48 protein-coding genes and 1 tRNA gene (1 of these 49 only partly in view) are annotated in these 57,671 nt (G+C 53.6%); 26 read left to right on the plus strand and 23 right to left on the minus strand.

The features are described 5' to 3' along the window. The first annotated feature begins 263 nt into the window (after positions 1 to 263). Positions 264 to 1,538 carry a serine--tRNA ligase gene (gene serS, locus C8N40_RS10170; protein WP_108211662.1) on the plus strand — a complete coding sequence of 425 codons (1,275 nt, stop codon included), beginning with the start codon at positions 264 to 266 and terminating at the stop codon, positions 1,536 to 1,538. A 105-nt stretch (positions 1,539 to 1,643) separates the two neighbouring features. Here the strand turns inward: serS and C8N40_RS10175 are convergent, their stop codons facing one another. The 4 genes from C8N40_RS10175 to polX all read right to left on the minus strand — a co-directional run bounded on the left by C8N40_RS10175 (position 1,644) and on the right by polX (position 5,544). Continuing rightward, a complete protein-coding gene (locus C8N40_RS10175; RefSeq protein ID WP_245905065.1) occupies positions 1,644 to 1,997 on the minus strand; it encodes a hypothetical protein in 354 nt (117 codons plus the stop codon). 60 nt (positions 1,998 to 2,057) lie between these two features. Then, complete coding sequence (locus C8N40_RS10180; protein ID WP_108211664.1) at positions 2,058 to 2,621, minus strand: hypothetical protein; 564 nt, start codon at positions 2,619 to 2,621, stop codon at positions 2,058 to 2,060. Between the two features lie 49 nt (positions 2,622 to 2,670). After that, the gene (locus tag C8N40_RS10185; protein WP_108211665.1) at positions 2,671 to 3,654 is read right to left on the minus strand and encodes a glycosyltransferase family 9 protein; all 984 of its coding nucleotides are present in this window, start codon (positions 3,652 to 3,654) and stop codon (positions 2,671 to 2,673) included. A gap of 186 nt (positions 3,655 to 3,840) precedes the next feature. Then, positions 3,841 to 5,544: a DNA polymerase/3'-5' exonuclease PolX gene (polX, locus tag C8N40_RS10190; RefSeq protein ID WP_108211773.1), complete on the minus strand. Its 1,704-nt coding sequence runs from the start codon at positions 5,542 to 5,544 to the stop codon at positions 3,841 to 3,843. Positions 5,545 to 5,730: 186 nt separating this feature from the next. Here polX and C8N40_RS10195 point away from each other — a divergent pair, with 186 nt between their 5' ends. The 6 genes from C8N40_RS10195 to C8N40_RS10220 all read left to right on the plus strand — a co-directional run bounded on the left by C8N40_RS10195 (position 5,731) and on the right by C8N40_RS10220 (position 10,399). Then, a complete protein-coding gene (locus C8N40_RS10195; protein ID WP_108211666.1) occupies positions 5,731 to 6,123 on the plus strand; it encodes a hypothetical protein in 393 nt (130 codons plus the stop codon). Between the two features lie 121 nt (positions 6,124 to 6,244). Next, complete coding sequence (locus C8N40_RS10200) at positions 6,245 to 6,646, plus strand: hypothetical protein (protein WP_108211667.1); 402 nt, start codon at positions 6,245 to 6,247, stop codon at positions 6,644 to 6,646. A gap of 62 nt (positions 6,647 to 6,708) precedes the next feature. Further along, on the plus strand, positions 6,709 to 7,119 hold the full coding sequence (locus C8N40_RS10205) for an EVE domain-containing protein (protein WP_108211668.1): 411 nt from the start codon (positions 6,709 to 6,711) through the stop codon (positions 7,117 to 7,119). 110 nt (positions 7,120 to 7,229) lie between these two features. Beyond that, positions 7,230 to 8,720: a hypothetical protein gene (locus C8N40_RS10210; protein ID WP_108211669.1), complete on the plus strand. Its 1,491-nt coding sequence runs from the start codon at positions 7,230 to 7,232 to the stop codon at positions 8,718 to 8,720. A 194-nt stretch (positions 8,721 to 8,914) separates the two neighbouring features. Continuing rightward, positions 8,915 to 9,463, plus strand: coding sequence for a bifunctional pyr operon transcriptional regulator/uracil phosphoribosyltransferase PyrR (pyrR, locus tag C8N40_RS10215; protein WP_108211670.1), 549 nt, complete (start codon positions 8,915 to 8,917; stop codon positions 9,461 to 9,463). Between the two features lie 12 nt (positions 9,464 to 9,475). After that, positions 9,476 to 10,399 (plus strand): aspartate carbamoyltransferase catalytic subunit, encoded by a 924-nt coding sequence (locus C8N40_RS10220; protein WP_092101769.1) that lies wholly within the window; start codon positions 9,476 to 9,478, stop codon positions 10,397 to 10,399. Positions 10,400 to 11,178: 779 nt separating this feature from the next. On the opposite strand, the gene C8N40_RS23285 is transcribed toward C8N40_RS10220, so the two are convergent. The 3 genes from C8N40_RS23285 to C8N40_RS10240 all read right to left on the minus strand — a co-directional run bounded on the left by C8N40_RS23285 (position 11,179) and on the right by C8N40_RS10240 (position 15,579). Continuing rightward, positions 11,179 to 12,660 carry an OmpA family protein gene (locus tag C8N40_RS23285; protein ID WP_170114075.1) on the minus strand — a complete coding sequence of 494 codons (1,482 nt, stop codon included), beginning with the start codon at positions 12,658 to 12,660 and terminating at the stop codon, positions 11,179 to 11,181. 378 nt (positions 12,661 to 13,038) lie between these two features. Next, positions 13,039 to 14,331 carry an aminopeptidase P N-terminal domain-containing protein gene (locus C8N40_RS10235; RefSeq protein WP_108211673.1) on the minus strand — a complete coding sequence of 431 codons (1,293 nt, stop codon included), beginning with the start codon at positions 14,329 to 14,331 and terminating at the stop codon, positions 13,039 to 13,041. 243 nt (positions 14,332 to 14,574) lie between these two features. Next, complete coding sequence (locus tag C8N40_RS10240; RefSeq protein ID WP_108211674.1) at positions 14,575 to 15,579, minus strand: glycosyltransferase family 9 protein; 1,005 nt, start codon at positions 15,577 to 15,579, stop codon at positions 14,575 to 14,577. A 165-nt stretch (positions 15,580 to 15,744) separates the two neighbouring features. On the opposite strand from C8N40_RS10240, the gene C8N40_RS10245 reads away from it, so the two are divergent. From C8N40_RS10245 to C8N40_RS10265, 5 genes are all read left to right on the plus strand, one after another. After that, positions 15,745 to 16,527 carry a hypothetical protein gene (locus tag C8N40_RS10245; RefSeq protein ID WP_108211675.1) on the plus strand — a complete coding sequence of 261 codons (783 nt, stop codon included), beginning with the start codon at positions 15,745 to 15,747 and terminating at the stop codon, positions 16,525 to 16,527. 109 nt (positions 16,528 to 16,636) lie between these two features. After that, positions 16,637 to 17,074: a hypothetical protein gene (locus C8N40_RS10250; RefSeq protein ID WP_108211676.1), complete on the plus strand. Its 438-nt coding sequence runs from the start codon at positions 16,637 to 16,639 to the stop codon at positions 17,072 to 17,074. A 771-nt stretch (positions 17,075 to 17,845) separates the two neighbouring features. Further along, entirely contained in the window at positions 17,846 to 19,078 is a 1,233-nt protein-coding gene (locus C8N40_RS10255; protein WP_108211677.1) for a M16 family metallopeptidase, read from the plus strand. 92 nt (positions 19,079 to 19,170) lie between these two features. Beyond that, positions 19,171 to 19,815, plus strand: coding sequence for an O-methyltransferase (locus tag C8N40_RS10260; RefSeq protein ID WP_108211678.1), 645 nt, complete (start codon positions 19,171 to 19,173; stop codon positions 19,813 to 19,815). A gap of 308 nt (positions 19,816 to 20,123) precedes the next feature. Further along, complete coding sequence (locus C8N40_RS10265) at positions 20,124 to 22,424, plus strand: LysM peptidoglycan-binding domain-containing protein (RefSeq protein ID WP_108211679.1); 2,301 nt, start codon at positions 20,124 to 20,126, stop codon at positions 22,422 to 22,424. Positions 22,425 to 23,145: 721 nt separating this feature from the next. On the opposite strand, the gene C8N40_RS10275 is transcribed toward C8N40_RS10265, so the two are convergent. Then, on the minus strand, positions 23,146 to 24,465 hold the full coding sequence (locus tag C8N40_RS10275; RefSeq protein WP_108211681.1) for an MFS transporter: 1,320 nt from the start codon (positions 24,463 to 24,465) through the stop codon (positions 23,146 to 23,148). A 281-nt stretch (positions 24,466 to 24,746) separates the two neighbouring features. Here C8N40_RS10275 and dnaE point away from each other — a divergent pair, with 281 nt between their 5' ends. The 4 genes from dnaE (at position 24,747) to trxA (ending at position 29,767) form a co-directional block, all read left to right on the plus strand. Beyond that, positions 24,747 to 28,370, plus strand: a complete 3,624-nt coding sequence (dnaE, locus tag C8N40_RS10280; protein ID WP_108211682.1) for a DNA polymerase III subunit alpha — start codon at positions 24,747 to 24,749, stop codon at positions 28,368 to 28,370. A 245-nt stretch (positions 28,371 to 28,615) separates the two neighbouring features. Beyond that, positions 28,616 to 28,879: a transposase gene (locus C8N40_RS22945; RefSeq protein ID WP_211318072.1), complete on the plus strand. Its 264-nt coding sequence runs from the start codon at positions 28,616 to 28,618 to the stop codon at positions 28,877 to 28,879. A gap of 15 nt (positions 28,880 to 28,894) precedes the next feature. Next, positions 28,895 to 29,179, plus strand: a complete 285-nt coding sequence (locus C8N40_RS22950; RefSeq protein WP_211318073.1) for a hypothetical protein — start codon at positions 28,895 to 28,897, stop codon at positions 29,177 to 29,179. Between the two features lie 222 nt (positions 29,180 to 29,401). Then, the gene (trxA, locus tag C8N40_RS10290) at positions 29,402 to 29,767 is read left to right on the plus strand and encodes a thioredoxin (protein WP_342749965.1); all 366 of its coding nucleotides are present in this window, start codon (positions 29,402 to 29,404) and stop codon (positions 29,765 to 29,767) included. A 65-nt stretch (positions 29,768 to 29,832) separates the two neighbouring features. Here trxA and C8N40_RS10295 read toward each other — a convergent pair whose 3' ends face one another. The 3 genes from C8N40_RS10295 to C8N40_RS10305 all read right to left on the minus strand — a co-directional run bounded on the left by C8N40_RS10295 (position 29,833) and on the right by C8N40_RS10305 (position 33,070). Beyond that, entirely contained in the window at positions 29,833 to 30,501 is a 669-nt protein-coding gene (locus C8N40_RS10295) for a hypothetical protein (protein ID WP_108211683.1), read from the minus strand. 85 nt (positions 30,502 to 30,586) lie between these two features. Continuing rightward, on the minus strand, positions 30,587 to 31,096 hold the full coding sequence (locus C8N40_RS10300) for a DUF421 domain-containing protein (RefSeq protein WP_245905066.1): 510 nt from the start codon (positions 31,094 to 31,096) through the stop codon (positions 30,587 to 30,589). A 42-nt stretch (positions 31,097 to 31,138) separates the two neighbouring features. Then, the gene (locus tag C8N40_RS10305) at positions 31,139 to 33,070 is read right to left on the minus strand and encodes a hypothetical protein (RefSeq protein ID WP_108211684.1); all 1,932 of its coding nucleotides are present in this window, start codon (positions 33,068 to 33,070) and stop codon (positions 31,139 to 31,141) included. A 127-nt stretch (positions 33,071 to 33,197) separates the two neighbouring features. On the opposite strand from C8N40_RS10305, the gene C8N40_RS10310 reads away from it, so the two are divergent. Continuing rightward, the gene (locus C8N40_RS10310; protein ID WP_108211685.1) at positions 33,198 to 33,608 is read left to right on the plus strand and encodes a DUF5329 family protein; all 411 of its coding nucleotides are present in this window, start codon (positions 33,198 to 33,200) and stop codon (positions 33,606 to 33,608) included. Positions 33,609 to 33,684: 76 nt separating this feature from the next. After that, positions 33,685 to 34,053, plus strand: coding sequence for a SpoIIAA family protein (locus C8N40_RS10315; RefSeq protein ID WP_108211686.1), 369 nt, complete (start codon positions 33,685 to 33,687; stop codon positions 34,051 to 34,053). Between the two features lie 282 nt (positions 34,054 to 34,335). On the opposite strand, the gene C8N40_RS10320 is transcribed toward C8N40_RS10315, so the two are convergent. Both C8N40_RS10320 and C8N40_RS10325 read right to left on the minus strand, forming a co-directional pair. After that, positions 34,336 to 35,691 carry an IS110 family RNA-guided transposase gene (locus tag C8N40_RS10320; RefSeq protein ID WP_108211687.1) on the minus strand — a complete coding sequence of 452 codons (1,356 nt, stop codon included), beginning with the start codon at positions 35,689 to 35,691 and terminating at the stop codon, positions 34,336 to 34,338. Positions 35,692 to 36,468: 777 nt separating this feature from the next. Continuing rightward, positions 36,469 to 37,500: an isoaspartyl peptidase/L-asparaginase family protein gene (locus C8N40_RS10325; RefSeq protein ID WP_108211688.1), complete on the minus strand. Its 1,032-nt coding sequence runs from the start codon at positions 37,498 to 37,500 to the stop codon at positions 36,469 to 36,471. Positions 37,501 to 37,934: 434 nt separating this feature from the next. On the opposite strand from C8N40_RS10325, the gene C8N40_RS10330 reads away from it, so the two are divergent. Continuing rightward, a complete protein-coding gene (locus C8N40_RS10330) occupies positions 37,935 to 38,645 on the plus strand; it encodes an OmpA/MotB family protein (protein WP_108211689.1) in 711 nt (236 codons plus the stop codon). Positions 38,646 to 38,820: 175 nt separating this feature from the next. On the opposite strand, the gene C8N40_RS10335 is transcribed toward C8N40_RS10330, so the two are convergent. Together C8N40_RS10335 and C8N40_RS10340 are read right to left on the minus strand one after the other, a co-directional pair. Then, the gene (locus tag C8N40_RS10335) at positions 38,821 to 39,336 is read right to left on the minus strand and encodes a DUF6141 family protein (RefSeq protein ID WP_108211775.1); all 516 of its coding nucleotides are present in this window, start codon (positions 39,334 to 39,336) and stop codon (positions 38,821 to 38,823) included. Positions 39,337 to 39,497: 161 nt separating this feature from the next. Then, positions 39,498 to 40,637: a cystathionine gamma-synthase gene (locus C8N40_RS10340; protein ID WP_108211690.1), complete on the minus strand. Its 1,140-nt coding sequence runs from the start codon at positions 40,635 to 40,637 to the stop codon at positions 39,498 to 39,500. A gap of 211 nt (positions 40,638 to 40,848) precedes the next feature. On the opposite strand from C8N40_RS10340, the gene C8N40_RS10345 reads away from it, so the two are divergent. Both C8N40_RS10345 and C8N40_RS10350 read left to right on the plus strand, forming a co-directional pair. Beyond that, positions 40,849 to 41,571, plus strand: a complete 723-nt coding sequence (locus C8N40_RS10345; RefSeq protein ID WP_108211691.1) for a TVP38/TMEM64 family protein — start codon at positions 40,849 to 40,851, stop codon at positions 41,569 to 41,571. A 64-nt stretch (positions 41,572 to 41,635) separates the two neighbouring features. Further along, positions 41,636 to 41,709 (plus strand) — tRNA-Arg (locus C8N40_RS10350). A 137-nt stretch (positions 41,710 to 41,846) separates the two neighbouring features. Here the strand turns inward: C8N40_RS10350 and C8N40_RS22645 are convergent. Next, positions 41,847 to 42,110 (minus strand): hypothetical protein, encoded by a 264-nt coding sequence (locus C8N40_RS22645; protein WP_170114058.1) that lies wholly within the window; start codon positions 42,108 to 42,110, stop codon positions 41,847 to 41,849. Between C8N40_RS22645 and C8N40_RS10355 the strand changes: the two genes are divergently transcribed. Together C8N40_RS10355 and C8N40_RS10360 are read left to right on the plus strand one after the other, a co-directional pair. After that, a complete protein-coding gene (locus C8N40_RS10355; RefSeq protein WP_245905067.1) occupies positions 42,109 to 43,698 on the plus strand; it encodes a mechanosensitive ion channel family protein in 1,590 nt (529 codons plus the stop codon). The two genes, C8N40_RS22645 and C8N40_RS10355, sit on opposite strands and share 2 nt — an antisense overlap. Positions 43,699 to 43,803: 105 nt before the next feature. Next, positions 43,804 to 44,562, plus strand: coding sequence for a DUF2490 domain-containing protein (locus tag C8N40_RS10360; protein WP_108211693.1), 759 nt, complete (start codon positions 43,804 to 43,806; stop codon positions 44,560 to 44,562). A gap of 69 nt (positions 44,563 to 44,631) precedes the next feature. Here C8N40_RS10360 and C8N40_RS10365 read toward each other — a convergent pair whose 3' ends face one another. Then, positions 44,632 to 44,976, minus strand: a complete 345-nt coding sequence (locus C8N40_RS10365; protein ID WP_108211694.1) for a hypothetical protein — start codon at positions 44,974 to 44,976, stop codon at positions 44,632 to 44,634. Between the two features lie 328 nt (positions 44,977 to 45,304). On the opposite strand from C8N40_RS10365, the gene C8N40_RS10370 reads away from it, so the two are divergent. Next, complete coding sequence (locus C8N40_RS10370; RefSeq protein WP_108211695.1) at positions 45,305 to 45,718, plus strand: BrxA/BrxB family bacilliredoxin; 414 nt, start codon at positions 45,305 to 45,307, stop codon at positions 45,716 to 45,718. 83 nt (positions 45,719 to 45,801) lie between these two features. On the opposite strand, the gene purD is transcribed toward C8N40_RS10370, so the two are convergent. Together purD and recQ are read right to left on the minus strand one after the other, a co-directional pair. After that, on the minus strand, positions 45,802 to 47,094 hold the full coding sequence (purD, locus tag C8N40_RS10375) for a phosphoribosylamine--glycine ligase (protein ID WP_108211696.1): 1,293 nt from the start codon (positions 47,092 to 47,094) through the stop codon (positions 45,802 to 45,804). Positions 47,095 to 47,408: 314 nt separating this feature from the next. Next, a complete protein-coding gene (gene recQ, locus C8N40_RS10380; protein WP_108211697.1) occupies positions 47,409 to 49,589 on the minus strand; it encodes a DNA helicase RecQ in 2,181 nt (726 codons plus the stop codon). A 65-nt stretch (positions 49,590 to 49,654) separates the two neighbouring features. On the opposite strand from recQ, the gene C8N40_RS10385 reads away from it, so the two are divergent. Together C8N40_RS10385 and C8N40_RS10390 are read left to right on the plus strand one after the other, a co-directional pair. Beyond that, positions 49,655 to 50,626, plus strand: a complete 972-nt coding sequence (locus C8N40_RS10385; protein WP_108211698.1) for a KpsF/GutQ family sugar-phosphate isomerase — start codon at positions 49,655 to 49,657, stop codon at positions 50,624 to 50,626. Between the two features lies 1 nt (position 50,627). Then, a complete protein-coding gene (locus C8N40_RS10390) occupies positions 50,628 to 51,704 on the plus strand; it encodes a mannose-1-phosphate guanylyltransferase (protein ID WP_108211699.1) in 1,077 nt (358 codons plus the stop codon). Positions 51,705 to 51,925: 221 nt separating this feature from the next. Here the strand turns inward: C8N40_RS10390 and rlmB are convergent, their stop codons facing one another. The 4 genes from rlmB to C8N40_RS10410 form a co-directional block, all read right to left on the minus strand. Then, complete coding sequence (gene rlmB, locus C8N40_RS10395) at positions 51,926 to 52,768, minus strand: 23S rRNA (guanosine(2251)-2'-O)-methyltransferase RlmB (RefSeq protein ID WP_108211700.1); 843 nt, start codon at positions 52,766 to 52,768, stop codon at positions 51,926 to 51,928. Continuing rightward, positions 52,741 to 53,976, minus strand: coding sequence for a GWxTD domain-containing protein (locus C8N40_RS10400; RefSeq protein WP_245905068.1), 1,236 nt, complete (start codon positions 53,974 to 53,976; stop codon positions 52,741 to 52,743). The genes rlmB and C8N40_RS10400 overlap by 28 nt, the downstream gene beginning before the upstream one ends. A 95-nt stretch (positions 53,977 to 54,071) precedes the next feature. After that, the gene (locus C8N40_RS10405) at positions 54,072 to 57,020 is read right to left on the minus strand and encodes a glycosyltransferase family 117 protein (RefSeq protein ID WP_108211701.1); all 2,949 of its coding nucleotides are present in this window, start codon (positions 57,018 to 57,020) and stop codon (positions 54,072 to 54,074) included. A gap of 127 nt (positions 57,021 to 57,147) precedes the next feature. Next, positions 57,148 to 57,671, minus strand: partial view of a T9SS type A sorting domain-containing protein gene (locus C8N40_RS10410; RefSeq protein ID WP_108211702.1) — the 3' portion only. Its footprint extends 46 nt past the window's final position; the window shows 524 of its 570 coding nt (coding positions 47-570); its start codon lies off the right edge, out of view — the gene reads right to left on this strand; its stop codon occupies positions 57,148 to 57,150.

Below are 57,671 nucleotides of genomic sequence, written 5' to 3' on the forward strand. Positions count from 1 at the left end.
AACTTGCCAGGTTTCGCAGTGCGCGAACAAAGCGAGAGATTTTCGTTTATTTCAGGAAAAAAGAATAGGTTGCGAAAGAGTCAGAAAGGCACGGGAATCAGAGCCTTCTTCAAATGCACCGCAATGTTATTGCAATGCTCGTTAATTAACAAATATTACCGTTTGTTTTAGATAAAAAGTTTCAATTTTTGTTTAAAAGATTTCGTAAAAGCCGCTAAATAGTTTAAAAGCGCTATTTTTGCGGTTATACATTATACTTTATTATGCTACAGCTAACAGTTTTAAGAGAGCAGACCGAGCAGGTGATTGCCGGGCTGAACAAGAAAAACTACAAAAACGCTGCCGGGGAGGTAGCCGCTCTGCTGGAGCTCGATCAGCAGCGACGCCAGGTCCAGAACGAGCACGATACACTTCAGAGCCGCGCCAATTCCCTCTCGAAAGAGATTGGCATGCTGATGAAGAACGGAGAGCGCGAGAAGGCCGAGGCCGCCAAAGCCGAAACCTCCGAACTGAAGCAGCAAACCAAAGCCTTAGCTGAGCAACTCTCATCCCTGGAGGACCAGATTCAGAACGCCCTGTACAAACTGCCTAACCTGCCGCACGAGAGCGTGCCTTTCGGCAAAAGCGCCGAGGACAACGAGGTAGTGCTGGAGCATGGCCAGATTCCAGCTTTGCACGAAGGCGCGCTGCCGCACTGGGAGCTGATCCAGAAATACGACATCATTGATTTTGAGCTGGGCAACAAAGTATCCGGAGCCGGTTTTCCGTTCTACAAGAAGCAGGGAGCACGTTTACAGCGCGCGCTTATCAACTTCTTCCTCGACGAGGCCATTAAGGCCGGATACATGGAGGTGCAGCCACCGATTGTGGTAAATGAGGCGTCTGGCTATGGTACGGGCCAGTTACCCGACAAGGACGGACAGATGTATCATGCCACGGCAGATAACCTGTACCTGATCCCAACAGCAGAGGTTCCCATCACAAACATGTACCGTGATGAAATTGTTCCGGTGGATCAGCTGCCTATCAAGAATACGGGCCATACGCCTTGTTTCCGTCGCGAGGCGGGTTCCTGGGGCGCTGATGTGCGCGGCCTGAACCGCCTGCACCAGTTTGATAAGGTGGAGATTGTGCAGGTAACGCTGCCGGAGAAATCCTACGAGGCGCTGGAGGAGATGAGCAGCTACATACAGGGGCTGTTGCAGAAACTGGAGCTGCCTTACCGTGTGCTGCGCCTGTGCGGCGGCGACATGGGCTTTACCTCTGCCCTTACCTACGACATGGAAGTATACTCTACTGCCCAGGGCCGCTGGCTGGAGGTAAGCTCCTGCAGTAACTTTGAGACCTACCAGGCCAACCGCCTGAAGCTGCGCTACAAAACCGAATCGGGTAAAACGCAGCTGCTGCATACGTTGAACGGTAGCGCCCTGGCCCTGCCACGCATTGTAGCGGCTTTACTGGAGAACAACCAAACCCCGGACGGCATTAACATGCCAAAGGTGCTGCACTCCTACTTAGGGTTCGAGAAGATCTCTTAAAGATTTGTAAATTCGGAGATGTAACGATGCTCCACGAATAAAGTAAACGCCGCTGAAGTATAACTTCAGCGGCGTTTGTTTTTGAACAATTTCACTCCGACTCTTTTACTCTTCCCCGCCAAACTGCTCCAGATAAGCCTGGTACTGGTTCTTGAGCTTATACTTCTTGATCAGGATTTTGGGCTCGTCCATACCTTCAGGGGTTAGTTCCTGGCTTCCAAGCAGCTGCTGCAGGGCCTCCGCTTCGTTTTCAGTTCCGTCTATACGTTGGTAGGCCTCCAGAAAGGCTGGCGTCAGTTGCAGCTTGTTCTTTTTTATCGCCACATACCCCACCGACATCAGCTTCTCCAGCCCCTGCTCCACTTCCTTTCGCGTCAGCACGGTTCCGTCCTGTGCATCGGCCATAAGCAGAATCTCAGCCAGCGGCGCGCTGCCATCTTCGTCAGATGCTAAAAGCATAGCGCGTAATAGCTGCACATCTGATTCCTCCCATGTTAAATTATATTTAGGCATAGTTTGTTATTCAATATTTATCCAGCCATAGCCGGTGTCTTTTTTGTAAATGATGCCTCCGCCACATGCTTCGGCTACATGTATAAAAATACCGTCCGATTTTAACAGTACAGCATTCTGCAGATCTTCGCCTAGTATGTCTCCTGTTTCCTCATCTATCAGTGTCGGTGCTACTGCCTGACCAGAGTCTACCTTCTCAAAAATCTCTATCCAATCCATGTTACGCATGTCTTCAAACAAAGTACCTGCGCCAAACACGCTGCAGGAGTTGTGTTCGTCCTGGTGCAAAATGATTAGCCCTTTCTCGTCGGTAGCAGCGTTTACTACTAAAAAGGCTGCGTCCTCCTGCCCATCTCCATCAAAATCTCCTGTGAGGACATTAGGTTGCACCCATGCACCAAGGCTATACTTCTGGTTCAGACCCTGCGATAGAAAAGCCTCCTCTGCCCAGCCGGGCAATACATCAAAGATTTGTTCTATGGGTACAATAGCCGCAGCCTCAGTAGTGTTTCCTGTTTCTACGACATCAGGCTCAGTTATACTTTGTCGTGCCTCGCTACAGCCCTGCAAAGTTATAAGAGTAATCAGGCAAGTATAAACTCTTCTCACAGGCTATTTTTTATACTTCCAGATCATCAAACGAAATATCCCGCATGCACTTAAAGTGGCCTTTGGGGCACTTCTTGTAGCCGATTTTGGAGCAGGGGCGGCAGCTGAGGCCCTGTACTTCCAGCACTTTATACTTTGTGCGGAAGGGATACATGCCAAACTCCGGAATGGTGTTGCCCCACACGCTGATGATGTCTTTCCCAAAAGCCGCCGCAATGTGCATCAGGCCTGTGTCGTGGCTTACCACCTGCGTGGCTTGCCGTACCAAAGAGGCCGAGCCGTTGAGGCTATACTTGCCGCAGGCGTTGTAGATCGTTGTTCGTTGCTCGTTATTCGTTAATCGGCTAGAGAAATGAGCGGCGATTTCTTCGCCGGTGGCGGCGTCTTCCTTGCCGCCTAAAAGTATAACCGGCTGCTGCAGGCGCTCACACAGCTCGATGATGCGCTCGGTGGGCAGGCGCTTGGTATAGTGCTGCGCGCCAATGGCAAAGGCCACGTAGCCCTGCTGAAAGCCTTCCGGTAAAGTATGAACGTCTACCTCATCCTGGGCAGGTATAAAATAGTCCAGCCCACCTCCGTCGTCTTTCACGCCTAACGCAGCAGCGGCATCTAGGTAGCGTTGCACAATGTGCACGTCGGGCAGGCGGTTGAGCTTGAAGTTCACCATCAGCCACTTCTCATAGTTGAGCTTGTTGAAGCTGCGGCTCGGCTTGCCCAACCTTGTCTTGATGATGCGCGTGCGCAGGTTGTTGTGCAGGTCCACCACGTAATCGAAGTTCTCCGCCTTCAGATCCTGCACCAGGTCGCTCAGCTTCTCCCCCAGCACATGCACCTTGTCCACGTAAGGGTTGTTGGCAAGTATACTTTGGAAGGCTTTTTTGGTGCAATAATGTACCTCCGCCCCCGGCACCTGCTGCTTGATGCAACGGATAACGGGCGTGGTGAGCACAATGTCGCCGATGGAGGAAAAACGAAGTATGAGGATCTTTGGCATTTTATACTTTGAATCATGGCGCGAGCGTCCTCGCTCGTGACTGGCTATAGCTTGGGCCTCTGGCCTGGTCTGTATTTACCCACCCCTAACCCCTCCAGGGAGGGGAATTATACTTACAGGAAAGTCCCCCTTGGAAGGGGGCAGGGGGATGATTACACTTATGAGAAACACTATCTAAGAAACTACCTACTTTATCTTCTCCTTCCGCTCCCTGAAGTACCTTTCCACTTCCTCCAGCGGCTTGGCGTTAAAGGTCATCTCTTTCGTGAGGCCACCTTTGCGGCCAACCAGCACGCCATACTTCATGTCGTCGTAGCCACTGGTGTGGTGGGCGTCGGGGTTTATACTTAGCATCACGCCCTTCTCCAGTGCATACTGCACATAGCGCCAATCCAGGTCCAGTCGCCAGGGGTTGGAGTTTATCTCGATGATGACGTTGTTGGCGGCGCAGGCGTCGATCACCATTTTGTGGTTGATCGGGTAGCCCTCGCGGCGCAGCAGCAGGCGGCCGGTAGGGTGGCCCAACATGGTGGTGTAGGGGTTTTCTATGGCCGTGATCAGGCGCGCGGTGGCTTTCTGCTCGTCCATGTTCAGCGTGCTGTGGATGCTGGCCACAATGAAGTCGAAGGTCCTGAGGATGTCCTCGTCGTAGTCCAGCGAGCCGTCACCCAGAATATCCGACTCTATGCCTTTGAAGATTCTGAACGGGGCCAGTTTCTTGTTCAACTCGTCAATCTCCTTTTGCTGGCGCAGCACATCACCCTCGCGCAGGCCACCGGCATAGGCAGCCGTTTTGCTGTGGTCGGATATGCCCAGGTACTCATAGCCCATGTCGCGGCAGTAGGTAGCCATCTGCTCCAGCGTATGGGCGCCGTCAGAATAGGTGCTGTGGTTGTGCAGGATGCCTTTCAGGTCGGAAAGCTCGAGCAGCTGGGGCAGTTTGTTTTGCAGCGCCAGCTCCAGCTCGTTCGTGCCCTCGCGCAGCTCAGGCGCAATGTAGGCCATGCCCGCCGATTTGTAAATGTCTGCTTCCGAAGTATAGGCTTGCCCACGCACTACCGTCAGCAGGTTGGTGCTGGCCGTAAACAGCTGCGCCAGGTGCTCCACGCTTGCAGAGGTTAGCAGCAGCTCGTTGGCAAAGCGCTCTGCGGGCACCAGCTTCACCTCCACCGGCATGCCGGTTTCAGTTAGCCAGCCGCGCCAGGCAAACGGACCGGAGGCTTTTTCATCCTCCTGCAGCTCCGCCATGCGTTGCAGCGCCTCATGTGCCTGCACCGGGGCATCAGTGGCAAGTACAAACTGCAGCTGGGTGATGATCTCCATACGGCGGCGCATCTCCCCCACCAGCTCTACCTGCGCCTCGGGCACAGCGGCTTTTATACTTTGCAGGAGCTGCTCGGCTACCAGTTCCGCCTCAGCATAAAGCAGCTTGCCGCGGTTCTGTTGGGTAAAGAGCAGCGCCTGTTTGATGTTTTCCTGTGTTTTGGCGCCAAAGCCTTTCAGTTTGCTTACTTTATCCAGTTCGCAGGCCTCCAGCAGCTCTTCCACCGTCTCGGCACCAAGTTCTTTCCAGAGGTTGCGCACCTTTTTCGGGCCGATACCTTTGATGCGCAGCATCTCCACCACGCCCGGCGGCGTTACCTGCAGCATCTGGTCCAGCTCGGCGAAAGTACCCTTTTCGTTTATCTCTACAATCTTGGCGGCAATGCCCTTGCCCACCCCCTGTATGCCCTCCAGCTGCGCCTGCGTCAGGGTTTCCAGCGGTTCCTCTACCAGCTCCAGGGCCGCCACAGCATTGGCGTAGGAGCGCACCTTGAACGGATTTTCGTCGTGGAGCTCCATGAGCTCGGCAGCCAGCTTAAACTGTTTTATGATCTTCTTGTTTTCCAAAGCCTGCGTCTTGTCGGTATGCTGCAAAGATAGCGAAAACCACCCGAACCATTGCTCCTCTCTTAGGCTCTCTGTAGCAGCTTCTTGTACTTAATTAAGATGCGGGGCAGGGAGAATAGTTGCCCTTCTATACTTCGATATACGGGCTAATTCGCTATCTTAGCATGTAACCAGACACGCATCTTTATGAGAAATACTTTTGTGTTTTGCCTGTTGTGCCTGCTTTTTATGGCTGTTACCTGCAAGCCAGACGACAAAGTAGTGGCGCAGCTAGCCGGTAAAGTATGGCTGCATTCCTTCGAGGAAGACGAGGAGGGCTTGTGGGTATATCGCCCCAACACCTATGACTTTCCGCCTTCCAGAGGGCGAACCGGATTTAGCGCAGAGGCTGGCGGCGTATTTAAGCGCTACGAAATTGCCCCTGCCGACGGCCTGCAGGAGGAAACCGGCGAGTGGACGCACCTGAAAAAGAACCTGGTGGAGGTCCGCATGACAGAAGGCAGCAACCCTCCGATAGCGTACCGCATCGAGATTGTGTCGATCAGCGACAGCCTGCTGAAAGTGAAGCGGTTGGAATAAATTTCTTAAACACTCCCTATACATTAGAAGTATAGTATACACGCAAGCGGGCACAGCCTGAGCGCTAATACAAGTTTATACTTTAAACTATGGATTACACCTCAAGATAAAAGAAAGCCTGATGCTCAGTTACGAAAAACTATCCAGATCAACCCGAACCAGAACCGCCTTGCTGCTGCTTTTGCTGTTCATGGTGCTTGCCGTAGTTGACCTGTTCATCAGCTTTTTCGGAGGTTTGGTGCTGGGCGTGCTGCTGGTGCAGTTCGAGTGGGAGGCCCACCGCTTCCTGAAACGCACGGCAGGAAGCATCCCCAGGTTGTACCGCATGTTCACGGGCATCAGCAAGAGGTACCTTTCCCTGAGCCGCTACCACAAACTATTACTGAAAGCCGCGCTGCTGGCACTTGTTTTTATACTCATGCTATCGGGCGTGCTGCATACGTTTTGGGGCGGGTTGCTGAGCGGCATACTGCTGGTTCTTCTCCTGCATGATGTTCTTCGCTACCAGCAGCAAGGTAAATAAACCCCACTAACCTTTTAACTTTCTAACTTCACAACTTTATAACTTACTTCACCCTTACCGTAATGCAACACTGGTTAGTTAAATCAGAACCTGAAACTTACTCCTGGGCCGACCTGGTAAAAGACGGCCGTACCATGTGGGACGGCGTGCGCAACTACCAGGCACGCAACAACATGCAGCAGATGCAACCCGGCGACCTGGTGCTCTTCTACCACAGCGTATCCGAGAAAGCTATTGTGGGCATCGCCAAGGTAGACAAGGCCGCCTACCCCGACCCTACCGCTAAAGACGACAAAGGCAACTGGGTGGTGGTAGACCTGGTGCCCTTCCGTGATTTTAAGGATCCCGTAACACTGGAGCAGATAAAGAAAGATGAGCGCCTGCAGGACATTGCCCTGCTGCGCCAGTCGCGCCTTTCGGTGATGCCGCTAAAGGCCGAGGAATTTGACGTACTGCTGGCGCTTGGCAATTAAGGCGCAATAAGTCAGGGAATATAACAACGAATAGCAGCTTTTTGTAGTAAACATAAAAGCTGCTATTTTTATACTATTCCTCCAGAGTTTAGGACTTACACCCTGACACTATGCGATATGCCCGTTACCTTATCGCCCTGCTTCTCCAGGCTATACTAGCGCCGCTGCTACTAGCCCAGCAACAACCCACACAACCGGTGCGGCTGGAGCTTCCCTTTAAACCGGCCGACGTGGACGTAGACCTTATCGCACTGCCCGACAGCAGCCTGCTGCTGTACCATAAAGCCGCAAATCTCTGGAAAACAGAGGCCACCTTCCACTTCACCAAGTATAACAGCCAGCTGGAGGAAGTATGGACAGACACCGCCAGCCTTGCCGCCAACTTCGACTACATGCGCTGCTACACAGTCTACCCCTACACATACCTGGTGTTCGGTGCTGACAACCTGCGCGATTATACTTTCTTGCGCCTCAACTATAAGACAGGAGACATCTGGCACAGGAAATTCACCATTGAGCAGCTGGACGACATTTATGAGTTCGCCGTGCTGCAGGGCAACTTCTTTTTGATAGGCAACGATGTTAAAGAGGATAAGCCCCTTCTGCTTCACTTAAACCCCAAATCCGGTGAGGCCACGCCGCTGCCCTCCCTCATTGGCCAGGAGTCAACCTTCTCAGACCTGCTGGCCGACCACGAGCAGAACCGGGTGGATGTGGTCATCTCTGAATCGAACGGGCGGGTATCGCGGCTGCAGGTAAAGAGCTTTGATGCCAACGGCAAGCTGCTGAATAATTATTTTATACTTCAGCGGGAGGATAAAAGCCTGCTGAACGCCGAGCTTAGCCCCGGCGACACCACCCGAAAAATGCTGGTAGGCACCTACGGCGCCCGCGATCTGCGCTTCTCGCAGGGCTTTTTCGTGAGGCCCATGGCTTCTAACCTGGAGGAGGGAAAGTTTTATAACCTGCTGCAGCTCCGCAACTTCTTCAAGTACATGAGCCCGCGCCGGGAGGAGCGCACCCGCCGCCGGGAGCAGGCCCGCATCCAGGCAGGCCGAAACCTTGGCCTCAACCACCGCCTCCTCCTCCACGACCTTATCTTAACGCCCACCGGCTACATTCTGGCTGCGGAGGCCTACGTGCCGCAATACGGGGACGGAGCAAACCGCACGATTCGTTTTTCGCCGGCTTTTATCCCGCAGCGCACCGAGTATGGCTACAAGCGCAGCCACGCCATCGCCATGGGTTTCGACCACGACGGGACACTGCTCTGGGACAACGCCATGCCCTTGAACGGCATCACGACCACCTACCTCACGCACCTGCTCGAGGCGCAGCTTCTGGCCGACGGACGCCTGGTGATGGCCTATCCCGATAACAGCAAAATCGTGTACCAGCTGATGGATGAGGATACTTTTGTTGACGAGAAGACGGAGCTGGAGCTGCTGCCCTACGACGAGAGCGAGAAAATCCAGACCACTGAGTACCCTGGCCTCATTTCCTGGTACGGCAACAGTATGGCCGCCTTTGGCTTCCAGCGCATCAAGGCAAAGGGAGGAGACATCCGCCAGGTGTTTTATATCAATAAGATAACTTTTTAGCAATTGCTTGTCAGGCGCAGGGTTATCAGCAAATAATGGACGCCTAGGATTGTAAAACCAGGAACAAATAAGGCGAGCACAGAGCCAGCCTCCTAACTTTTTACCCCTTCAACTTTCTAACTTTTTAACTCTTTAACTTTCTAACTTTCTAACTCCCCCAATCCTTTCTATATTTGCATGTAATTATCACAGCCATGCAGAAAAGACTCATCGTAAGCCACCAATTGCTCGAGATCATGGTGATGCGCCTTTGCCACCAGCTAATCGAGAACCATGGCGACTTTTCCGATTCTGTGATCCTGGGCCTGCAGCCGCGCGGCAAGTTTGTGGCGCAGCGCATCCAAAGCACCCTGGCCAGCATCCTTGGCAAACAGGTACCCACCGGCCTTCTGGACACCACCTTCCACCGCGACGACTTCCGCCGCCGCGACACCCCGCTTACGGCCAATGCCACCGAGATAGATTTTGTGGTAGAGGACAAAAAAGTGATTCTGGTGGATGACGTGCTGTACACCGGCCGCTCGGTGCGCGCTGCCCTCGATGCCATGATTGCCTACGGCCGCCCCGCTAACGTGGAGCTGCTGGTGCTGGTAGACCGCCTTTACACGCGCCACCTGCCCATACAGCCTACTTATGTGGGCCGCAAGGTAAACTCGCTGTTGAGCCAGCGGGTACTGGTGGAGTGGAAAGGGCAGCAGGCTGAGGAAGATGCCATCTGGCTAATTACCAAAACCGACGAATAAATTTTCCCATACATGCAAGAGCTCAGCGTCCGGCACCTGTTAGGTATCAAAGAAATCACTCCTCAAGACATTCAGCTCATTTTTGAGACCGCTGATAACTTTAAAGACGTACTGAACAGGCCGATCAAGAAAGTGCCTTCGCTGCGCGATATCACCATCGCCAACGTATTTTTCGAGAACTCCACGCGCACGCGCCTCTCCTTCGAGCTGGCCGAAAAGCGCCTCTCCGCCGATGTGATCAACTTCAGCAGCAGCGGCAGTTCGGTAAAGAAAGGCGAGACCCTGCTGGATACTGTTAACAACATCCTGGCCATGAAGGTGGACATGATTGTGATGCGCCACTCCAGCCCCGGCGCGCCGCACTTCCTGAGCAAGCACATCCCGGCAAACATCGTAAACGCCGGCGACGGCACCCACGAGCACCCCACCCAGGCGCTGCTCGACTCCTTCTCTATCCGGGAGCGGTTGGGAGAAGTGGCGGGTAAAAAAGTAGTTATCATCGGGGATATCCTGCACTCGCGGGTGGCGCTTTCTAACATCTTTGCTTTACAGAAGCAAGGTGCCGAGGTGATGGTATGCGGCCCTATGACGCTGCTGCCCAAGTACATTCAGCAACTGGGCGTGAAGGTGGAAACCAACGTGCGTAAGGCGCTGGAGTGGTGCGATGTGGCCAACGTGCTGCGTATACAGCTGGAGCGCCAGCAGATGAAGTATTTCCCGTCGTTGCGCGAGTATACGCTGTACTATGGCATTGATAAGAAGCTGCTCGACAGCCTGAACAAGGAGATTGTGCTGATGCACCCGGGCCCGATAAACCGTGGCGTGGAACTCAGCTCCGATGCCGCCGACTCGCATCACTCCATCATCCTGAACCAGGTGGAAAACGGCGTGGCCATCCGTATGGCAGTGTTATTCCTGCTCGCTCAGAAAGGGTAACAAAGTATAAACCATAGTATAACTCATAAAGTATAAAGCCCGCTCTTTGAAGTTAGAGCGGGCTTTATACTTTCATTTCCCTTCGCTCGCCTATGCTAAGTGTGAGCCATACTTAAATCTACTGAGTTATACTTCGGCTATACTTTATACACTTGCGATTTATACTTTCATAGCCACCATTTCCTTCCACTTGAAGCAAGCTATCTTTCCAAACTCCCGTTCATCCTCCAGCCCCACTTGCCTATAGTTGCATTTATACTTTGGCTCCCTCCCAGGCCGGGAGGCCTCGTTTTCCCGCTCGGCGCTGGGAGCTTTTCCTGCCCTCGTGCCTCGGGCTGCCTGCGGCACCGGAAAAACTCGCATAGGCGCCTCCCAGAAAAACTGGGAATCAGTTTCCAATAGCCACAGCCCTTGCTATGCAACAAGTACTGACTGTCCCCTCGAGGGGACTTTAGGGGTGTAATCGCCTGCTGGGTTTATACATTGTAGGGACAGGTCGCGACCTGTCCGTGCGAGAACAGAGCCTATGAAACTTATACTTTAGCTATGGCAATTACAGACTCCCCACCTTAGACAAGGAGGGGCTAGGGGTGGTTGGACCCGGTACTGCAATAATCCCTCTCCTATTCCCAAAAAAGCTCCCCTTCAAAAGCATGGCGAAACTCAACCTAAAACCACGTACGCCTCAGAAAGGGAGAACTATACTTACACTTCAACCCAAAAACAAAACGGCCGCAGGCAATCGCCTGCGGCCGTTTTGTTTTTCTAATTCGGATGCGTTAATCCAAATCCAGTTGCATATCCGGCGTGTTCATCTCAAAGCCTACCCTTCTGTTCTGAGCACGCTCTTTCTCAGTTCTACGCTTAGACAGACGCTCGTTCACTTTTACAAGTGGCTGCGTTTCGCCATAGCCTTTCGTTACCAGTCGGTCCGGGTTCTGTACGCCCTGCTGAACAAGGTACTCTTTCACCGCCTCAGCTCTGCGCTCAGACAGCGCCTGGTTGTACTCTTCAGAACCGATGTGGTCGGCGTGGCCTTTAATCAGCAGCACGTGCTCTGGGTATTTCTGCAGCGCTACCGTGATGCTGTCGAGCAGTTGCTTGTAGCTATCCTGCACACGGGCTCTGTCGAACTCGAAGCGTACTTTCTCTTCGATTAGCTTCTTAGTAGCCGCGTCGATTTCAGGGCAACCGTTCTCTGTGCCTGGGCCAGGTGTGTTCGGGCAAGCATCCTCGTTATCTGGCACACCGTCACCGTCAGAGTCTACAGGGCAGCCATCCGGGCCAACCTCAACACCGGCAGGCGTATCTGGGCACTTATCCTGTGCGTCGGCTACACCGTCGTTGTCAGAGTCAGGGCAACCGTTGGTTGCGGCAGTACCGGCCTCATCAGGGCACTGGTCGTCTTTGTCAGCAATACCGTCACCGTCGCGGTCAGGGCAACCATTCAGGTTAGCTACGCCAGCCTCGTTAGGGCACTCATCTTGATAGTCAGGCACACCGTCGCCATCAGTATCGATTGGGCAACCGTCCTTGTCTACCTGCACACCGGTTGGGGTGTCAGGGCACTTGTCGCGTCTGTCCGGCACACCGTCGCCGTCAGTATCTTTCGCTTTGCCCAGGTTAAAGCCCAGGCCCACGTTGTGCATCAGGAAACGGTCGTTGTCGCCTACGTCGTAGCCGTCAATCTTATCCTGGCCGATGATCATGTAGTTGGTCTCCACAAAGGCGCTAACCGCATCGGAGAAGCGGAAACGGATACCCGCGCCGCCTCTACCAGCCAGGGTAAAGAACTTGTCGTCGTTGTGCACGGCAGGGCCTGCGGGAGGCGCTGTGGCATCGGTTTTAGCCCAGGCACCGCCACCCGCAATCTGCAGGTATGGGCCGATAAAGGCATCCTCTTTCAGGATAGTGCCATACATTTTCAGGCGGAGGCCCAGCATCACGGTACCCATCTGCGCGTCAAACTTACCACCTTCATACAGGCCTTTACCAGAATCCTCGGTGCTACCGTAGGTCAGGTGCAAGCCTGCGTCGAAAGAAGGGCTGATGAAACGGTTCAGCGATATGCCTCCGCCCCACTCCAGGTCGCCAAATTTATCATCGCCTGTGATGTCGCCTTTATACTGCAAGGCGCTTCCGTATATCTGCAGGTTTGTTCGTTGGTCGCTGCTCTGCGCTATTGCGTCGGTTCCTGCTGCCACGAGCAGGGCCATAAGCGCGAAAGCAATTTTCTTAATTCTTGATAAATGTGTTTGCATGATTCTACAAAGTATATGTTGATATGAAGATACGTGCATGTTTGGAAACGAGTTTTTTTTGTGCCAAAAAATTTGCACTCGTTCCCTGGGTCGGGTGCGGCCTGCTAACATGCTTATTCAAGAGGAGGAGATGTTCGCCCATAGGCACTCAAACAATTAGGTTGAACATAAACCACTGTCTGCCACTAGTTAAATTGCACCTGTTTCGCGTTAAGCGGCTCACACAGTTTTTGCTTTATACTTCAAACTGAAACGACAGAGCAAGGTTGTATTCTTCAATTTTTTTTGACTTAAGGCCCCTAATTCTTGTGTAAGCACAATAAAAAAAGCCGTCAGCAGACATTAACAGCCCTTATACTGCTAAAGCGGTATAAATTGTTACCTGCCCTGCATCAGGCGTTCAATATCATCGGCCTCAATGGGGATGTGCGCCATCAGGTCTTTCGGTCCGTTGTGGGTTACCAGGATGTCGTTCTCCAGCCTGACGCCGATGCCCTCTTCCCAAATGTAGATGCCCGGCTCGCAGGTAAACACCATGCCTTCCTCAAAGGGGCGGTACTTGTTGCCCACATCGTGCACATCCAGGCCCAGGTGGTGCGAGGTGCCGTGCATGAAGTATTTTTTATACAGCGGCTTCTCCGGATCCTGGTTACGCACGTCGCTCTCATTGAGCAGGCCCAGCTTTATCAGCTCGTTCTCCATCACCGTGCCCACAAATTGATGGTACTGGGCCAGCGTATTGCCGGGCACCAGCATGCGGGTGGCTGTTTTCATCACCGTCAGCACAGCCTCGTATACTTCGCGCTGGCGCGGTGTAAACTTGCCGTTCACGGGCACGGTGCGCGTCAGGTCGGCGGCGTAGTTGGCGTACTCCGCCCCGAAGTCCATCAGCACCAGATCGCCGTCCTTGCACGCACGGTTGTTGTCGGTATAGTGCAGGATGCAGGCATTGATGCCGGAGGCAATGATTGACTCGTAAGCCGGCCCCTTGGAGCGGTTACGCAAAAACTCGTGGTAAATCTCCGCCTCAATCTCATACTCCATCACCCCCGGCTTGATAAAGCCCAGCAACCTGCGGAAAGCTTTGTCGGTGATGTCGCAGGCCTGCTGAATCAGTTCTATCTCACGTTCTGACTTAATGGCCCGGAGCTGGTGCATGATGGGAGCGCTGCGCTCGTACTTGTGCAGTGGGTACTGCTCCTTTATTTTCTTGATGAAGCGGGCATCGCGGGTCTCTACCTCCACCACGGCACGCAGATGCTCGTTGGTGTTCAGGTACAGGTGCTCGGCCTCAAAAATCAGCGAGTGCAGCACCTGCTCAAATTGGTGCGTCCAGTAAATGGTTTGGATGCCCGATACCTCGCGGGCCTGCTCTTTGGTGAGCTTGTAGCCCTCCCAGGTCAGGATGTGGTCGTTGGTCTCGCGGATAAAGAGGATTTCCTGCAGGCGCTCTTCCCGGCAGTCGGGAAAGAGTAATAGTATACTTTCTTCCTGGTCTACGCCGGAGAGGTAAAACAAATCGCTGTTCTGCCGGAAAGGCATCGTGCCATCAGCATTGGTGGGCATGATATCGTTGGCGTGGAAGATAGCGATGGATGAGGGCTTGAGCTGCTTACAAAAGCTGTGACGGTTGTGCGTAAAAAGCTCCTGCCCTATCGGAAGGTATTTCATGTAGTTTTATTGTGTAGGGTTTAGCGCGTACTTTATACTACGAATATAGTATAAAACCGCCGGATGGGCAAAATTAGTATGCGGAGGGGTGTATTTTGAGTGAGTGAATTAGTGAATGAGTGAATAGGTTCTGCCTTCTTACACTGTGAACCTGCTGTTATACATCGCTACAGATTACGTATGGCTGCAGTAGTTTAAGACGCAAGATATTGCGTCTCTACAACTCCCAAACTCTCTAACTTTCTAACTCCTAAACTCTCTAACTTTCAGAACTTCCAGCAGCTGCTCATTCTTAATTTCGCGGGCGCACTTAAAGTGGCCTTGCGGGCAGGCTTTGTGGCCGTGCAGACCGCAGGGGCGGCAGTAGAGTGGCTCCTCGCGCTCTACCACCTGGGCAAAATCGGCCAGCGGGCCGAAGCCGAAGCGCGGCACCGTGGAGCAGTAGATGGCGCAGGTGGGAGCATTAAGCGCTGAGGCCAGATGCATGGGACCGGAGTCGTTCACATAGTTGAGCACGGCATCGCGCATCAGGGCGGCCGATTGCAGCAGGTTCAGCTGTCCGCAGAGGTTCTCCACGCGCTGGTTTATACTTTGGCTGATGATCTCGTCGCAGTGCTGCTTGTCGGCCGGAGAGCCGAGCAGGTATACTTTATACTTTGGGTCGAGGCTGTTGATTAGCGTCACCCACTGCTCCTGCGGGTATTGCTTGGTAAACCACACGGAGGTGGGCGCCATGCAGATAAACGGCTCCTGCTTCCATTGCTCTACTTTGGCAAAGTCGGTTTGGCTAGGGTATAGCTTTGGCCTGGCGGGTTTGGCGTTGGTTATACTTTGGATGAGCATGTTGTTGCGCTCCACCTCGTGGGTGCCCGAGCGCACATCGTGCACGTAGCGGCGGGTGAACAGGCGCGAGAACGGATTCTTCTCGAAACCCACCGTCTCCTTCGCCCCGGAAAAAGCCGTCAGAAAGCCCGTGGCTCCGAAGCGCTGCACGTTTACCACCAAATCATACTTTTCGGCGCGTATCTGCGAGAGCAGCCGCAGCAGGCTTTTATACTTGCCCTCCTGCTTGTTCCAGATCAGCACCTGGCGCAGCAGCGGGTGGTCCTTCAGCAGTCCCTCGTTGCCTTTGCGAAGCAGGAAATCGAGCTGTGCCTCCGGGTAATAAGTATGCAGCTTCTCCACCAGCGCCGTCGCCAACACCACATCGCCCAGGAAAGCCGTTTGTATGATCAGTATTTTCTTCATGCTGCCGACAAAACTACACCAAAGCGGCTTTAGTTAAAAATGCAATATAAACCTGCAGCTTTTAACTTAATAATCTGAATATTTCACTAAATCTATCGTTACCTGCTTGTGAATGCGGCGGCCATTACTTAAGTTGGCAAACTTAGCCTGCAAGAATAGAACTTTATGCGTACACCTTTTCTCTCTTCCCCCTCTTTTAAAAGTATAAAATACCTGGTTTTGCTGGCTCTGCCCCTACTGCTAGCTGGCTGCGGCACCTCGGCCTACATGCCCAATGTGCCCAACGTGCCGATGTTTACCCAGAAAGGCGAGCTGAGCGCCGGAGGCCACGTTACCCCGAAAGGCAACATCACCTTTAACACTGCCTATGCCGTGTCGGACCACTTTGCCGTGCTGTTGAACGGCTCCATGCTGAGCAGCGAGCGCCGCAAACGCGACATGCGCCACAACCTGCTGGAGGCGGCCGGCGGCTATTTCACCACCTTCGGGCCGGAGAACAACCGCATTCTGGAGATTTACGGCGGCTTTGGCGGCGGCAGCTCCGAGCGCACCGAGAAAGAGGAGGACAAGGAAACCGGCGAAATGACTTACGAGCGCCACGACGCCAACTTCAGCAAATACTTTGTGCAGGTAAACTTCACCTCCAAGCGCAAACGTTCGCTGCGGCTGCTGAACCGGGAATTTCCGCTGAACTACGGCACCGCCCTGCGCGCCAGCTACCTCAACATGCACGACTATACTTTAAACAATGTGCCTGGCGAGACAGAGGACAATATTTTCCTGGAGCCGATTTTCTACACACGCCTCACCCTGAACCCCGCCGTGCAACTGCAGTACACCACCGGCACCACCATCGGCCTTAAAAACCGCGACGTGCTAACGGCCGCTTATTCCGTATTCTCGGCGGGTTTTGTGATTAACGTGGGGGGATTGCAGAAGGCGAGGTAGCGTTTGAGTGGTGGTTTGAAGTGACCTATAAATAAGGCAGCGAGTGGATGCAACCATAGTTCTACTTAAAGGGTCATAGCAGCGTAAATTATCTCAAAATCAACCACCTATGAAACGTTCCGTATTTGCTATCCTATGCCTGCTCTTTCTGCTGACAGGCTGCGAGAAAGACAACGCTGACTTACTTGAAACGTCCCAAACGGAAAACAGCCTGGTGGGCACCTGGGAATTACGTACTGTCTCGGGCGGCTGGACAGGGACAACCGAATACAAGCCCGGGAATGGCAATATCTACAGGTTTACCAAAGATACCTACGAGCGCATCACCGACGGCACCAAATACTCTGGCAAGTATCTCCTGAAAGATGGTGTTTCTAGTTTGAGCAACAAGCCTATCAAGCGCATCATCTTCTATGATGCCCATACTACCCCAAATGTTGATGATGACTTTGGGTTGCTGCACGTAGAAGTTAAGGACAACATACTTGTAATAGCAATGGATGCTTATGATGCTGGAGCTAGTACATATGCCCGAAAGGTCCGGTAACAAGCGTACTTGTCTTTTTCTTTCCTGACTATACATTATACGTTGGCTACACCGCTGTTTCGGACATCCTTGTCCGGAACCTCCTCTGCTGCGGACTTCCAAGTCCGCGTAAATTATACTTAGTGGTTTATACTTTCCTAGCCACCGCTTCCTTCCATTTGAACCAAGCTATCCTTGCTAGCTACCGTTCATCCTCCATACTTAAATACCTATAGTTGCATCTCTAGCTTTGGTGCCCTCCTAGGCCGGGAGGCCTCGTTTTCCCGCTCGGCGCTGGGAGCTTTTCCTGCCCTCGTGCCTCGGGCTGCCTCGCTTACGCTCGTCACCAGAAAAACTCGCATAGGCGCCTCCCGGAAAAACTGGGAAGCAGTCCGATAGCATCTGCCTTTACTATGGAGCAATTACAGATTGTCCCCTTGAGGGGACCATAGGGGTGTATACACTTTTGCAGGTAAAAAAAACAGCAGCTACAAAGTATAAACCCCAGCCAAAGTAACTGCAAATTCCCCGCCTTGGACAAGGAGGGCTAGGGGTGGTTGGACCCGGTCCTGCAGAAATGCGGACAAGGATGTCCGCAGCAGAAGACGTTCCGGACGAAGAAGTCCGGAACAGCAGAATAGCCCCCTCCCCCGTTCTTAGAACACCAATCGACAAGTATAACTAAGCCCGTCCCCACAACACCTGCCATACTTTCCCCCGCAGCTTTACATTTCTGTTTCTCCGGAAAATCCGGTTCTTTTTCCATACCTTTGCAGGCTAATTCAGAATTGAATGCTTGATTACCAAATATATACTTTACCCAACGGCATAAGGGTAGTACATAAACAGGTGCTGCACACCAAGATAGCCCACAGTGGCTTTGTGATGGACATTGGCAGCCGCGACGAATTGCCCGAGGAGCAGGGCTTGGCCCACTTCTGGGAGCACATGGCCTTTAAGGGAACACAGAAACGCAAGTCGTTTTACATCCTCAACCGCCTGGAGGCGGTGGGCGGCGAGCTTAACGCCTATACCACCAAAGAGAAAATCTGCTTCTACAGCTCGGTGCTCGACAAGCACTTCGAGAAATCGTTTGAGCTGCTCACGGATATTACCTTCAACTCCATTTTCCCGGAAAGAGAGATTGAGAAGGAGCGCGGCGTGATTCTGGAGGAGATGTCGATGTACCTGGACACGCCGGAGGAGGCTGTTGTAGATGAGTTTGACGCGGTGGTGTTTGAAGGCCACGCACTGGGCAACAACATCCTGGGCACCAAAGAGAGCGTGTCTGGTTTTCAGAAGCAGGACTTCCTCAACTTTATCAGCCGCAACCTGAGCACCGATGCACTGGTGTTCTGCTCGGTGAGCAACCTGCCTTTCGGGAAGGTGGTGAAGCTGGCTGAGAAGTACCTGAGCGACATCCCAAGTATAAAAAAGCAGCGTGAGCGCGTACCCTTTACCGGTTATCAGCCTAAAACCGTTACGCTGGAAAAACCTATCTCGCAGGCGCATTGCGTGATTGGGTGCCCCGCCTATGCCCTGGCAGACGACCGTCGCATCCCGTTTTTCATGCTCAACAACCTGCTGGGCGGCCCGGGCATGAACTCGCGCCTGAACCTGGCGGTGCGCGAGAAACACGGCCTCGTGTACACCATCGACTCCAACTATGCTACGTACATCGATACAGGCTTACTGACCATCTACTTTGGCACCGAGAAAAAGCAGCTCAAGCGCACCACGGCCCTCGTGCTGAAGGAGTTGAAAAAGCTGCGCGAAATACCGCTGGGCTCGCTGCAACTGCACACGGCCAAAGAGCAACTGATGGGGCAACTGGCCATGGCCGAGGAAAGCAACATGGGGCTGATGATGATGCTGGGCAAAAGTATACTTGACCAGGACCGCGTGGAGTCGCTGAACGAGATTTTCGACAAGATAAAAAGTATAACCGCCTCCGACCTGGCCGACATCGCCAACGACGTGCTGCGCGAGGAGAACCTGAGCATCCTGAATTACGTGCCTAGTTAATGCTGAATGGTTACTTGTTGGCTTGCAGGAGTTGCAGGTTTATACTTTACATGCACCCCAACAGCGAATAACGAACACCTAATAACAAAACTATGGAATTTATAGATGAGGACCTGCTGCACTACTCTGAGGACCATACTTCGCCGGAGAGTGAGCTGCTGCACAAGATAAACCGCCAGACGCACCTGAGCGTGATGAAGCCGCGCATGCTGTCGGGGCACCTGCAGGGGCGCTTGCTGTCCATGTTTTCCAAAATGATACAGCCGCGCCAGATCCTGGAGATTGGCACCTACACCGGCTACTCGGCGCTGTGCATGGCCGAGGGGCTGCAGCCGGGTGGCACCTTGCACACCATCGACATCAACGAGGAGTTGGAGGAGCGCGTGCGGGGCTATTTTGACGAGTCGGGCTACGGCGAAAGTATAAAGCTATACATTGGCAACGCGCTGGAGATTGTGCCGACCTTGGAGGCGGACTTCGATTTGGTCTTCATCGATGCCGACAAAATCAACTACGGCCGCTACTACGACATGGTGATTGACAAAGTACGGTCCGGCGGCTACATCATTGCCGACAACGTGCTCTGGAGTGGCAAGGTGCTGGAGAAATATCGCAAAAAGCTAGACGAGGACACCCAGGCCGTGATGGACTTCAACCAGCAGGTGCAGCAGGACGAGCGGGTGGAGAACATCCTCTTGCCTGTGCGCGACGGGCTGATGGTGGCCAGAAAAAAGTAAGGTATAACATCTAGTAAAGTATAAAGAGAGGTTCGCAGCCTCTCTTTTTTGTTTCCTTTTTCGCTAACCTGCTATACTTCTGCAGCTTAGCTCCCGTCCATCCTGGCAAAGAAATATTTATACTTTCCGGCCCGAAAAAATAATGCAGGAACTTGGCCGCGCGTTTTAGAATACAAAGGTTTTTCCTTTAATTTTGCATTAACTATATTCTATGCTAAACACATTAAAATATAGTCATTTAACTATAGTTAACTCAACCGGAAGTAGAGCCCCCGTTTTATAATTAATCAAACTTAAGTACCCCTGTTATGAGGAGACCGCTTGCCACCCTTCTTGTCCTGCTGCTTTTGCCCCTTCTGGCGCTGGCGCAATCTGTTACCGTGCCCCATAATCTCTATTTTGCTGACATCCACCTGAAAATTAACAACAGGGCCCAGGCCGAGATTCAGAAGAAGGTGGATGCCCTGCACCGCAGCAAGCTATACTTCCAGATGAAGGTGGACCTGGCAGACGCCTACTTCCCGATTATTGAGCGGGTGTTTAAGGAGGAAGGCGTGCCGGACGATTACAAGTACTTGGCCCTGCAGGAGAGCGGACTGATTGGCGATGCCGTGTCTACTTCTAACGCTGTGGGCTACTGGCAGTTTAAGCGGGAGGCCGCTCAGGATTTTAACCTGCGCATCAACAACGTGGTGGATGAGCGCCGGCATATCGTAGAGGCCAGCCGCGGCGCTGCCAAATATTTTTTGCGCAGCAACAACCACTACGATAACTGGCTCAACTCCCTGCTCTCCTATTACCTGGGGTACTCAGGCGCCAAACCCTACACCAAGCCCTCTGACAAAGGTGCCCGGCAGATGGACATCACCGAGCGCACGAACGACTACATCCTAACCTTTCTGGCGCACAAGGTAGCCTACGATGCCTTTGTGGGCAAGGCCAATCCGCCGGCCGTATCGCTGCAGGAGCACCGCGCGAAGCCTGGCCAAAGCCTTTCAGAAATCGCGCTGGCCACCAAAACCGATTACAGCGAGCTGGAAAGGTATAACAAGTGGCTGCTGGGCAACTCCATTCCCTCAGATAAGGATTACTACGTGATGATACCCGTGCGCAATGGCAACGATGGAGGCCTGATGGCATCGGCCAAGGAAACTACCCAGCCTGCCCCGCGCCAGAGCAGCACCCGCAAGTCCTCCGCGGCCATGGTGAAGCGCAACAACCTGAATGCGCTGGTGGCTCGCCAGGGCGATACCAAGGACAAACTGGCACTCCAGGCCGGCATCTCCACCCGCAAATTCCTGAAGTATAACGACATGCAAAGTTTCGACAAGATTGAGGAGGGCACCGCCTACTACATCGAGCCGAAGCGTATGAATGCCGATACAGAATACCACGTGGTGCAGCCCGGCGAAACCATGCAGCTGATCTCGCAGCACTACGGTGTGCGCCTGAGCTACCTGCTGTTTAAGAACCGCATGAAGCGCAACGAGGTGCCGGTGCCGGGTCGCGTGCTGTGGCTGCAGAAGCGCCGCCCTGCCCATACGCCGGTAGAGGTGCGCGATGTGAATAAGACGAACGTGGCTACGTCCAACACCAAGCAAGAATACAGGCCTGTTGCAGACTCCCCCGCCCCTAAAAAGGAGAACTTCTTTACCCGCCTCGTCAGCAAGCTTAAGGGCGAGCCGCAGCCGGAGCGAAATGTAGTCGTACCCACAGAAGCAGTAGCCGAAGAAGAGGAGTTTGAGGAAACAGTTGTGGTAGAAAGAGCGCCTGACCCGGAGCCTGTCTCTACACCGGCCCCTGCCAGAAAAGATACAAACCTATACCCGGGAGCGGCCAAATCTGAAACTACTCAGGCAGCAGCAAAAGAAGAGGAAGTATTTGCTGAAGAGGAGCCGGAATTAGAGCCAGCCCCAGCAGTAGAAGTCGATCCGTTTGTAACCGAGGCTGCCCCGGTTGAGGAAAAGGCTCCGGTAGCGGCTTCACCAACGAAAGCTGCAGAGCCAGTGAAAGAACCAGCCCCTGTGCGCCAACCGGCAGCCAACGCCACCACGCACATCGTAAAGCAGGGCGAGACGCTTTGGGGCATCGCCAGACTATACGCTGTAAGTATAGACGACCTGGTAGCCTGGAACAACCTGGGTGACGCTCCGCTGAAACTGGGTCAGGAGCTGCTGATTGCAGAGCCGCTGCAGCAGCCGGCCGCCTCTCCTTTTACCGAGGACGCTGCCGAGACACCGGCCACCATGCTCAGCACCGACAACGCTTACCATAGCGTAGCAGCAGGCGAAACGCTTTACCAGATCTCCAGAAAGTATAACGTATCGGTAGACCAGTTGCGCCAGTGGAACGGCCTGCAGGGCAGCGCCCTGAGCCTGGGCCAGGAACTGCGCGTAAAGGCTCCTGCCGCACCTGCCGCCAATACGCCAGCTGCTTCCAGCAACACCACCTCCGCTAAGGGCACGATTTACCACACCGTTGCAGCCGGCGAAAGCATGTATCAAATCTCCCGTAAGTATGACGTCACCATCAAGGACATCATGGAGTGGAACAACAAGCCGGACTTCTCGGTAAGCGTGGGCGAGAAGCTTGAGATTAGGAAGAAGTAGCTTGGTTGTTGGTTGTAGTTATTGGTTGATTGTTGGGAGTATAAAGCAACTACTGACTACGAGCTCAATATAACTTTAAAGTATAAAGCCGGCCCTTTAGGTCGGCTTTATACTTTAAAATGCTCTTCAATACCGATTCCAACCACCCCTAACCCCTCCTTAGCCAAGGAGGGGAGCCTGTAGTTACTGGTGCTGAAGTATGGGTTCTATAGTAGCTGTCCCTACAAAGTATAAACCCACCCCAGCCCCTCTCCGAGGAGGGGAATTCTCTGCATACGATGAACATCCCCCTGCCCCCTTCGAAGGGGGAATTTGGCTGAAGCTCCGTCTGCTGTAGCTATCGAATGATTCCCAGCCTTTGGGTTGAGCGCCTTGTGAGATCCGGTGCCCGGTAAGGGCATGCTGAGCGCGAGCGAGGCAAGGAGGGAACACAGCGCGATGCCCGAAGGCGAGGCCTCCCGGCCTGGGAGGGCAGAAAGCTGGCTATGGAAAGGTAGGTTTGTGGGAACTAGAGGAACAGCTGTGTTTTGAAAGTATAGCTTGGTTCGGGATATGGGAAGCGGTGGCTCAGGGAAGTATAAACCGAAAGTATAAAGTATAGCCAAAGTATAATTCACGCGGACTTAGAAGTCCGCAGCAGAGGAGGTTCCGGACAAGGGTGTCCGGAACAGCGGAATACGAGCTACAAGCTCGCGCCAGCGAAAGTATAACAACCACCAAACTACCGCTTCTCCTGTGCGGCAGTCAGGTCCGTAGCAGTTTGAAGGCCGGTGGCAATCTCAGGCAGAATGCCGAGCCGCTGGTAAATAGGCTGCACCATGCGCCGCAACTTCGGGCGATAGATGGCAAAAGGAATGATACTCAGCACACACAGGAAACCACAGCCCGCCAATGTATACCCTACCCCAATCTGCTCCGCCACCGAGCTGGCCAGCATGCTACCAATCGGCGCCATCCCCATAAACGCCGTCGAGTAAAAACTCATCACGCGTCCGCGCTTGTCATCGTCTACCAAAGTCTGCAGCAGCGTGTTGCAGGAGGCCATCGTAACAATCATTCCAAAGCCAGTAAACAACATGAGTGCCAGCGAGAGCAGCAGCATCTTGGAAAATGAGAATAGGATGAGCGCCACGCCGAAGATGGTCATGGTGCCGAGCAGCACCTTGCCCAGACCTACCACCGACTTCCGCTGCGCCAGGAACAAGGCCCCGCACAGAGCGCCAAGGCCGGAGGCGCCCATCAAGTACCCCAGCGTGTTGGCGCCGCCGTGCAGAATATCGCGGGCAAACACGGGCAGCAGCACCGTAAAGGGCATCCCGAACAAACTCAGCAGGGCCACAACGATGATGAGGGAGCGAATGGGCGCAAACCCGAAGGCGTACCGGAACCCCTCCTGCAGCGATTTCCATACTTTGTGCTCGTGCTGCACCCGCTCAAACGGCTTCAGCCGCATAAGCAGCAGCGAGGCCAGCACCGCAATATAACTCACCGCGTTAATCAGAATACACATGCCCTCCCCCACCGCGGCAATGAGCAAGCCGGCAATAGTTGGCCCCACCAGGCGCGCCATGTTAAACAGCGAGGAGTTCAGCGCGATGGCGTTTCCCAGGTCCTCCCGCCGCTCCACCATCTCCACCACAAACGACTGCCGCGAGGAAATATCAAAGCCGTTGATGATGCCCAGAAACGCACTTAGCGCCAGAATATGCCAAATTTCGATGGTTTGGGTCAGTACAAGCGCCGCCAGCGTGGAAGCCTGCACCATGGAAAGCGTCTGCGTGACGAGCAGTACCTTGTGGCGGTTAAACTTGTCAGCCAGCACTCCGGCAAAGGGGCCAAGTATAAACGAGGGGATCTGGCTGGAAAAAGTAACCGCACCGAGCAGGAATACCGAGTCGGTCAGGCGGTACACCAGCCAGCTCAGGGCAATCTGCTGCATCCAGGTGCCAATAAGGGAAATTCCCTGTCCCACAAAAAACAATCTATAGTTACGCGAGCTCAAGGCCCGGAACATGCCACTCAATTTTGCTGCTGTTGCCATAGTTTATACTTCGCTGCGCGCTCTCCGGCACAAGTCTATCATACGAGAGGCCCAAGTTCAGGAGTTATACTTTGCGCGCGTCCTACTTTCCTCAGAAAATTCATCTTCTACTGAAGGGACAATTGCCAGGCTACATTTGTTATGTAAGGCCGGCTCAGCGTTTGCGGGGCGGGCCTATTTTGCGTAATTTTAACATCCCGAAGATGGCCCGAAAGCAAGGTCTCAATTTTTGCTTCAGAACCATTATTAATTCTTCATTCGTCATTCCTAATCCCGCATAAATGCCTGTTTTTTCGCATTTACATACCCATACGCAGTACTCGCTGCTCGACGGCCAGGCCAGCATTGGCGCGCTCATGAAAAAGGCGCAGGCCGATGGCATGCCCGCCGTTGCCATGACCGACCACGGAAACATGTTTGCCGCCTTCAACTTCGTGAACGAGGCCAACAAGTATAACGTGAAACCGATTGTGGGCTGCGAGTTTTATTTGGTGGCCGACCGCCACCAGAAAACCTTCAGCAAGGAAGTTAGAGATAACCGCTACCACCAGCTGCTGCTCGCCAAAGACCAGGAAGGCTACCAGAACCTGGCCAAGCTTTGCTCGATGTCCTATATCGAGGGGATGTACAGCAAGTGGCCGCGCATCGACAAGGAGCTGCTCTTAAAGTATAACAAAGGCCTGATTGCTACCAGCTGCTGCATCGGTGCCGAGGTGCCGCAGGCCATCCTCTGGAAAACCGAAGAGGAAGCCGAGGAAATATTTAAGTGGTGGCTGGATGTGTTTGGCGAAGATTACTACATCGAGATTCAGCGCCACGGCCTGATGAACATCGACGGCACCGGCAAAAGCCAGGAAGACATCAACCAGGTGCTGCTCAAGTGGGCCAAAAAGTATAACGTAAAGGTTATCTGCACCAACGACACGCACTACGTGGACCAGGAAGACTGGAACGCGCACGACATCCTGCTGTGCGTGAACACCGGCGAGGACCAGTCTACTCCCGTTGGGGACTTTACGACCAAGTATTACCGTTTCCTGTCGGATGACCAGAAAGTGATTTACGATACGGTGGAGAACGTGCGCCAGAAGTATGGCCATCAGTCGAGCGTGCGCCAGATGCTGAACCGCATTGACGAGGCCGGCCCCAAAACACGGTTTGGCTTTCCCAACGACCAGTTCTACTTCAAGACGCAGGCCGAGATGAACGAGCTGTTCAAGGATGTGCCGGAGGCCGTGGACAACACCAACGAAATCGTAGACAAAATCACGCCGCCCAAGCTCAAGCGCGACATCCTGCTGCCTAACTTCCCGATTCCGCCCGAGCATGCCGGGCCGGATGCGTACCTGCGCCACCTGACTTACGAGGGAGCCAAAAAGCGCTACACCGACATCACCCCAGAAATTGAGGAACGCCTGGACTATGAGCTCCGCATTGTGGAGACGATGGGTTTTGCCGGTTACTTCCTCATCGTGCAGGATTTCATCAACCGTGGTCGCGACATGGGCGTGTTCGTGGGGCCGGGTCGTGGTTCGGCGGCCGGCTCGGCGGTAGCCTATTGCATTGGCATCACCAACATCGACCCGATTAAGTATAACCTGCTCTTCGAGCGATTCCTGAACCCGGAGCGTGTGTCGATGCCCGATATTGATATTGACTTTGACGACGTGAACCGCCAGCGCGTGATTGACTACGTGGTGGACAAGTATGGCAAAACGCAGGTGGCCCAGATTATTACCTTTGGTACCATGGCCGCTAAGTCGTCGATTAAAGACGTGGCACGCTCCACGGCCCTGCCCCTTGCCGAAGCCAACGAACTGGCCAAAATGGTACCGGATGCGCCGGGCACCACGTTGGCCAAGGCCTTTATGGAGAACCTGGAGCTGGCCGCCATCCGCGAGGGCGACGACCACCGCGCGGCCGTGCTGAAACTGGCCGAGAAATTGGAAGGCTCGGTACGCAACACCGGTATCCACGCGGCAGGTGTCATCATCGCCCCGGACGACATCACCAACTACATCCCGGTTTCCACTTCCAAGGACTCCGACCTGCTTGTAACGCAGTTTGATGGTAAGGTAATTGAGAGTGCGGGCATGCTGAAGATGGACTTTCTGGGCCTGAAAACACTGACCATCATCAAGGACGCGCTGGAGCTCATCAAGAAGAACCACGGGGTGGAGATTGACATCGACACCATTCCGATTGATGACGAGAAGACCTACCAACTCTACCAGCGCGGCGACACCATTGGCACGTTCCAGTTCGAGTCGGAGGGCATGCGCATGTACCTCAAGGACCTGCAGCCCACCAACATTGAAGACCTGATTGCCATGAACGCCCTCTACCGTCCGGGCCCGATGCAGTTCATCCCGAACTTCATTAACCGCAAGCACGGCCGGGAGGAAGTAGAATACCCCCACGAGCTGCTGGAGCCAATCCTCAACTACTCCTACGGCATCATGGTGTACCAGGAGCAGATCATGCAGACGGCCCAGATTCTGGCCGGTTACTCACTTGGGGGCGCCGACTTGCTGCGCCGCGCCATGGGTAAGAAGGACATGAAGAAGATGGCCGAGGAGCGTGAGAAGTTCATCGCCGGAGCCGCCGAAAAGCATAGCATCCCGGCCAAGAAAGCCTCTGAGGTGTTCGACGTGATGGAGAAGTTCGCCCAGTACGGCTTCAACCGCTCTCACTCGGCCGCTTACTCCGTGGTGGCTTACCAAACCGGTTACCTGAAGGCCCATTACCCTGCCGAGTATATGGCGGCGGTGCTGACCAACAACATGAACGACATCAAAAAGGTGACGTTCTTTATCGAGGAAGCCCGCAAGCAAGGAGTTGCCGTATTGGGCCCGGACGTGAACGAATCGCTTTTGAAGTTCAACGTGAACGAGCAGGGCCAGATTCGTTTCGGTTTGGGCGCGATAAAAGGCACCGGCGAGGCGGCCGTGGAAGCCATTATTTCCGAAAGGGAAAAAAATGGCCTCTACCAGGATATCTTCGACTTTGCCAAGCGCGTGAACCTGCGCGCCGTGAATAAAAAGACCTTTGAAAGTATGGCCCTGGCTGGTTGCTTCGACTCCTGGGAGCTCTACCACCGCGCCCAGCTGATGGAGATTCCGGAAGGCGAAAGTATGAGCGTGCTGGAGAAGGCCGTGCGGTACGGCAACAGCTACCAGGCAGAGCAGCAGGCCGCGCAGCAGTCGTTGTTTGGCGGCAGTGCCGCTGTGGCCGCTCCACTGCCCAAGATTCCGGATGTGCAGCCGTGGACGCAGGCCGAGATGCTGCGCCGCGAGAAAGAGGTCGTGGGTTTCTACATGTCGGGCCACCCGCTCGACCAGTTTAAGCTGGAGATTGACTCCTATTGCACCTGCCCGCTGGACAGGATTGAAGAGTATAAAAACCGCGACGTGAACGTGGCCGGCATGGTGACCGACGTGGTGATCCGCACCGCCAAAAACGGCAACCCGTTTGCGCTCTTCACCATCGAGGACTACGACACGTCGATGCAGATGGCGCTGTTCGGGGAGGATTACATGAAGTTCTCGCCTTACCTGAAGATGGGCTTATACTTGTTTATCCGGGGCAAGGTGCAGCTGCGCTACAAAACCGAGGACCAGTGGGAGCTGAAGCCGCAGAACATCCAGCTGCTGGGCGATGTGATGGACAAGATGGCGCAAGGCGTGCAGCTTAATATCAACCTGCAGCACTTTACGCCAAACCTGGCCGAGGCGCTGGAGAGTGCTATTGTGGCCAGTGCCGGTCAGAAGCGCCTGGAGATTACGCTGCACGTGCCGGAGGAGAAAATCGCCCTGCCTACCTACTCGCGTAAGTATAGAATTGACCCAAAAGTGTTTTTGACCTCTATCAAGGACATGGGGCTGGGCGAGTGTAAGCTTATCTAGGATCAGGATTTACAGGATTATCGGATGAGCAGGATGTAAAGCCTGTATCTGATAAAGTATAGAAGAGGTGCGCTACAGTAGCGCACCTCTTCTATTTCTTGCTCATCCGTACATCGGTGTCCGAATGCTCGCTGCCGGGGATATCCGTGTCCCCGTTCAATAACTTCCGCGGACGTGGACGTCCGCAGCAGAGGAATTTCGGACATGGATGTCCGAAACAGCAGTCTAAAACAACAGCCCAAAGTATGAAGTATAATTCCAGCATGGGACTCAAAAACAGAGTTGTACCTGACAGCTTATACTTCCTGACCATGACGGTTGTAGACTGGGTAGATATTTTTACACGGCCCGTTTACAAGCACATCATAGTGGATGCCCTCAAATTCTGCCAGGATGAGAAAGGCCTGAAGCTTTACGCGTGGGTACTGATGAACAACCACCTGCACCTGATCGCCGCCGCAGCAGAAGGCAAAAATCTTTCCGATATACTTCGGGACTTCAAGGGGTAGACCAGCCGAAAGATTGTGGCTACGATACAGGAGGAGCCGGAAAGCCGCCAGCAGTGGCTGCTGCATAGGTTCGAGTTCAACGCCAGACTCAACCCTAAAGTGAGGCATTACAAAGTATGGCAGGAGGGCAACGAAGCGAAAGAAATTTACAGCAATGACTTTTTAGACCAGAAGTTGGGGTACCTGCACCAAAATCCGGTGCGGGCGGAGTGGGTGAATGAGCCAGAGCATTACCGCTACAGTTCTGCCAGTAATTATGCTGATGCGGAAGGATTGCTCCAGGTAGAACCGCTGGAGTAGACCGATGATTTATACTTCCCTTCCTCCATTTCCCACCGCCGCACCTTACGCAAACTTTCAGCAACAACACTTGTTTATACAAATGAGGCAGCATCTTACAGGGATTTATGCCGTAAGTATAACAAATGCTGCTCCCGGCTGTTGTTGTTTCCATAAAGTACGACAGCCTGTCAGGCTACGTAAGTTTGGGCAGATCTTTGCCAAACCTGTAATTGTTATTATATTTATAACGCAGAATTTAACCAACAAAACGCTAAAGTTATGGCTAACAAAGCAATTGAAATCACAGACGCGAACTTTGATGAGATCATCAATTCAGATAAACCGGTGCTGGTAGACTTTTGGGCAGAGTGGTGCGGACCGTGCCGCATGGTAGGCCCAATCGTAGAGGAACTGGCTGGCGAGTACGAAGGCAAGGCCGTTATCGGTAAGGTAGACGTAGACGCCAACCCGCAGACTTCTGCCAAGTTCGGTATCCGCAGCATCCCAACCCTGCTGGTATTCAAAAACGGCGAGGTGGTAGACAAGCAAGTAGGCGCTGTGCCGAAAAACGTACTGGCTCAGAAACTGGACGCCCAGATGGCTTAAGCAGCTTTACGTATGATACAAAAAGAGCGCCCCTCCAGCAGATTGGAGGGGCGCTCTTTTTATACTTACTTAACAGACACTTCCAACCGTACCATCAGGTTCTGGTTAAACTTTTCGTCCTCCTCTTCGCTCATGTGTTTGCGCAGCTCCCTCTGGTCCACCTCTATCCAAACGGGCTCGTCCGTCATGAAGCGGTATACATAAAAGGGGCAGGTATCACACTCGTTCGTCATGCCCACGTAGGGGCCACTGTCGTAGCGGCCGGCGTTGGGCCAGCTTACGGCGGCAAACACGCCTTCCTCCGGAAGTGTCAGATTATACTTCGAGATGTCTATCCAGTGCCAGTACGTATTGTTCTTGGGCCTGAAGGTGATGGGCACTGGGAGCAGCGGCTTACCTGGCGCCCCGGTGCTGTCTACGGCATATAAGTATACTTGCAGGTTGTTGGGTTTCCGGAAAAGGTCTAAGGCAGTGCGCTTATGGTAAATATAAACGCCCACTCTGTCTATAAAGCCCTGACGCCCTTTGGCCGGGATATGGAAAGCCGTTTGGTAGTGCGGGTACTCCTTGCTGCCGCCATGCCCGTAATCCGCCTTTTTCTGTTTGGTGCCCAGTATCTCCTTGCGCAGGTCCGGCCTTACCACCACCTCCTTCAGCTTCACCTCGTTTTGGGCATAGCCGCTTATACTTGCCAGCAGCAACAACAGTAACAGCCAGGTAGACTTTGGTTTCATGTGGATTGCAAGATTTAGAGTTGCCCCAATAAAGCAGGTTTTATCATACTCACCAATTTCATTAACAACCTGAATGGGATACTGTTTACGGCTCGTCCTCGCCCTTCAGGATAACGCTGATTTTCCCGCTCCGCTCCAGGTACGCATACTTAATGCGGTCTACCCCGCCAAAGTTTCCGGAGCTCCGGATAGCCTCTGTCAGGTCGTTTTTGGTAATGCTGTTCTCTTCCATGGCCTTCTGTTGCAGCTTCCCGTCCTTCACCAGCGTTCTGGGTGCGCCTTTTATAAACGAGCTCAGTCCGAAACCGGAATGAAACGTGAAAGACGCCAGAAGCTTGTGCAGCATGACCAGCACAAAGGCCGCGACGATGGTAGGCACAAAGGGAGAGTTCCCTGTTATAGCCCTGCTCAGTATGGAACCGTAGATTATGCCCAACACAATATCGAAAGCGGAATTTTTACCGAAAATGCGGTGGTTGCCCATGCGGATAATAAGAAGGGCGGCAAAGAAAACCCCTACCGCCCTCGCAGACATTTGCCACCAGGTCAATGTCTCTTCCTTAAGTCCGAATACCAGTTCAACATACTCCCCCATACTTTAGAAAACGCACCGTATGGGAAGCAGGTTATACTGGGGTTAACTAGCGTCCTCGCAACTATAGAGGTTCTTATCCAGGGTTTTAATTACCTCAAAGCCTCTCTCCACCTCCTTTATCTGGTGCTGCAGGCGCGCGTTATACTCCTGTACCTTGTCCAGCTGCTGGTCTTTCAGCTCTACTTTGGATAGCGTGTCGAGCATTTTGATGGATTTGCCCAGCTCAGTGTTTCGCTCGTAAATGCGGCTGATGTACTGGTCCAGGTTATCGTTGGCAGAGGCGGTGGCCAGTTGCAGGTTGTTCTCGATGCAGACCTGGCGCTTCAGATACTTGAGCACCGTTGCATCGGCCTGCAGTTTCAGCTCATCCTTCTTCTGCAGGGCCTGCTTGAGGCGGAAGCTGTCGTAGCGCTTGTTATACTCTGTCACGGCCTCACGCACCTTCTCGCGGCAGCTAACGCATTTGCTTGTGCCCACTTTCTCCAGCAAAGCATTGCGTTGCGGTATGGTTTCGTCGGTGGCCTCGGTGGCAGTCAGCTTCTGCACGTCTTTCTGGAACACATCGGTATACTGCAGCTCCTCCAGCCGCTGGGTCAGGCGCATGATGGCCTCGCCCTCCACGGAGGCGGAGAGCACCTCTTTTTTCGGCAACTCGATGGCATGCAGGCGGGTTAGAGCGGCCTCGCGCTTCTCCGGTGTGTTCCACGATTTGGGGTCGTTCTCCAGCTCACGCAGGGTGTTTACCAGCAGCTTCCCGTTCTTCAGGTTGTGGTCGGCCTCCAGGTACAAATCAGCGTTAGTCATGATGGATTCATACTCGGAGCGGAAGATATTCCGGTACGTGCTGTTTTTGGCGAACTCCTTCTCGCGGGCATCGAAGATTCCCTTCAGGCGCTTGTACTCCTGCACGATGCTGAACAGGTTCTTGGCGTTGATGTCTGCACTGTTGTTGCGGTAGTTCAGCCGGTAGGTGTTCAGGTTCTGCTTCATGTCGGCAAACGAGCGCAGGTACTCCACAAACAGCTTCTCCTGGCGGTAGGTCTCGTCGTTGATCAGCTGCTTGTCGTAGGCCGCCTGAATCTTCAGCTTGCGCTTCTCAATCAGGTCCAGGGTTATCTCGTCGCCGGTCAGCACATCCATCTTGTAGAGGGACTTGTAGTTGGCCACGATCATGTAAGGGTAGTCCTTGTAATTGGTCATCTCCTCCAGCATGCGGCGGTCCAGCTTGTTGGGGTTCTTCTGCAGGTAATCGGCCAGTTTCACGGATTTAATGTCCACCTTCTTCACATCGCTTGGCACAAACACATAGATGCGCACCGAGTGCAGGCGGGTGTCGAAGTCCTGCCCCTCGTAGAGGCGGATGGTGGAGCTGAACTTATACTCTTTGCGGCTGGCGCTGGAGTTGAGCAGGTTCCCGAACTCCCCCACCAGCGACAGCACGGCGCTGCTCGGGGACGTGAGCTTGGAGATGGCCACCAGCTGGTTGGCCACCAGGCCAAACACCTGATCGCTCTGCCCGTTGGTGATGGCCTTGGCGTTGATAACGGCGTCGATGCTGTTGCTGGCGGGGCCGAGCGGCATCTTATCGATAATGCGCACCACCTCCTGGTGGTCGCTTACCTGGGTTTTGTAGTTGCTCTTGTCCTGGTCAATGGCAAAGTTATAGAGCGGATACACGATGTCGTCGTTGCCGAAAATCTTCATGTTCTTTAGCTGGGCCGTAATCATGAGGTACTCCAGCACATTGCCATACTTCTCCTTGGGCTTGCGTGCGCCTGTCTCCAGCTCGTTCAGCACGCGGGTAAACTTGTTTCCGTTAAAAAGGTAAATGTCTGTGGAGAGGTACTGCCACTCATCCGAAAACTGAAAATCGTCGTTGTAACTATAACCCAGGCGTGTCTCGATGTTGCGTTGCGCAAATGCTGCCTGCTGGCAAACCAGAAGTGTAATTAAGGCTAAAACTATTCTTCTCATAAAATTCGTTACTGCCAAGTGAGGTAGCTGTTGTTATAGCTCCCTCCGGATGAGCATACTTAACGCTAAAGGTTGAACATAAGTGCATTAAAATTGCTAATAATAACGCTATAATCATAAAATTAATATGAAAACAAAATCGAAGGCATGCGTCCTGTTGAGTTTTATACTTTGCTCCGGTTTTTTATCGCTGGAAAGCGCCCTGGCGCAATCGGCTACGGCCGTCGCACCGCAGATGCGCACCACCAAACTTACTGAGGACGAGAAGGTAGAGCGCCTGATACAGCACGTGGCGAAGATGGAAGGGGCCACCTTTATCCGCAACGGGAGTGAGCATACCTGCCGCCAGGCCGCCGAGCACCTGGAGTCGAAGTGGGAAAAGCACCGCGATAGTGTTAAAACGGCCAGGGATTTTATCGCAGAACTCGCCTCCCGCTCGGGCCTGTCGGGCAAGGACTACCTTATCCGGTTCGCCGACGGCACCACCCGGACAACAAACGAGGTGCTGACGGCTGAGCTGGATCTTCTGGAGCAGTAACAGGTGCAGAACGTTGCCCCGGCTGCGCACGTATAGCTAAGAATAATCCACATCCAAACGCCTCATTCTTACACTTATGATACAGCTACTTGAAGGAGCCAAGGACGATCTGGTGGCCTTCCGGATTTCGGGCAGCGTCGATATTCACGACTATAACGTGATGCTGCCCCTGCTGCAGGAGCGCATTAACCAGCACGGCAAAATCCGGGTGTATGCAGAGGTGCAGGATGTGGAGGACTACTCGCTCCGGGCGCTGTGGCAGGACATCAAGTTCGACATCAGGCACGCCACTGACTTTAGCAAGGTAGCCGTGGTTGGGGATAGCCAGTGGATCGATTGGCTGACGGTAATGGCCAAGCCTTTTACCTCTGCCGAGGTAAAGTACTTCAACTTCGCGCAGAAGCAACTGGCCTGGGATTGGGTTATGAGTGCTCAGGAAGTATAAGTATAGCTGCAGGGGCGTTGCGCTTGCTGCTATGCTGCTTTGCGTGAGTTATACTTTTATACTTGGGTTTTGTCCGTGTCGCTGGCGCAAGTTTGCAACTCGTGCCTACAATGGGTTAAGTATGCAACTTGATTGGCTTGAAAAGCCATACTTTATACTTTGGCTATACTTTTATACTTGCTGATTTATACTATACTTGCTGTGCCCCTGCTTCCTTCCAATTGAGGCAAGCTATCCTTTCAAACTACCGTTCATCCTCTAATCCTGACTAACGTTTATTTCTCAGGCCGTTGCAAAGCCCACATCTTCAGGCTTCAGGTCTAATTTAGCGATGTTTTTCTTTATCCGCTGCACCAGCTTGAGCTTTCTTTTCTCGTCGAGGAACAGGTACTGCGTGGGCGGGTTGTAGGGCACGCGGTAAGTGAGCATGTGCCAGATGATCACCGCCAGCTTGCGGGCCGTGGCGCTCACCGCCGCCTGCCTCCCCTTTCTGAAGGCCACTCTTTTAAAGAAGTCCGACAGGTGCGTCTCGCGCAGGTTGCCGATGACATTGGCTGCGTTCCGCAGGGCAATCTTCAGCCGGTTGCTGCCCTTGGGAATGTGGGAGCTGAGCACCCTGCCCCCGCTCACCTTCGTGTTGGGGCAGAGCTTGAGCCAGTTGGTGAACTGCTTGGCCGTGGGAAACTTGCGGATGCCCTCGGCACCCACCTCGCTCATCAGCGCCATGACGGTCGCATGGCTCACCCCCTCGATTCGGAGCAGGTCCACCCCACCGTAGTACTGGTAGGCCAGCTGGTTGAGATCCATCTGCTGCGGGGCATTCTTGTTGACCCGCTTGTAGGGTTTAGGGTCTGTTCTCAGCTCCCGCCTCTCTTTATCTGCTCCAATCTGCTCTCTAAGCAGCTGCTCGATGGCCGCGTCACAAGCCGCAATCTTATCCTGCAGCATCTTGTACATATCCAGCTCCTGGGCAAGGGTAAAGAGCAGCTCACGGCGGCCGTTGCCGCGCAGGGCCAGGGCGATTTCTTCTTTCGATTTTCGGCAGTTACCATGCCGGAAGCAAGCCAGCTTTTCGGGATTGGTTTCCCCTTGGCAAACGGCCTCGATGATGGCCATGCCCGTCTGGCCGGTGATGTCGCGCACGACCACGTCGAGCCGCAGGTTCAGCAGGCGCAGGTACTTCTGCATCTTCTGGGTAGTGACGGCGGCCGTCTCCAGCAGCGAGGCGCGGTGGCGGCAGTAGGTCCTGAGCTCCTCAGTGGCCTGGTCAGGCAAAAAGCTGCCCGAGAGCAGCCCCAGCGCGTGCAGGCGCTGAATCCACTGGCAGTCCTGTACGTCGGTTTTGCGCCCCTTGATGTTCTTGGTGAACTTGCCGTTGCAGAGCAATACCTCCAGGCCTGCCTGCTGCAGGGCCGTGAACAGGCTCTGCCAGTAAGTACCCGTGCTCTCCATGGCCACGGTGGAGATGTGGCAGGAAAGGAGCCACTGGGTAAGTTCCCGCACCTCGTCCTCATAAACGCCGAACTCCCGCACCTGGTCCGCTCCCTGGCCCACAGCCACAAAGTGCGAGCGGCTGCCCACGTCGATGCCGGCAGCATGTTGGTTGACAATCTCCATGGGCGTGTTTCTCTTTTTCATAGCGGTAAAGAATAAAGTGAAAAACGATCCCAGGGGAATGTACGCTAGGTCTTGAAAGTATCCTGATCGGGGTCTCCCGAGGGAGCCGCCACTGAAATCACCTCAAAGCCCTCCTCAGTAGAAGGGCTCTCTACATTCCAACCAGAATGCCACCCGAGCTTTAAAGCGTCAATTAGAAACCGGTCTTGCAAGGGATACAATAGGAATACGCAGCAACGTTAGCGGGAGAAATCAATAGTTAATATGGGGGAATGCCCACAAACGTCTCGTTTCACATTTGGCTTTGGCTCCCTCAAGGCCGGGAGGCCTCGCCTTCGGGCATCGCGCGGTGTACATTTCCTGCCCTCGTGCCTCGGGCTGCCCTTAACGGGCACCGGAAATCTACAAGGCGCTCAACCCAAAGGCTGGGAACAGAATCGATAGCCCCTGCCTTTGCTGTCTTCTCGGCCTTTGGGAGAGATCTCTTTAGAATTCCCGATAGATCTCTCCCGATGGTCGAGATGACAATGAAAGTAGTAAGTATAAATTCCCCTCCTCGGAGGGGCGGAGGTGGGTTTACAGCTGTAGGGACAGGTCGCGACCTGTCCGCGCGAGAACATCAACTATGAAACTTATACTTCAGCCAAAGTAACAACAGGCTCCCCGCCTTAGACTACCGAGAACGCGAGTTCGAAGGTAGCGAGCGCAGCTCTGAGGGGCTAGGGGTGGTTGGACCCGGTACTGCAAAGCTCCCTCCCCTGTTCTTAGGGGAGGGCTGGGGTGGGGTAAAAATCCCACCTAATCCTTATAAATCGCTACCTCAGCTTTGCCATTTTTGATGTAGCCGCGGTACATGCCTGCGGAGTTGAACGGCATGGCGATGTTGCCTTTCCTGTCCAGCGCAATCACACCGCCTTCGCCGCCGCGTTCCACGAGCTTTTTCATCACTACTTCCTCAGCGGCCTTTTTAACGGAGTATTTCTTGTACTCCATCAGGGCGGCGATGTCGTGGGCTACCACCGAGCGGATAAAGTACTCACCATGCCCTGTGGCAGACACGGCACAAGTGTTGTTATCGGCATAGGTACCGGCTCCGATAATCGGTGCATCGCCCACGCGACCAAAACGTTTGTTGGTCATGCCGCCTGTGGAGGTGCCGGCGGCCAGGTTGCCGTACGCATCCAGGGCCACAGCGCCTACCGTGCCAAATTTATTGCCCTCGATAAAGATGTTTTCGGTACTGCTGGTGCCGCCGTCGTGGTCGAGCTGGGTTTTCTCTTTGTCCTTTATCTTCTGCAGTTGCTCGTAGCGCGTCTCGGTATGAAAGTAGGACGGGTCCACGATTTCCAGGCCGTTGATTTTGGCAAACTGCTCCGCGCCGCTGCCAATCATCATCACGTGCTCCGACTTCTCCATCACGGCGCGCGCCGCGGACACAGGGTTCCTGATGGTGGTGACACTGGCCACAGAGCCGGCCTTCAGCGTTTTGCCGTCCATCACGGCGGCATCGAGCTCGTTTTTACCCTCGTTGGTAAACACAGCTCCTTTGCCGGCATTAAAAAGCGGCGAATCCTCCATCACATGAATGGCTGCTTCCACAGCGTCCATACTGGTGCCGCCTTTTTTCAGGACAGCATACCCCGCCTGCAGGGCTTCGTCCAGCTTCTCGCGGTAGGCCTTCTCCTTCTCTGGCGTCATGTTCTGCCGGGTAATGGTGCCCGCGCCGCCGTGGATCACCAGCGTAATTTTGCTATAGTCGGGGTTGCCCTGCGCCAGGCTGATGAAACCGGACAGCAAAAACAGGCACAGAAAGTATAAACTCTTTATCATGACAAGGTATAGGTGAGAGGTTTGATTAATGTATGGCTAAGTTAATGCTTTTTGATTTACGCGAAATAAATTTGTAAATCTGTGCAATTAAAGCAGAACTCATATATAGTATGGCCCAGTTATTGCTTGTTAAAACGGAGCGGAAAAGAGGCTAAACTCTGGCTTTGGTCGGTGGCTCAGCCTGAGGAGGAGCGAGCTATAGAATGGCAACTTCAGCGCAATTATCATGCATTCTATCTCTCAGACTAACAGAAAGATATAAGCTATGCATTAAAAAATATAGCTAACATAAAATATTTTAAAGAATTTTGCGTTTTCGGCAGAAAGTACAGCTAAAATATTGGTTTTAATATAGTTTTCTTAGCTTACTCAGTTATCTTTTACCATATTTGCAAAGTATTCTCAAACATTATCCAAACAAATAACAATCACCCATGAAATCCAATTTCTTCAAAGCATCTCTTGCCCTGGTGATGTGCTCTACCATGATGGCATCTTGTGTGTCTTCTAAGAAGTACGAAGACCTGAAGGCAAGCAAAGAAGCGCAGGAGCGCGAACTGGCTGCCTCTAAAGCTAAAGCAGACGAGCTTGCCAACTCTCTGAGAGAGCGTGAGCAAAAACTTGCTGACATGGAGCGTGCCATGAACGAGCAGAACAAGATCCTCGACAACCTGAGAAACGAGGTGAACACTGCCCTGAAAGGCTTCAACGAGAGCGACCTGAGCGTAACTATCAAGGATGGCAAGGTTTACGTTTCCATGTCTGATAAGCTTTTGTTTGCAACTGGTAGCACTAAAGTTAACAACAACGGCAAGAAGGCTATCGACCAGCTGGTTGACGTGCTGAAGAAAAACCAGGAAGTTGGTGTGATGGTGGAAGGCCACACGGATGATGTTTCTGTAATGAGCGGCATGCGCTACCTGACAGACAACTGGGACCTGAGCGTGCTGCGTGCCACTGAGATCACCCGTCTGATGACAGAGAAAGGTCTGTCTCCTGACAGAGTAACTCCTGCCGGCCGTTCTTACTATATGCCAGTTGACACAGGACGTACTGCTGAGGCGAAAGCTAAAAACCGTCGCACTGAGATCATCCTGACTCCGGATTTCTCTGAGATTTACAAAATCCTGGGCATCAAAGCCTAGTTTCGACTTTAAGTTGATACACAAAGCGCCGGCAGCTCCAAAGCTTCCGGCGCTTTTCTTTTGCCATCTAGTGTAAAGTATAAAGTATAGCCTGAAGTGTGAATGAGGCTAAAGCAAAGTATGACTGTGAAGTATAGATGCCGCAAAGTATAAACATTCGCCCTAACAACTAATACTACCTCCCACCCTTCTTGGCCTCCGTCAGCGCCCTGAAAAGCTCACCGGCACGCTGGGAGCCGATAAGCAAAGGCTTGCGGTTGTAAAAGTATAGTTTCACGCCCTCGTTGCCCGACATGTTGTAAGCTTTGCCCTTGAAGCCCCACCGGATACCCCAGCCCCCGTAATCGCCGATAGGGTTGTAGACCACCTGTTCGTAATCGCGCACTAGGTGCAGCGGAATTTCCCTCGGCTTTACATGAAAAGGCCAGAAACGCACCTGCACCACTCCCGGCCGCACCTCGGTGGTAAGCGACATGCGGTAGAAAAAGTATGGCAGCCCCAGCCCCACCAGCACGAAAAGTATACTTAGCTGCACATCCGAAACAGGCCTGTTGCCATATTGCCCGCCCAGCAGCACCTGGTACACAAACCCTACCCAGAAAATAGAAGCGACGCCCAGCACCACCACCCACAGCCAGAACTGCCTGAAATGCTGTCGCTCCCGGTAAAGTATAACTTGTTCATCTGCCATTTTCTTGACAAAGGATTTCTTCGACAAAAGACAAAGGACTTATAAATTAAGGAAAAATCAACATCTTTAATAAAGAAAGCCGCCTGCAGATTAGTTTTGCAGGCGGCCTCTATTAGTGCAATCCTTAGTCAAATAGTCTTTTGTCCTTTGTCAAAGAAAGACTACCCAATGGCCTGCTCCAGATCGGCAATCAGGTCTTCGGCGTCTTCCACGCCAACGCTCAGGCGTATCAGGGTATCGCTCAGGCCGCCTTTTATGCGCTCCTCGCGCGGAATGCTGGCGTGCGTCATAGAGGCCGGGTGGCCGCACAGTGACTCCACGCCACCCAAAGACTCGGCTAAGGCAAACAGCTTAAAGTTCTCCAGCACGCGGGTCGCATCGTCTAGGTTATCGCCCTTCAACTCAAACGACACCATACCGCCAAAATCGCGCATCTGTTTTTGGGCCACCTCGTGGTTCGGGTGCTCAGTAAAGCCAGGCCAGTATACTTTGTTTACCTTCGGGTGATTTTTAAGGTATTCGGCCACCTGGCGGCCGTTCTGGCAATGGCGCTCCATGCGCAGGTGCAGCGTCTTCAGGCCGCGCAGCACCAGGAAGCAGTCCTGTGGGCCGGGCGTGGCACCGCTTGCGTTCTGAATAAAGGCCAGTTGCTGGTGCAGGTCATCGTCTTTCACGACAATGGCTCCCATCACCACGTCCGAGTGGCCGCCCATATACTTGGTCAGCGAGTGCATCACGATATCGGCGCCCATATCCAGGGGTGTTTGCAGGTATGGTGTGGCAAAGGTATTGTCGGCCACCAGCAGCAGGTTATGCTTCTTGCAGAGCTCACCGTAGGCCTTTATGTCGATGATGTTGAGCAGCGGGTTGGTAGGCGTCTCTACCCAAATCATTCTGGTGTTTTCATTCACCAGCTTCTCCACATTGGCCACGTTACCCATGTTGGTGAAGTGGAATTTGATACCGTAGTTCTGGAAAATTTTGGTGAAGAGGCGGTAGCTGCCGCCGTACAGGTCATTGGTGGAGATCACCTCATCGCCGGGCTTGAGCAGCTTCATGATAGCGTCCTCTGCTGCCATACCCGAGGAGAAGCACAGCCCGTGCTTGCCGTTCTCCAGCGCTGCCAGTGCGTTCTGCAGCTGTGTGCGGGTGGGGTTGTGCGTGCGGGAGTACTCATAGCCTTTGTGGTCGCCGGGTGAGCGCTGCACGTAGGTAGACGTTTGGTAAATAGGCGTCATGATAGCGCCTGTGGATGGGTCTGGCTCCACGCCAGCATGTATAGCTTTCGTTCCGAATCTCATCGTTTATACTTTTAGTATCTGAAAATGTGTTACCTAGCTGCGTTGGCTCTGCAGTACTTAACCAACGGGCTTACCGATTGTTGTAAGTTAGAAAATTACCAATGAAGTATAAAAGAACGCCTCCCGCACCCGGTTATACTTTTAAAGCCGCCAAAATCTTTTGTCCTTTGTCCATCGTCTACATGCAGACAAAACAAAGTATACTTGCCCCATGAAATCACTCCCGCTGCTACGCACCTTTATACGCGAGAATGCCTCAACGTTTATCTCTATGCTATTGCTGGTGGTGGTACCCGTGGTAGTAAGCTCTACGGCGGCGGTCGTGCTCTACAACTACGAAGGCCTGCTGCAGGATTTGTCGGCGTGGGAGATGTTATTATACTTTGCCGTCATCTCTGTGACGATGGCGCTGGCACTGACGCCGACCACCTTTATTGCACTGGTAAGCGGCTTTTACCTGGGCTGGACAGGCTTACCAGGCATTGTGGTCTCCTACGGCATTGCAGCGCTCATTGGCTACAGCATCGCCCGGCTGATAGACCACGGCAAGATGATGAGCTTCCTGAACCGCTTTGAGAATGCCCGCAACCTGATGCAGGAGCTACGGAGCGAAAGCTGGAGCCTTATCTTCCTGACGCGTATTTCGCCGGTGCTGCCTTTTGCCCTGATGAACTTTGTGCTCTCGCTGCTGCAAATAGACAAGCGCAAGTTTTTCCTGGCCAGCATTGTGGGCATGCTGCCGCGCACGCTTTTCTTCTTCTGGGTAGGCACCCAGGCGCGCGATGTGGTGCAGGCCCTCCAGAACCCCGACAGCGGAATGGGCGGCCAGGTTCTGATGGTGGCATTAATTGTAATTTCTATCGGAGGGCTTTACTTCCTGTTCGACAGGGCATTAAAGCGCGCCCTGCGCAAAGCAGCCGCAAAAAACGAATAATTTTTCACGCAGGCTCTTGCGTATAAAGAAAAAACAGCGTTACTTTGCATCACAATAACGGAATGGTCTCGTAGCTCAACTGGATAGAGCATCTGACTACGAATCAGAAGGTTAGGGGTTCGACTCCCTTCGTGACCACCGAAAAGCCTCTCAGAAGCATCTGAGAGGCTTTTTTTATTTTACTGGGCACTAAATTGGGCATTGCTTAAGCGCCTTAGTGTAAGCCATCCTGCTCCTGCTGTTATACCATGCTCCTGTTGGCATCCCTCTCCTGTTTAACCAGGGACTGCTCCTTCTCTACCATCCGGTTCTATATCAATTGCACTGCAACCCCTCTCCCTGACAACCGTTACAAACTGAGGCAACAGGAAAAACAGCCCCAAGGGCTCCCCGGCCAGGTACTCAGCATGCCTGCCTTTTCCGTTAAGCATCAACCCTATGAATATCATGCACCTTGCTATAGTTTCCAGTGTTTCACAAAGAATCAGCACCCGTTTTCGTTTAATCCTGCTTATAAATATACTTGCCTTACTGCCCATGGCCTCCTTCGCACAGGAAACTGAGCAGGATACGGTAGCAGCTGCGCCAGCCTGGCCGGAGGACTCGCTGGGAAGGCGGACGCCGCGCGGCACGGTTACCGGTTTCTTTAGCGCTGTGGCTGACCAGGACTATACAAAAGCTGCCTTCTACCTGAACCTTATCTCCCCTATCGACACCATTCAGGATGGTGCCGCCACGGCAAAGGCCCTGCAAAGGCTCCTGGACCAGAACAGCAGGTTCCTGCCGCGCTCCTGGATAAGCAATGAACCAGATGGCCGCCTCGACGACGACCTGCCCCCCAACCTGGAACGGGTAGGCAGTGCCACGTTAGATAGCCTCCAGATAGATTTGGTTCTGGAAAAGACTGAAGGTGCGGAAGGAGGCCCTATATGGCTCTTCTCTGCCGAGACTGTGCGCAAGATACCGGTGGCAGCCGTTGGAGCCGAAGCAACCGTAATAGAGAAAACGCTGCCCAATTTTCTGGAAGACAATAACCTGGGCGGTGTACCTGTTGGCCATTGGATAGGCATGCTGGTGATAGCCATCATCTCGTACCTGGCCGCCTGGGGGCTTACCTCGGCGCTTGCCTGGCTCATACATTATATCTGGCGCAAAACCCGGGAAGAGCCAACCTATGGCGTTATCAGAGCGTTCTCGCTACCCATACGACTATACTTAACTGCTGTCATTCTGGTCATGCTGAGCCAGCGCTTCGGTATCTCCATCATCCTGCGGCAGCGCTTCAGCGAGTTTACGATCATTGTTGGCCTCGTTGCAGTGCTCCTCCTGCTGTGGCGCCTCGTGGACGCGATTGCGAATTTCAGCCGGCGGCGCCTTACCCATCGCAACAACATGGCCGGCATCTCGATCGTGCTGTTCCTGCGCCGTGCCGCCAAGGTTGCCCTGCTTGTAATTGGCAGTATAGCCATACTCGATACGCTTGGTTTTGACGTGACCACAGGGCTTGCCGCTCTTGGTATCGGTGGTATCGCGCTGGCGCTGGGAGCACAGAAAACGGTGGAAAACTTTGTCGGAAGTGTTACGCTCATTACCGATCAGCCTGTGCGGGTAGGTGACTTCTGCACCGTAGGCAACACCTCCGGCACAGTGGAGCAGATCGGCATGCGCTCCACACGCATCCGCACTTCAGAGCGCACCATCGTCACGATTCCAAACGGGGATTTTTCTTCTCAGAAAATCGAGAACTTCGCCTTCCGCGACCGCTTTCTGTTTGCCCCCGCCCTCCGGCTGCGCTACGACACCTCCCCGGAGCAGATACAGGCGGTACTTAGCGCCCTACGCGAGATCCTGGCCTCGCATGATAAAGTAGACCAGGGAAGCGCCCGGGTACGCCTGACTGAGATAAGCACCGACTCCCTGAAGGTAGAGATCTTCACCTACATACTGACCAGTGATTTCAACGAGCAGCTGGAGATAAAGGAGTCGTTGCTGCTGCGCATGATGGAGGCGGTGAACACCCAGGGCAAGGGCTTTGCGCTGCCGGCCCAGCAACTGCTGGTTACAGAAAATGGTAACAGCAAGGCAGATCACCGGAAAGACATCAGTGACACCTCACCTGAAGTATAAACGACATAAGTTCACAGTGTACTCTGCCAATAAAATCACAGCCCAGCTGCTATTAAGTATAGCATATACTTGAAGTTTTTACTTTCCCATTTCTATTTTAAGGGGATGAAATTAAGACCTATACTTTCGTGGCTGGCAGGGATGCTGCTGGCAGTAACGTTGCAACCGGAAATAGCCTACGCCCAGGGCAGTGAGCGTGTAAAAGACCACAATACCAATGGCTGGTACATGTACTTCGGCGATCATAAGTTTGCAGAGAGGTGGGGCGTGCACACAGAGCTGCAACTCCGGAGGCACAACACCCTTAAAGACCCGCAGCAACTGCTCCTTCGCACAGGCATTAACTACGACCTGTCCCCGAATGCCATGCTTACGCTGGGCTATGGCTTTATTGAGTCGCACCCGTACGGAGGCTATCCCGCAGCAGGGAAATTTCCGGAGCATCGCCTTTACCAGCAACTGCAGCTAAAGGGTAGCCTGGCCCGGCTTGGCCTCTCGCACCGCTACCGCCTGGAGCAGCGCTGGGTAAGGCAACCAACCACCTCCGACTATACTTACCTGAACCGCGCCCGCTACATGCTGAAGGCAACGCTGCCCCTGGCCGGCACTACGCTGGAGCCAAAGGAGTTTTTCCTGGCCGCATACGATGAGGTGTTTGTGGGCTTTGGCAAGCAGGTGAGGCAGAACATCTTTGATCAGAACCGCGCCTATGGGGCTGTTGGATACAGGTTCAGCAACACCGCATCGCTGGAGCTAGGTTACCTGCATCAGCTGGTGCAAAAGGCCAACGGCATCGTATTTGAGCACAATCACACGCTGCAAGTTAGCTTTTTCCATACGTTAGACTTTTCGGGCAGGGAATAAAATGCAAGCGCCGCAAAGGCATTGCTGCTTTTGCGGCGCTTGTTTCATGTAGGTATACTTATACATCCCTCAGGCTGCCAGTTCCTCATGCAGCTCAAACTTATCCCTGAAGTCCAGCAGCTGCTGCAGCTGCTCCTCCGACAGGCCGAACTTAAGGTGATCCTGCCTCAGCTCCTCCCAAGAGCTAAAAAGCTTCCAGGTTTCGGTGTTGCTGTAAATTGAAGCTTCCCGCTCGGTTAAGGTCCGCTCCGAGAATGCCTGCAGTTCCACATCCTCTTCGCGCATAGGCACTGTAACCATGTCGGAGCAGCTGTTAAGTACCTCTATCACTTCTGCCTGACGCTCTTTGGTAGCCGGTAAATAGAAGTAACGAACCAGCGCAATTCTCGTTCGAGGATAGGGCGAAAGCATCATAGTAAACTAGTTTTGCGCCGCAGCAGTGTTGGCTGCCTTGGCAAATTGCTGCACCAGGTGCAGTACTGTAACTTATACGCAAGAGCACAATTCAGAAACCCTTTTCTATCTGAGCAGAAAAGTCATACAAGGTTAAACTTCTTATACTTTAATCAGGATACAGAAGTTTAGCGCCTGAGGCATTTACACAAAAAGGTACAAAACTTCAGTTTAATCTTAACATCCTGTGTTACGGCGTCTGCTCTAATGTTTGTCGGTTTGCAACTTTTATGACTTGTATTTGTTAACTTTGCAGTGTATTAACCTATAACGCTGATTTATTATGGCAATGTACCCTGAATATATGGTTGCCCCTATCCGTGAGGACCTTACCTCTGCCGGTTTTGAGCAACTGATGACTCCTGAGGAAGTAGAGCAGGCAGTTAAGTCTGAAGGCACTGTGCTGCTGGCCGTGAACTCTGTGTGCGGCTGTGCGGCTTCCAAGGCACGTCCTGCCGTTAAAATGGCGGTGGCTGCCTCTGATAAAAAGCCGGCCAAGCTGGTTACTGTATTTGCCGGCATGGAGCAGGAGGCTACTGCCAAGGCCCGTGAGTTTATGCTGCCTTACCCGCCGTCGTCTCCTTCTATCGCCCTGTTCAAGGATGGCGAGCTGGTGCACATGATCGAGCGCTACCACATCGAGGGCAATGACCTGAACCGCGTGGTGGAGAACCTGCAGGGCGCGTTTGAGGCTTATTGCTAAGCTTTGCAAAGTATAAAAAAAGAGGACCGGCAGAATGTATCTGCCGGTCCTCTTTTTTTATACTTTTAGCTGTAGTTTGTACTTTACTGCACACGCTCCTTGCCTAAATCAAACCCAATATCGCGACGGTAATAGCGACCTTGCCACGTAATGGCCTCTGCGGCTGTATTAGCCTTGGCCAGCGCCTCTTCCATGGTATCGCCCAGGGCAGTAACGGCAAATACGCGGCCGCCGTTGTTAAGCAGCTTCCCGTTCACCATCGAGGTACCGGCATGGAACACCATCACGTCCTTCGGCACATTCTCCAGGCCTGTAATCTCCTTGCCCTTCTCGTAGCCTTCCGGGTAGCCGCCAGAGGCGAGTATAACGGTAGTGGCCGTGCGCGGATCAACCTCCAGTTGGTACTCGCCTAAGGTATGATCGTGCAGGGCCTTGAACATCATGAACAGGTCGGACTGGATGCGCGGAAGTATGGCTTCTGTCTCCGGGTCGCCCAGGCGCACGTTATACTCAATCACGTAAGGGTCTCCGTTCACGTTCATCAGGCCGATGAACAGGAAGCCCGAGTAGTCAAGCTGCTCCTCCTGCATGCCGCGCAACGTTGGCTCTATCACGCGCTCCTTTACCTTTTGCATAAAGGCCTCATCGGCAAACGGAACCGGGGAGATGGCGCCCATGCCGCCGGTGTTCAGGCCGCTGTCGCCCTCGCCAATGCGCTTGTAATCTTTGGCCTCCGGCAGCAGCACGTATTCCTTGCCATCGGTAAGTATAAACACCGACACCTCAATGCCCTGCAGGTATTCCTCAATCACCACTTTGCTTCCGGCATTGCCGAAGCGCTTGTTGCGCAGCATAGCCTCCAGCGCATCGATGCCCTCTTCGTAATCCTGCGCGATGATCACGCCCTTGCCAGCCGCCAGGCCATCGGCCTTTATCACCGCCGGGAAGCTCTGCTGCTTCAGGTACTCTACGGCTTCTTTGAACGTGTCCTCGGTAAAGGACTGGTAGCGAGCAGTAGGGATGTTATACTTCTGCAGGAAAGCCTTGCAGTAGTCCTTGCTACCCTCCAGCATGGCAGCGGCCTTTTTGGGCCCTATCACCAGTATGTGCTTCAGGTACTCCGACTGAGCAAAATAATCGTGTATGCCCTCCACCAGTGAGTTCTCAGGCCCCACCACCATCATCATGATATTAAAGTCGGCGGCAAACTTGCCCAGCTCCTCAAAGTCGTGTATGTCCACGGCGGCCGTGGTATGGAACTCAGCGGTTCCGGCGTTGCCGGGCGCTACAAACACCTGGTCGCAGAACTCGCTCTGGCTCAGTTTCCAGGCGATGGCATGCTCACGGGCGCCAGACCCTATCACAAGTACGTTCATAAATTAATCTCTTGTTGTTGATTGCTGTACTCTGAACTGCGAAGTTATGAATTTATACTTGCCCTCGCAGCACAAAGTATAGTTTTATACTTTCCACTGTCTATACTTTGCGTATCAGACTTATACTTTACAGCGGTGCCGGATTTTAGAAAAAGGTAACCCGACTGGACCGAAAAGCCATACTTTATACTTTGCCTATACTTTCCTTTCCCTGCTATTTATACTTTACATTAAATAAAAAGACCGCTGTACGTATACAACGGTCTTCTTTTATACTTTATGCGGAACACCATCCAGCAATTACCAATCAACAATTAATTGGCATACTCGCTCAGGAACTTGATGCGCATCAGGCGCAGGTCTTCCTCAGTGTAATCGTCGGTTCCGAGCTCCTTCAGGGCCACGGCAATGTTATCGGTGCTTGCCTGCATGAAGTACTCGTAAATCTCCTCCTGGCGCTCGTGGTCGAGGATGTTGTTGATGTAGTAGTTCAGGTTCAGCTTGGTGCCTGAGTAGCAGATGTGCTCAATCTCCTCGATGAGCTCCTGCATGGTCAGGTCCTTGGCGGAGGCAATCTCCTCCAGGTCCACCTTTTTGTCAATCTGCTGGATGATGTAGATCTTGATCTTCGACTTGTTCACCGTCGTCTTCACCACCACGTCGGCCGCGGTTACGATGTCGTTCTCCTCCACGTACTTGCCGATCATGTCCAGGAACGGCTTGCCGAACTTCTGCACCTTGCCCATGCCCACGCCGGCAATATGGGCCAGCTCATCGCGGGTAGTGGGGTAAACGGTGGCCATCTCCTTCAGCGACGGGTCCTGGAACAGCACGTAAGGCGGCAGCCCTTTCTCCTTGGCCAGCTTCTTGCGCAGGTTCTTGAGCATGTCGAACAGCACCTCGTCGTGGCCGGCAGCGGCCTGCGCCTCTTCCTTTTCCTCGTCCTCCTTCACTTCCTGATCGTAGTTATGGTCTTTGGTGAGCTGTACCGCGTGTGGCTTTTTGATAAACTCCTCCCCCTTCTGCGTCAGCTTTATCACCCCGAAGCTGTCAATGTCCTTCTCCAAAAACTCCGACAGCAGGATCTGGCGCAGCACGGAGCTCCAGAACTGGGCGTCCTGCTCCTTGCCGGCGGCAAACACCTCCAGTTTGTCGTGGTCGTAGCTGGTTACGTATTGGTTGCGCAGGCCCGTGAGCACGTGCGTGATGTGGTCGATGCCAAAGCGCTCGCCGGTCTGCTGCACGGCCTTAAGGGCAAGCAATACCTCGTTCTGCGCCTCAAAACGCTCTTTCGGGTGCAGACAGTTATCGCAGAAGCCGCAGTCCTTCTCAAACGTCTCGCCGAAGTAGTGCAGCAGCTGCTTGCGGCGGCACACCGCCGAGTCGGCGTAGGCAGCCATCTCCTGCAGCAGCAGCTTGGAGTTGTCGCGCTCGGTTACCGGCTTGTCCTTGTTAAACTTCTCCAGCTTCACGATGTCGTCGTAGCTGTAGAACATCACACAGTCGCCCTCCAGGCCATCGCGCCCGGCGCGGCCTGTTTCCTGGTAATAGCCCTCAATGGACTTCGGCGTATCGTAATGGATCACGAAGCGCACATCCGGCTTGTCGATGCCCATGCCAAAGGCAATGGTCGCCACAATCACGTCCGCCTCCTCGTTCAGGAAAGCGTCCTGGTTGGCCATGCGCACATTGGCGTCAAGGCCGGCGTGGTAGGGCAGCGCCTTCACGTCGTTCACGCGCAGCAGCTCGGCAATTTCCTCCACCTTCTTGCGGCTCAGGCAGTACACAATCCCGCTCTTGCCCTTGTTTTTCTTGACGTACTGGATCAGCTGCTTCTTGGTATTGTGCTTGGGGCGTACCTCGTAGTACAGGTTGGTGCGGTTAAACGACGACTTGAACACCGACGCTTCGTCCATCTGCAGGTTGCGCTGTATGTCGAGCTGCACCTTAGGCGTGGCCGTGGCCGTCAGGGCAATAATCGGCAGGTTGCCGATCTGGTCGATAATACCACGGATGCGGCGGTACTCCGGGCGGAAGTCGTGGCCCCACTCCGAGATACAGTGGGCTTCGTCTATGGCAACAAAAGATATGTTAGAGGCACGCAGAAACTCCACCGTGTCCTCCTTGGTGAGTGACTCCGGCGCCACGTACAGCAGCTTCACCTCGCCGGCCAGCGTCTCCTTCTTCACCTTGTTCATCTCCGACTTAGAGAGCGTGGAGTTCAGGAACTGCGCGTTCACGCCGAAGGCGTTCAGCTGGTCTACCTGGTTCTTCATCAGCGCGATAAGCGGAGAGATAACGATTGCCGTGCCCGGCAGCGATAGAGCAGGTAATTGATAACACAACGACTTGCCCGCACCTGTCGGCATAATCACGAAGGTGTTCTTGCCGTTGATAATGTTGTTTATTATCAGCTCCTGATTCCCTCTAAATTGATTATACCCAAAAACTTCTTTTAATTTGTTTTTGAGATTTACCTCTTGTTGAATAGACATGAAATCTTAAAAAAATAATTCTTGTTGCACGCACTCCAGAAAGGGTGCCCTTACACAAATTTAACTTGAATCTCCCTAATAATATAGCCCTTACCGCAAAAAAAGTATTAACTGCCGAGGCCGACGCTATCGCCAGACTGGCGGATTTTATCGATGAAAGTTTTATTAATTGCGTTGAAGCCATTTTGCAGACCAGAGGTCGCGTTGTGGTGACGGGCATCGGTAAAAGCGCGAATATAGCCCAAAAAATCGTAGCAACCCTAAACTCCACCGGCACACCCGCTCTTTTCATGCACGCCGCCGACGCCATCCACGGCGATTTAGGCATGATTCAGCCGGAGGATTTTGTTATCTGCATCTCCAAAAGCGGCAACACGCCTGAAATTAAGGTACTTGTACCTTTGCTCAAGCGCAAAGGTTCCAGACTGGCAGCCCTTGTTAGCAGCACCGACTCTTACCTGGCCCAGAGCGCCGATTTTATACTGAATGCCAACGTGGAGCGGGAGGCCTGCCCGCACAACCTGGCCCCCACCACCAGCACCACGGCGGCCCTTGCCCTGGGCGATGCGCTGGCTGTGAGCTTGCTGGAGGCACGCGGCTTTAGCAGCGCGGATTTTGCCACCCTGCACCCGGGCGGCTCGCTGGGCAAGCGCCTTTACCTGAAGGTGGAGGATATTTATACCCAAAACGAGGCGCCCTGCGTAAAGGAGAACGCCACGCTGCGGGAGGTTATTATTGAAATTTCGTCTAAGCGCCTGGGGGCCACGGCTGTCGTTAGCAACGACTCAGAAAAATTGGTGGGCATCATCACCGACGGGGACCTGCGCCGCATGCTGAACAAGTATGAAAAAGTGGAAGGACTCACGGCCGCCGACATCATGACGCCGTCTCCGCTTACCATAGAACCTGAAAACTATGCGGCCGAGGCCATGGCCAGAATGCAGGCAAAAAGTATAACGCAACTCATTGTCACAAAATCAGGTAAATTCGAGGGCTTTATCCACCTCCATGATTTACTAAAAGAAGGACTCGTATAACATGAACAACAACACCTATGTGGTGATTATGGCCGGCGGCATCGGAAGCCGCTTCTGGCCCTACAGCCGCACGAACTACCCCAAACAGTTCCATGACGTACTGGGCATCGGCCAAAGTATGCTACAGACCACCGTGCAGCGATTCGCAGGCATCTGCCCCCCCGAAAACCTCTTTGTGGTCACCAACCGCGACTACGAGGCACTGGTGAAGGAGCAGCTCCCCGAATTCTCGGACAACCAGATTCTGCTGGAGCCCGTGGGGCGCAACACCGCCCCGTGCATCGCTTACGCCTCGTACAAAATCGCGCAGCTCAACCCCAAGGCCAACCTGGTGGTAACCCCGGCCGACCACGTGGTGCTGAAGCAGGATGTGTTTACGGAAGTGGTGAACGACGCGCTGGCTGCCGCCGACAAAGACGATGTACTGATAACCCTGGGCATTACCCCAAGCCGCCCCGATACGGGCTTTGGCTACATCCAGTACATCGACGATGAGCAGTCGAAGATAAAGAAGGTAAAAACCTTTACCGAGAAGCCTAACCTGGAGCTGGCCAAGATGTTTCTGGAGAGCGGCGACTTTGTCTGGAACTCGGGCATCTTTATCTGGAATGTGCAGAGCATCCTCAGGGCGTTCCACCAGTACCTGCCGGAGGTATCGGAGGTGTTTGAGGAGGGCATTAAAACGTACAACACGCCTCAGGAGCACAATTTCATTACCAGGGCCTACTCCCACTGCCGCAACATTTCCATCGACTATGGCATTATGGAGAAGGTGGACAACGTGTATGTGCTGCTGGCCGACATCGGCTGGTCTGACCTGGGCACGTGGAACTCGCTCTACACGATAAACGAGAAAGATGGGAACGGCAACGTGATAGACGGCAACGTGATGCTCTACGACACGACAGGCTGCATCGTTAAAACGCCTAAAAACCGCCTGGTGGTGCTACAGGGCATGCAGGATTTTATCGTGGCCGAGCATGACAACGTGCTCATGATCTGCAGACGGGAAGAGGAGCAGAAAGTGAAGGACTTCGTAGCCGATGCCAAATCCAGAAAGGACGGGGACTTTATCTAAGCTCAACCTAAAGTATAACTTGTAAAGTATAAAAGAGAAAGGGAAGCCGGTTTGATGCCAGCTCCCCTTTCTCTTTTATACTTTGTTACAGCAGCTCTGCGTGAAGTATAAACTCCCTCATAAGCTTTTATACTTTGCAGATTACGTACTTTGATGGATTAATACTTTACCAAAGTATAAACCCAACTTTCTGCCGCTATACTTCTTATGGTGTGTTGCGCCTACATTGGCTCCAGTTTGTTCAGGCTGGAGTACCCGCTGTCCTTCAGGCGCTGGCGCATGGCCTCGTAAAGTATAATGCCCGTGGCCACCGACACGTTCAGGGAGCTGATCTGCCCCATCAGCGGAATGCGCAGCCGCACGTCGGCGCGCTTCAGGTACTCCGGCGAAATGCCATCCTCCTCACTGCCCATCAGTATCGCCGTAGGGCCTACCATATCCACACTGAAGTCGGTTAGCTGATGCTCTGTCTTCTCCGTGCAGGCAACCACCTGGAAACCGTAGTCCTTCAGGTAATCGAGTGTTTCCTTGAGGTTTGGCTCGCGGCACACCGGCACCAGGTTCAGGGCCCCGGCGGAGGTTTTCATGGCATCGGCATTAATCTGCGCCCCGCCCCGGCTTGGGATCACGATGGCATGCACACCCATGCACTCGGCGTTACGGGCAATGGAGCCAAAGTTGCGCACATCGGTTACGCGGTCGAGTATGAGCAGCAGCGGGTTTACGCCCTGCTCAAAAAGTGCCGTCACTATCTCGTTCAGTGGCTGGTATGTGATCGGGGAAATCAGGGCCACAGCCCCCTGGTGGTTCTTGCGCGTCAGGTTGTTGAGTTTCTCCACGGGCACTGTCACCACAGGCACCTCCCGCCCTTTGGCCAGTTTTACAATCTCATCAGTAGTGGGATTCCGGGCGCCTCGCAGCAGGAAAATCTTCTCCAGTTCCTTTCCGGCCATCAGCGCCTCCAGTATGGGGCGCGAGCCAAAAATCATTTCGCTTTTTTCTTCTTTCGGGCCTCTGGCAACGCCAAAGCGGTTGCCTACAAATTTGTCTTTCCTGCTCTCCATTTTGCAACAGAGCTGTACCAGCTTTCTTCGTACTCACGGCGCCGGACCAGCTCATAATAGTTTTCGGTAAATTTATTCTCTTTTTTGGTAAAAACGAACTTGATGTAGGGAGAGGTCTCCGAGTCGCGGTAGATCCAGGTGATGTTGGGTCCCACCTGGCTGATGCTGCTCGGCCTTCCGTAAATAATGTAGATCATGCCGCGGTCTGTAGCCCAGCCGGCTTTGTGGGCAGTAAAGAGCTTGTTTGCCATCTCCACGCGCTTGTAGTACGTGCGGATCAGCTCCCTGGCCCGGCTCTCGTTGCCTCCCACCTCCAGCCAGAACGCGTCAACGGCCGCTTTAGGGTCCTGGGCCTTCATCAGCGACTCCCGCTCCTGCGCGGTGGTAAGGTAAATCAGCGGCGGGATGAGCTCGGCGGCTTGGGTAACGTAAGGGTACTTGCCCGGCAGCGCCAGGATTCCCCTGGCAAAACTCGACTCCGGGTTAAACAAGTATAAGCCCTCCTGCGCAAGACTCAGCGTATCGGAGGTGGTAAGGGTATCTACGCCTACTGCAGCCAGTGTGCGCGGCACGGGGGGCTTGGTCATACTCATGGGTGGGGCCGCAGGCATGAAGTCCAGCTCATAGCGGCTTACGGGTATAATGCTGTCTGCGGCACTGTAGGAGCGCACCAGCAGCTTATCGGAGGTGGTGACGTAGTTCTGGTATAGCGGCTTGCCTGCGCTGGTGGTAAGGAGGTACCCCTTTTGCATCATGGCGCGCTGCAGCGGCACCCTAAACTCCACGCCCATGCGCTCCTGGCTCGATAGCACCTCCCATAACTGTAGGTGAAGCACGTTTGGCTCCTGCACTACACGGCCCGGCAAAGAGAGTTTAATGTGCAGCTGCCCCTCTACATCGGTCAGCCTTCTGTCAGGCAGGTTTATCGAGTCCTCCAGGACCACGGCATCCCGCTCCGACAGGCCCGTTCTCACAGCATACTCATAGGAAGATGAGGCCTGCAGCACATCCAGCACCTGGCGCACATCCTCAAACTTGAGGAGCAGGTGCAGGCTGTCGTTACTTGCGTAGTAGCTGTGCTGCATGGTGATCTCAGGCATGGCCTGCTGCCTTACCTGGGCAGGTGCCGGGCTGGTGTAACTGCTGTAGCCGCTTCTGCCGCCGCAAGCACACAGCATGCAAAGTATGATAAAACACAAGTACCTCATCTTAAAGCAAGTATAAGTATGATTCTTTACAAAAGCCAAACCCGGACTGACATAAGACAATCCGGGTTTTTGTACTGCTTATAGTTGAATTTTGTTTAGCGTCTCATGCGCTGCAAGTATAGCCTGAACTGCTGCTCCAGCTGCGCAGCCCGCTCATCTTCGCCCAGTTGCTGGGCAGCGCCAACCAGCTGCTGCATAATAATCATATTTACCTGTATCTCCTGCTCAAACAGAGGGCCTTCGGCAAAGTAATAATCCAGTGCCCGCTGCGACTCCTTCGCCATGAGTTCCAGCAGCTCGGTAGCCTTCTCGTTCTCGCCGAGCGCTTCGTAAATCGGGATGAACTGTGGCGTATAGTAGTCGTAAGGCACCGTCTCCAGTGGCAGTACCTTAAAGCAGTGCTCCACAATCTCCCTGGCGCGCTCCTCGTTGCCGTCTTCCAGGTAGGCTACGGCCAAGGTGGCAAACTTATCCCTGGCGTTGGCCGAGAAGCGGTAGTAGTTCTCGTCGTAGAAGATGTCCTTACGGTCAAAGTTGCGGAAGGAGAACTTCTTCATCAGGTTCTCATACATAACCTCCTTGTTCACGTTGCCACCCTCTTCTTCCGTAGCCTTAACCGGCACCACGCGGTAGGCCAGGCCTTCCAGCTGGAAGAAGTCAGACAGGCCAATAAAGTCGGCGCTGTTCACAGTAGTAGAGAAGTAGATCGGGCGCTCCCAGTTGTTGGTAGCCAGCAGATCCAGTATCACCAGGTGCTTTTTCTCCAGCAGCGATTTGGTGATTGTCCACTGCATGCGGTCCACAATCTCATCCTCGCGGTCTGCCGACACGATGTCCATAGCGGCCACCTTCTCTTTGTCCACGTTGAGGAAGAAGTTGCGCGTTGGCATGGTGAGCAGGGTGCCGCTCGTGTACTGCGCCTGCAGGGCCGGGTGGTTTTGCTTTATCAGGTTGATATACTGCTTCAGGTCGATGCCGGCGGCCACCTGCGGACGCTCCATGTAGGGCAGGAAATCGTTGGTGCCTTGGCGGTAGCTTTCCATTCCCAGCGTCAGCGGCCACGGATCAGACTTGTAGGCCTGGTCCATCATCTGGTCGATGTACCAATCGGTGTTGAGGTAGCTGAGTACAGCCACGCGCACATCGGTACGGTAACCCTCTACCTCCTGGGCATACCACAGCGGGAAGGTGTCGTTGTCGCCGTTGGTGAAAAGTATAGCGTTCGGCGCGCAGGAATCCAGCAGGTTCTTGGCCGAATCTACGGAGTGGTAGCGGTCAGAGCGGTCATGGTCGTCCCAGCCTTCGGCAGCCATAATACCCGGCACCAGCAGGCCAATCACAGTTGCCAGCGCAGCACGGCCGGCGTGGCTCTTCAGCACCTTACCCAGCAGCTCTGCCAGTCCCATTACCCCCAGGCCAATCCAGATACTGAAGGCATAGAACGAGCCGGCAAAAGTATAATCCCGCTCGCGCGGTTCCACCGGCGGCTGGTTCAGGTACAGGGCGATGGCCATACCCGTAAAGAAGAACAGCAGGCCGATGATAAAGGCATCCTTCTCATCTTTGCGCACATGGTAAATAAGCCCGATGATGCCCACCAGCAGCGGCAACAGGTAAAAGCAGTTGCGGGCCTTGCTCTCCAGCACGCGCGACGGCGCATTCGGGTCGTCCTTGCCAAACCATAGCACTCCCGCATTCTGGATATCACTCTCGCGCCCTACGAAGTTCCACAGGAAGTAGCGCCAGTACATGAACCCGAGCTGGTAGTTAATGAGGAAGCTCATGTTCTGGCCAAAGGTCGGCGTCTGGCCTTCCCGCAGATCAACCCACTTCTTATAAGCGGAGATATGCACAGGCTGGTCGCTGTAGATACGCGGCAGGAACACGTTATCCTTGGAGGCGTAAACAGGCTCTATCTTTTTGCCGGCCACAATATACTTGTCTTTGCCCTTCACGTAGCGCGGCGCCCCTTCTTTCTGGTCCACTGGCTGCGCGTTATACTGCGGCCCGAACAGCAGCGGACGATCGCCGTACTGCTCCCGCTTCAGGTAAGACACAAAGGACATGATGTCGTCCGGGTCGTTTTCGTCAATGGTCGGCTCGTAAGACGAGCGGATCGGAATCATCAGGTAAGACGAATAGCCGATCAGCACGAATGCCAGGCTAAGCAGCGCCGTGTTAAGGATGCGGTTGTTCTTCTTGATAGAGTACAGAATGCCGTACACCAGCGCCCCCACAAACAGGATCAGGAAGAAAATGATGCCAGAGCCGAACGGAAGCTTGAAGTCGTTTACAAAATGCACCTCAAACCAGCCAGCCACCGACGGCAGCCCCGGGATAACGCCCCAAAGGATGGTCACGACAATAACGGCGCTGATGGCGAAGGCGATAACGCCTCCCCAGAAGCTTGGTTTGTATAAGCGGAAGTAGTAAATAAACGCCAGGGCCGGAATCGTTACCAGGTTGAGCAAGTGGGCACCGATGGAGAGGCCTACCAGGTAAGCAATCAGGATCAGCCACTTATCAGAGTGCGCCTCGCCTGCTTTGATTTCCCAACGCAGCATGGCCCAGAAAACAATAGCCGTGAAGAAGGAGGACATGGCGTATACTTCTGCCTCTACCGCCGAGAACCAGGCTGAGTCGGAGAAAGTATAGGCAAGCGCTCCTACCACGCCGCTTCCCATGATCAGCCACACATTGCCTGCTGTTGGCTCCTGCCCCTGGTTTACGAGCACCTTGCGCGCCAGAATGGTAATGGTCCAGAACAGGAACAGGGAAGTAAGGGAGCTACAGATGGCGGATAGCAGGTTGACCCACCAGGCTACCTGGGTCGGGTCGGAGGCGAACATAGAGAACAGCCGGCCTACCAGGAGGTAAAACGGCGCCCCCGGTGGGTGTGGCACCAGCAGCTTGTAGGAACAGGCAATAAATTCGCCAGCATCCCAGTAACTGGCGGTTGGCTCCAGTGTAAGTACATACACGGCAGTGGCGATTAGGAACACGCCCCAGCCCACGAGGTTATTTACCTTCCGATAATCCGTCATAGTGTTTGTTGATTCAGCCCCGAAAATAATAAATTAATATAAAGGGCTGGCTAATTTTAGAAGATTGTAATAAAAAAGCCGGCACGATGTGGCCGGCTTTCTGTTATGCTGCTCCCGAAGGATTAAGTTATTTCTGTAGTACGAGTCGCTTTGTCTCCACGGTCTTGCCGTTTACCAACAGGCTGTAGAAGTATACGCCGGACGGCAGGCTGGACAAATCCAGATCTACCCGCGCTCTCTCGGATGGGGCTACTTCCTGCACGGCCAGCACCTTGCCTATGGTGTTGGAGATGCGGATCTTATAGTTATCGTTACCGGGAAGCGTCAGCGCCAGCCGGGTAAAACCGCGCGATGGGTTTGGATAGGCGTTGATGGAGGGCAGCGTTGGCTTGATGTCGTTGCCCGGGGCAAAAGCGGCCAGGGTAATGTTGGCATACATGCTCTTGTTCTGCTTCTTTTCCACCACATGGAACACCTGGCTCACTGCCGAGGCATATATTTTAGAGCAGGAATGGTCGTCCTTGTCCACAAAGTCAGGGCGGGCATTGTTGGCAGAAATTGGCAGGTTAGCCGCCTTCTCAGGCATCAGCTTCCAGAGGGTGTTGCCGCCTTTATAGGTTGGGGTAACCCCTGCAAAGCTCACAAAATGCG

The sequence above is a fragment of the Pontibacter mucosus genome, from assembly GCF_003054055.1.
GTDB lineage: Bacteria > Bacteroidota > Bacteroidia > Cytophagales > Hymenobacteraceae > Pontibacter > Pontibacter mucosus.

Excerpts from the sequence above, each read along its gene's own strand:
- serS (WP_108211662.1), top strand. The coding sequence starts at position 264 with ATGCTACAGCTAACAGTTTTAAGAGAGCAGACCGAGCAGGTGATTGCC.
- C8N40_RS10175 (WP_245905065.1), bottom strand. The coding sequence starts at position 1,997 with ATGCTTTTAGCATCTGACGAAGATGGCAGCGCGCCGCTGGCTGAGATT.
- C8N40_RS10185 (WP_108211665.1), bottom strand. The coding sequence starts at position 3,654 with ATGCCAAAGATCCTCATACTTCGTTTTTCCTCCATCGGCGACATTGTG.
- C8N40_RS10195 (WP_108211666.1), top strand. The coding sequence starts at position 5,731 with ATGAGAAATACTTTTGTGTTTTGCCTGTTGTGCCTGCTTTTTATGGCT.
- C8N40_RS10200 (WP_108211667.1), top strand. The coding sequence starts at position 6,245 with ATGCTCAGTTACGAAAAACTATCCAGATCAACCCGAACCAGAACCGCC.
- C8N40_RS10205 (WP_108211668.1), top strand. The coding sequence starts at position 6,709 with ATGCAACACTGGTTAGTTAAATCAGAACCTGAAACTTACTCCTGGGCC.
- C8N40_RS10210 (WP_108211669.1), top strand. The coding sequence starts at position 7,230 with ATGCGATATGCCCGTTACCTTATCGCCCTGCTTCTCCAGGCTATACTA.
- pyrR (WP_108211670.1), top strand. The coding sequence starts at position 8,915 with ATGCAGAAAAGACTCATCGTAAGCCACCAATTGCTCGAGATCATGGTG.
- C8N40_RS10220 (WP_092101769.1), top strand. The coding sequence starts at position 9,476 with ATGCAAGAGCTCAGCGTCCGGCACCTGTTAGGTATCAAAGAAATCACT.
- C8N40_RS23285 (WP_170114075.1), bottom strand. The coding sequence starts at position 12,660 with ATGCAAACACATTTATCAAGAATTAAGAAAATTGCTTTCGCGCTTATG.
- C8N40_RS10235 (WP_108211673.1), bottom strand. The coding sequence starts at position 14,331 with ATGAAATACCTTCCGATAGGGCAGGAGCTTTTTACGCACAACCGTCAC.
- C8N40_RS10240 (WP_108211674.1), bottom strand. The coding sequence starts at position 15,579 with ATGAAGAAAATACTGATCATACAAACGGCTTTCCTGGGCGATGTGGTG.
- C8N40_RS10245 (WP_108211675.1), top strand. The coding sequence starts at position 15,745 with ATGCGTACACCTTTTCTCTCTTCCCCCTCTTTTAAAAGTATAAAATAC.
- C8N40_RS10250 (WP_108211676.1), top strand. The coding sequence starts at position 16,637 with ATGAAACGTTCCGTATTTGCTATCCTATGCCTGCTCTTTCTGCTGACA.
- C8N40_RS10255 (WP_108211677.1), top strand. The coding sequence starts at position 17,846 with ATGCTTGATTACCAAATATATACTTTACCCAACGGCATAAGGGTAGTA.
- C8N40_RS10260 (WP_108211678.1), top strand. The coding sequence starts at position 19,171 with ATGGAATTTATAGATGAGGACCTGCTGCACTACTCTGAGGACCATACT.
- C8N40_RS10265 (WP_108211679.1), top strand. The coding sequence starts at position 20,124 with ATGAGGAGACCGCTTGCCACCCTTCTTGTCCTGCTGCTTTTGCCCCTT.
- C8N40_RS10275 (WP_108211681.1), bottom strand. The coding sequence starts at position 24,465 with ATGGCAACAGCAGCAAAATTGAGTGGCATGTTCCGGGCCTTGAGCTCG.
- dnaE (WP_108211682.1), top strand. The coding sequence starts at position 24,747 with ATGCCTGTTTTTTCGCATTTACATACCCATACGCAGTACTCGCTGCTC.
- C8N40_RS22945 (WP_211318072.1), top strand. The coding sequence starts at position 28,616 with ATGAAGTATAATTCCAGCATGGGACTCAAAAACAGAGTTGTACCTGAC.
- C8N40_RS10295 (WP_108211683.1), bottom strand. The coding sequence starts at position 30,501 with ATGAAACCAAAGTCTACCTGGCTGTTACTGTTGTTGCTGCTGGCAAGT.
- C8N40_RS10300 (WP_245905066.1), bottom strand. The coding sequence starts at position 31,096 with ATGGGGGAGTATGTTGAACTGGTATTCGGACTTAAGGAAGAGACATTG.
- C8N40_RS10305 (WP_108211684.1), bottom strand. The coding sequence starts at position 33,070 with ATGAGAAGAATAGTTTTAGCCTTAATTACACTTCTGGTTTGCCAGCAG.
- C8N40_RS10310 (WP_108211685.1), top strand. The coding sequence starts at position 33,198 with ATGAAAACAAAATCGAAGGCATGCGTCCTGTTGAGTTTTATACTTTGC.
- C8N40_RS10315 (WP_108211686.1), top strand. The coding sequence starts at position 33,685 with ATGATACAGCTACTTGAAGGAGCCAAGGACGATCTGGTGGCCTTCCGG.
- C8N40_RS10320 (WP_108211687.1), bottom strand. The coding sequence starts at position 35,691 with ATGAAAAAGAGAAACACGCCCATGGAGATTGTCAACCAACATGCTGCC.
- C8N40_RS10325 (WP_108211688.1), bottom strand. The coding sequence starts at position 37,500 with ATGATAAAGAGTTTATACTTTCTGTGCCTGTTTTTGCTGTCCGGTTTC.
- C8N40_RS10330 (WP_108211689.1), top strand. The coding sequence starts at position 37,935 with ATGAAATCCAATTTCTTCAAAGCATCTCTTGCCCTGGTGATGTGCTCT.
- C8N40_RS10335 (WP_108211775.1), bottom strand. The coding sequence starts at position 39,336 with ATGGCAGATGAACAAGTTATACTTTACCGGGAGCGACAGCATTTCAGG.
- C8N40_RS10340 (WP_108211690.1), bottom strand. The coding sequence starts at position 40,637 with ATGAGATTCGGAACGAAAGCTATACATGCTGGCGTGGAGCCAGACCCA.
- C8N40_RS10345 (WP_108211691.1), top strand. The coding sequence starts at position 40,849 with ATGAAATCACTCCCGCTGCTACGCACCTTTATACGCGAGAATGCCTCA.
- C8N40_RS10355 (WP_245905067.1), top strand. The coding sequence starts at position 42,109 with ATGGCCTCCTTCGCACAGGAAACTGAGCAGGATACGGTAGCAGCTGCG.
- C8N40_RS22645 (WP_170114058.1), bottom strand. The coding sequence starts at position 42,110 with ATGGGCAGTAAGGCAAGTATATTTATAAGCAGGATTAAACGAAAACGG.
- C8N40_RS10360 (WP_108211693.1), top strand. The coding sequence starts at position 43,804 with ATGAAATTAAGACCTATACTTTCGTGGCTGGCAGGGATGCTGCTGGCA.
- C8N40_RS10365 (WP_108211694.1), bottom strand. The coding sequence starts at position 44,976 with ATGATGCTTTCGCCCTATCCTCGAACGAGAATTGCGCTGGTTCGTTAC.
- C8N40_RS10370 (WP_108211695.1), top strand. The coding sequence starts at position 45,305 with ATGTACCCTGAATATATGGTTGCCCCTATCCGTGAGGACCTTACCTCT.
- purD (WP_108211696.1), bottom strand. The coding sequence starts at position 47,094 with ATGAACGTACTTGTGATAGGGTCTGGCGCCCGTGAGCATGCCATCGCC.
- recQ (WP_108211697.1), bottom strand. The coding sequence starts at position 49,589 with ATGTCTATTCAACAAGAGGTAAATCTCAAAAACAAATTAAAAGAAGTT.
- C8N40_RS10390 (WP_108211699.1), top strand. The coding sequence starts at position 50,628 with ATGAACAACAACACCTATGTGGTGATTATGGCCGGCGGCATCGGAAGC.
- rlmB (WP_108211700.1), bottom strand. The coding sequence starts at position 52,768 with ATGGAGAGCAGGAAAGACAAATTTGTAGGCAACCGCTTTGGCGTTGCC.
- C8N40_RS10400 (WP_245905068.1), bottom strand. The coding sequence starts at position 53,976 with ATGAGGTACTTGTGTTTTATCATACTTTGCATGCTGTGTGCTTGCGGC.
- C8N40_RS10405 (WP_108211701.1), bottom strand. The coding sequence starts at position 57,020 with ATGACGGATTATCGGAAGGTAAATAACCTCGTGGGCTGGGGCGTGTTC.